Source organism: Pedococcus bigeumensis (genome assembly GCF_039531795.1).
Classification (GTDB): Bacteria; Actinomycetota; Actinomycetes; order Actinomycetales; family Dermatophilaceae; genus Pedococcus; species Pedococcus bigeumensis.
This window is the reverse complement of sequence record NZ_BAAAQS010000002.1, coordinates 113,999-169,943: the sequence shown is the minus strand read 5'-3', so window position 1 is coordinate 169,943 and position 55,945 is coordinate 113,999. Positions and strand designations below refer to the sequence as shown.

55 protein-coding genes (2 of these 55 cut by a window edge) are annotated in these 55,945 nt (G+C 70.5%); 33 read left to right on the top strand and 22 right to left on the bottom strand.

The annotated features are described in order from the left end of the window. The 7 genes from ABD262_RS10115 to ABD262_RS10085 form a co-directional block, all read left to right on the top strand. Positions 1-199, top strand: partial view of an enolase C-terminal domain-like protein gene (locus ABD262_RS10115; protein WP_344135077.1) — the 3' portion only. The gene continues 905 nt to the left of window position 1, outside the view; 199 of the gene's 1,104 nt are visible here — the last part of the coding sequence; the start codon falls outside the window, past its left edge; the stop codon is at positions 197-199. Then, the gene (gene qcrB / locus ABD262_RS10110) at positions 199-1,896 is read left to right on the top strand and encodes a cytochrome bc1 complex cytochrome b subunit (RefSeq protein ID WP_486352070.1); all 1,698 of its coding nucleotides are present in this window, start codon (positions 199-201) and stop codon (positions 1,894-1,896) included. The genes ABD262_RS10115 and qcrB overlap by 1 nt, the downstream gene beginning before the upstream one ends. A 155-nt stretch (positions 1,897-2,051) precedes the next feature. Continuing rightward, positions 2,052-3,227 carry a permease gene (locus tag ABD262_RS10105; protein WP_344135071.1) on the top strand — a complete coding sequence of 392 codons (1,176 nt, stop codon included), beginning with the start codon at positions 2,052-2,054 and terminating at the stop codon, positions 3,225-3,227. Between the two features lie 263 nt (positions 3,228-3,490). Next, the gene (locus tag ABD262_RS10100) at positions 3,491-3,925 is read left to right on the top strand and encodes a cupredoxin domain-containing protein (protein WP_344135069.1); all 435 of its coding nucleotides are present in this window, start codon (positions 3,491-3,493) and stop codon (positions 3,923-3,925) included. Continuing rightward, positions 3,922-4,374 carry a hypothetical protein gene (locus ABD262_RS10095; protein ID WP_344135067.1) on the top strand — a complete coding sequence of 151 codons (453 nt, stop codon included), beginning with the start codon at positions 3,922-3,924 and terminating at the stop codon, positions 4,372-4,374. The genes ABD262_RS10100 and ABD262_RS10095 overlap by 4 nt, the downstream gene beginning before the upstream one ends. 128 nt (positions 4,375-4,502) lie before the next feature. After that, the gene (locus tag ABD262_RS10090) at positions 4,503-5,267 is read left to right on the top strand and encodes a CHRD domain-containing protein (protein ID WP_344135065.1); all 765 of its coding nucleotides are present in this window, start codon (positions 4,503-4,505) and stop codon (positions 5,265-5,267) included. Beyond that, complete coding sequence (locus ABD262_RS10085) at positions 5,267-5,980, top strand: class F sortase (protein ID WP_344135062.1); 714 nt, start codon at positions 5,267-5,269, stop codon at positions 5,978-5,980. The genes ABD262_RS10090 and ABD262_RS10085 overlap by 1 nt, the downstream gene beginning before the upstream one ends. A gap of 116 nt (positions 5,981-6,096) precedes the next feature. Here the strand turns inward: ABD262_RS10085 and ABD262_RS10080 are convergent, their stop codons facing one another. The 3 genes from ABD262_RS10080 to ABD262_RS10070 all read right to left on the bottom strand — a co-directional run bounded on the left by ABD262_RS10080 (position 6,097) and on the right by ABD262_RS10070 (position 9,294). Continuing rightward, positions 6,097-6,264, bottom strand: a complete 168-nt coding sequence (locus ABD262_RS10080) for a hypothetical protein (RefSeq protein ID WP_344135059.1) — start codon at positions 6,262-6,264, stop codon at positions 6,097-6,099. Between the two features lie 59 nt (positions 6,265-6,323). Continuing rightward, complete coding sequence (locus ABD262_RS10075; protein ID WP_344135057.1) at positions 6,324-7,706, bottom strand: DUF2254 domain-containing protein; 1,383 nt, start codon at positions 7,704-7,706, stop codon at positions 6,324-6,326. Positions 7,707-7,791: 85 nt separating this feature from the next. After that, positions 7,792-9,294 (bottom strand): SulP family inorganic anion transporter, encoded by a 1,503-nt coding sequence (locus tag ABD262_RS10070; protein ID WP_344135363.1) that lies wholly within the window; start codon positions 9,292-9,294, stop codon positions 7,792-7,794. A 364-nt stretch (positions 9,295-9,658) separates the two neighbouring features. Here ABD262_RS10070 and ABD262_RS10065 point away from each other — a divergent pair, with 364 nt between their 5' ends. Both ABD262_RS10065 and ABD262_RS10060 read left to right on the top strand, forming a co-directional pair. Then, positions 9,659-10,132: a CBS domain-containing protein gene (locus ABD262_RS10065; RefSeq protein WP_344135054.1), complete on the top strand. Its 474-nt coding sequence runs from the start codon at positions 9,659-9,661 to the stop codon at positions 10,130-10,132. Continuing rightward, a complete protein-coding gene (locus ABD262_RS10060; protein WP_344135050.1) occupies positions 10,129-11,424 on the top strand; it encodes an ArsB/NhaD family transporter in 1,296 nt (431 codons plus the stop codon). The genes ABD262_RS10065 and ABD262_RS10060 overlap by 4 nt, the downstream gene beginning before the upstream one ends. A 72-nt stretch (positions 11,425-11,496) precedes the next feature. Here the strand turns inward: ABD262_RS10060 and ABD262_RS10055 are convergent, their stop codons facing one another. Next, on the bottom strand, positions 11,497-13,263 hold the full coding sequence (locus ABD262_RS10055) for a chloride channel protein (RefSeq protein WP_344135047.1): 1,767 nt from the start codon (positions 13,261-13,263) through the stop codon (positions 11,497-11,499). 60 nt (positions 13,264-13,323) lie between these two features. On the opposite strand from ABD262_RS10055, the gene ABD262_RS10050 reads away from it, so the two are divergent. Next, a complete protein-coding gene (locus ABD262_RS10050; RefSeq protein WP_344135044.1) occupies positions 13,324-13,812 on the top strand; it encodes a MarR family winged helix-turn-helix transcriptional regulator in 489 nt (162 codons plus the stop codon). A gap of 255 nt (positions 13,813-14,067) precedes the next feature. Here ABD262_RS10050 and ABD262_RS10045 read toward each other — a convergent pair whose 3' ends face one another. The 4 genes from ABD262_RS10045 to ABD262_RS10030 form a co-directional block, all read right to left on the bottom strand. Then, the gene (locus ABD262_RS10045) at positions 14,068-14,319 is read right to left on the bottom strand and encodes a hypothetical protein (protein ID WP_344135041.1); all 252 of its coding nucleotides are present in this window, start codon (positions 14,317-14,319) and stop codon (positions 14,068-14,070) included. A gap of 287 nt (positions 14,320-14,606) precedes the next feature. Continuing rightward, the gene (locus ABD262_RS10040; protein ID WP_344135038.1) at positions 14,607-14,798 is read right to left on the bottom strand and encodes a hypothetical protein; all 192 of its coding nucleotides are present in this window, start codon (positions 14,796-14,798) and stop codon (positions 14,607-14,609) included. Continuing rightward, the gene (locus ABD262_RS10035) at positions 14,795-15,316 is read right to left on the bottom strand and encodes a hypothetical protein (RefSeq protein WP_344135036.1); all 522 of its coding nucleotides are present in this window, start codon (positions 15,314-15,316) and stop codon (positions 14,795-14,797) included. The genes ABD262_RS10040 and ABD262_RS10035 overlap by 4 nt, the downstream gene beginning before the upstream one ends. Continuing rightward, positions 15,313-15,624 (bottom strand): STAS domain-containing protein, encoded by a 312-nt coding sequence (locus tag ABD262_RS10030; protein WP_344135033.1) that lies wholly within the window; start codon positions 15,622-15,624, stop codon positions 15,313-15,315. Before ABD262_RS10030 ends, ABD262_RS10035 begins: the two co-directional genes overlap by 4 nt. Positions 15,625-15,765: 141 nt before the next feature. Between ABD262_RS10030 and ABD262_RS10025 the strand changes: the two genes are divergently transcribed. From ABD262_RS10025 to ABD262_RS09980, 10 genes are all read left to right on the top strand, one after another. After that, positions 15,766-16,467 (top strand): winged helix-turn-helix domain-containing protein, encoded by a 702-nt coding sequence (locus ABD262_RS10025; RefSeq protein WP_344135030.1) that lies wholly within the window; start codon positions 15,766-15,768, stop codon positions 16,465-16,467. A 2-nt stretch (positions 16,468-16,469) separates the two neighbouring features. Then, positions 16,470-17,855 carry a sensor histidine kinase gene (locus tag ABD262_RS10020; protein ID WP_344135028.1) on the top strand — a complete coding sequence of 462 codons (1,386 nt, stop codon included), beginning with the start codon at positions 16,470-16,472 and terminating at the stop codon, positions 17,853-17,855. Continuing rightward, entirely contained in the window at positions 17,852-18,478 is a 627-nt protein-coding gene (locus tag ABD262_RS10015) for a GerMN domain-containing protein (RefSeq protein ID WP_344135025.1), read from the top strand. Before ABD262_RS10020 ends, ABD262_RS10015 begins: the two co-directional genes overlap by 4 nt. Positions 18,479-18,755: 277 nt before the next feature. Beyond that, positions 18,756-20,495, top strand: coding sequence for an ATP-binding protein (locus ABD262_RS10010; protein WP_344135022.1), 1,740 nt, complete (start codon positions 18,756-18,758; stop codon positions 20,493-20,495). Positions 20,496-20,632: 137 nt separating this feature from the next. Next, positions 20,633-21,040: a hypothetical protein gene (locus tag ABD262_RS10005; protein ID WP_344135019.1), complete on the top strand. Its 408-nt coding sequence runs from the start codon at positions 20,633-20,635 to the stop codon at positions 21,038-21,040. 122 nt (positions 21,041-21,162) lie between these two features. Then, a complete protein-coding gene (locus tag ABD262_RS10000) occupies positions 21,163-21,585 on the top strand; it encodes a hypothetical protein (protein WP_344135016.1) in 423 nt (140 codons plus the stop codon). Next, complete coding sequence (locus tag ABD262_RS09995; protein WP_344135013.1) at positions 21,537-22,085, top strand: gluconokinase; 549 nt, start codon at positions 21,537-21,539, stop codon at positions 22,083-22,085. Before ABD262_RS10000 ends, ABD262_RS09995 begins: the two co-directional genes overlap by 49 nt. Beyond that, positions 22,085-23,635 carry a GntP family permease gene (locus tag ABD262_RS09990; protein ID WP_344135010.1) on the top strand — a complete coding sequence of 517 codons (1,551 nt, stop codon included), beginning with the start codon at positions 22,085-22,087 and terminating at the stop codon, positions 23,633-23,635. Before ABD262_RS09995 ends, ABD262_RS09990 begins: the two co-directional genes overlap by 1 nt. Before the next feature lie 399 nt (positions 23,636-24,034). Then, entirely contained in the window at positions 24,035-24,643 is a 609-nt protein-coding gene (locus ABD262_RS09985) for a hypothetical protein (RefSeq protein WP_344135007.1), read from the top strand. A gap of 237 nt (positions 24,644-24,880) precedes the next feature. Beyond that, positions 24,881-25,630, top strand: a complete 750-nt coding sequence (locus tag ABD262_RS09980; protein WP_344135004.1) for a hypothetical protein — start codon at positions 24,881-24,883, stop codon at positions 25,628-25,630. A 16-nt stretch (positions 25,631-25,646) separates the two neighbouring features. Here ABD262_RS09980 and ABD262_RS09975 read toward each other — a convergent pair whose 3' ends face one another. The 6 genes from ABD262_RS09975 to ABD262_RS09950 form a co-directional block, all read right to left on the bottom strand. Then, entirely contained in the window at positions 25,647-25,940 is a 294-nt protein-coding gene (locus tag ABD262_RS09975) for a phosphatase RsbU N-terminal domain-containing protein (protein WP_344135002.1), read from the bottom strand. Further along, positions 25,933-26,322, bottom strand: coding sequence for an STAS domain-containing protein (locus ABD262_RS09970; protein WP_344135000.1), 390 nt, complete (start codon positions 26,320-26,322; stop codon positions 25,933-25,935). Before ABD262_RS09970 ends, ABD262_RS09975 begins: the two co-directional genes overlap by 8 nt. Then, the gene (locus ABD262_RS09965) at positions 26,319-27,218 is read right to left on the bottom strand and encodes an STAS domain-containing protein (protein ID WP_344134997.1); all 900 of its coding nucleotides are present in this window, start codon (positions 27,216-27,218) and stop codon (positions 26,319-26,321) included. Before ABD262_RS09965 ends, ABD262_RS09970 begins: the two co-directional genes overlap by 4 nt. Beyond that, on the bottom strand, positions 27,215-28,303 hold the full coding sequence (locus ABD262_RS09960) for a sigma-70 family RNA polymerase sigma factor (RefSeq protein ID WP_344134994.1): 1,089 nt from the start codon (positions 28,301-28,303) through the stop codon (positions 27,215-27,217). The genes ABD262_RS09965 and ABD262_RS09960 overlap by 4 nt, the downstream gene beginning before the upstream one ends. Before the next feature lie 217 nt (positions 28,304-28,520). Next, positions 28,521-28,730 (bottom strand): hypothetical protein, encoded by a 210-nt coding sequence (locus ABD262_RS09955; RefSeq protein WP_344134991.1) that lies wholly within the window; start codon positions 28,728-28,730, stop codon positions 28,521-28,523. A gap of 198 nt (positions 28,731-28,928) precedes the next feature. Further along, the gene (locus ABD262_RS09950; RefSeq protein ID WP_344134988.1) at positions 28,929-29,366 is read right to left on the bottom strand and encodes a hypothetical protein; all 438 of its coding nucleotides are present in this window, start codon (positions 29,364-29,366) and stop codon (positions 28,929-28,931) included. Positions 29,367-29,788: 422 nt separating this feature from the next. On the opposite strand from ABD262_RS09950, the gene ABD262_RS09945 reads away from it, so the two are divergent. Together ABD262_RS09945 and ABD262_RS09940 are read left to right on the top strand one after the other, a co-directional pair. Beyond that, positions 29,789-31,729, top strand: coding sequence for a sialidase family protein (locus ABD262_RS09945; RefSeq protein WP_344134985.1), 1,941 nt, complete (start codon positions 29,789-29,791; stop codon positions 31,727-31,729). A 156-nt stretch (positions 31,730-31,885) separates the two neighbouring features. Further along, a complete protein-coding gene (locus tag ABD262_RS09940; protein WP_344134982.1) occupies positions 31,886-32,320 on the top strand; it encodes a hypothetical protein in 435 nt (144 codons plus the stop codon). A gap of 208 nt (positions 32,321-32,528) precedes the next feature. On the opposite strand, the gene ABD262_RS09935 is transcribed toward ABD262_RS09940, so the two are convergent. Further along, positions 32,529-34,265, bottom strand: a complete 1,737-nt coding sequence (locus ABD262_RS09935; protein ID WP_344134979.1) for a hypothetical protein — start codon at positions 34,263-34,265, stop codon at positions 32,529-32,531. A 334-nt stretch (positions 34,266-34,599) separates the two neighbouring features. Then, the gene (locus tag ABD262_RS09930; RefSeq protein ID WP_344134976.1) at positions 34,600-36,156 is read right to left on the bottom strand and encodes a dolichyl-phosphate-mannose--protein mannosyltransferase; all 1,557 of its coding nucleotides are present in this window, start codon (positions 36,154-36,156) and stop codon (positions 34,600-34,602) included. Positions 36,157-36,206: 50 nt separating this feature from the next. Here ABD262_RS09930 and rsmI point away from each other — a divergent pair, with 50 nt between their 5' ends. After that, positions 36,207-37,055 (top strand): 16S rRNA (cytidine(1402)-2'-O)-methyltransferase, encoded by an 849-nt coding sequence (gene rsmI, locus ABD262_RS09925; RefSeq protein WP_344134973.1) that lies wholly within the window; start codon positions 36,207-36,209, stop codon positions 37,053-37,055. A gap of 53 nt (positions 37,056-37,108) precedes the next feature. After that, positions 37,109-37,876 carry a hypothetical protein gene (locus ABD262_RS09920; protein ID WP_344134970.1) on the top strand — a complete coding sequence of 256 codons (768 nt, stop codon included), beginning with the start codon at positions 37,109-37,111 and terminating at the stop codon, positions 37,874-37,876. 42 nt (positions 37,877-37,918) lie between these two features. Here the strand turns inward: ABD262_RS09920 and ABD262_RS09915 are convergent, their stop codons facing one another. From ABD262_RS09915 to ABD262_RS09905, 3 genes are all read right to left on the bottom strand, one after another. Further along, positions 37,919-38,692, bottom strand: coding sequence for a CPBP family intramembrane glutamic endopeptidase (locus ABD262_RS09915; RefSeq protein ID WP_344134967.1), 774 nt, complete (start codon positions 38,690-38,692; stop codon positions 37,919-37,921). A 50-nt stretch (positions 38,693-38,742) separates the two neighbouring features. Next, positions 38,743-39,339, bottom strand: a complete 597-nt coding sequence (locus tag ABD262_RS09910; RefSeq protein WP_344134964.1) for a DUF4126 domain-containing protein — start codon at positions 39,337-39,339, stop codon at positions 38,743-38,745. A 164-nt stretch (positions 39,340-39,503) separates the two neighbouring features. Beyond that, positions 39,504-40,139 carry a hypothetical protein gene (locus ABD262_RS09905; protein ID WP_344134961.1) on the bottom strand — a complete coding sequence of 212 codons (636 nt, stop codon included), beginning with the start codon at positions 40,137-40,139 and terminating at the stop codon, positions 39,504-39,506. Between the two features lie 189 nt (positions 40,140-40,328). Here ABD262_RS09905 and ABD262_RS09900 point away from each other — a divergent pair, with 189 nt between their 5' ends. From ABD262_RS09900 to rsmA, 6 genes are all read left to right on the top strand, one after another. Beyond that, a complete protein-coding gene (locus ABD262_RS09900) occupies positions 40,329-42,440 on the top strand; it encodes a sensor histidine kinase (protein WP_344134959.1) in 2,112 nt (703 codons plus the stop codon). Beyond that, positions 42,437-43,174, top strand: a complete 738-nt coding sequence (locus tag ABD262_RS09895; protein ID WP_344134956.1) for a response regulator transcription factor — start codon at positions 42,437-42,439, stop codon at positions 43,172-43,174. Before ABD262_RS09900 ends, ABD262_RS09895 begins: the two co-directional genes overlap by 4 nt. A 244-nt stretch (positions 43,175-43,418) precedes the next feature. Then, positions 43,419-45,260: a methionine--tRNA ligase gene (gene metG / locus ABD262_RS09890; RefSeq protein WP_344134953.1), complete on the top strand. Its 1,842-nt coding sequence runs from the start codon at positions 43,419-43,421 to the stop codon at positions 45,258-45,260. Continuing rightward, positions 45,229-46,107 (top strand): TatD family hydrolase, encoded by an 879-nt coding sequence (locus ABD262_RS09885; protein WP_425564840.1) that lies wholly within the window; start codon positions 45,229-45,231, stop codon positions 46,105-46,107. Before metG ends, ABD262_RS09885 begins: the two co-directional genes overlap by 32 nt. Before the next feature lie 257 nt (positions 46,108-46,364). Beyond that, positions 46,365-47,516, top strand: coding sequence for a resuscitation-promoting factor (locus tag ABD262_RS09880; RefSeq protein WP_344134950.1), 1,152 nt, complete (start codon positions 46,365-46,367; stop codon positions 47,514-47,516). Positions 47,517-47,687: 171 nt separating this feature from the next. Beyond that, positions 47,688-48,551 carry a 16S rRNA (adenine(1518)-N(6)/adenine(1519)-N(6))-dimethyltransferase RsmA gene (rsmA, locus tag ABD262_RS09875; RefSeq protein ID WP_344134947.1) on the top strand — a complete coding sequence of 288 codons (864 nt, stop codon included), beginning with the start codon at positions 47,688-47,690 and terminating at the stop codon, positions 48,549-48,551. A gap of 7 nt (positions 48,552-48,558) precedes the next feature. Here the strand turns inward: rsmA and ABD262_RS09870 are convergent, their stop codons facing one another. After that, positions 48,559-51,081, bottom strand: coding sequence for a DUF4153 domain-containing protein (locus ABD262_RS09870; protein WP_344134944.1), 2,523 nt, complete (start codon positions 51,079-51,081; stop codon positions 48,559-48,561). Continuing rightward, the gene (locus ABD262_RS09865) at positions 51,078-51,779 is read right to left on the bottom strand and encodes a response regulator transcription factor (RefSeq protein WP_344134941.1); all 702 of its coding nucleotides are present in this window, start codon (positions 51,777-51,779) and stop codon (positions 51,078-51,080) included. The genes ABD262_RS09870 and ABD262_RS09865 overlap by 4 nt, the downstream gene beginning before the upstream one ends. Positions 51,780-51,932: 153 nt before the next feature. On the opposite strand from ABD262_RS09865, the gene ABD262_RS09860 reads away from it, so the two are divergent. Beyond that, positions 51,933-52,868, top strand: coding sequence for a 4-(cytidine 5'-diphospho)-2-C-methyl-D-erythritol kinase (locus tag ABD262_RS09860; protein ID WP_344134938.1), 936 nt, complete (start codon positions 51,933-51,935; stop codon positions 52,866-52,868). Between the two features lie 7 nt (positions 52,869-52,875). Then, the gene (locus ABD262_RS09855) at positions 52,876-54,744 is read left to right on the top strand and encodes an ABC-F family ATP-binding cassette domain-containing protein (protein ID WP_344134935.1); all 1,869 of its coding nucleotides are present in this window, start codon (positions 52,876-52,878) and stop codon (positions 54,742-54,744) included. A 99-nt stretch (positions 54,745-54,843) separates the two neighbouring features. Here ABD262_RS09855 and ABD262_RS09850 read toward each other — a convergent pair whose 3' ends face one another. After that, positions 54,844-55,344: a MarR family winged helix-turn-helix transcriptional regulator gene (locus tag ABD262_RS09850; RefSeq protein ID WP_344134932.1), complete on the bottom strand. Its 501-nt coding sequence runs from the start codon at positions 55,342-55,344 to the stop codon at positions 54,844-54,846. Positions 55,345-55,418: 74 nt separating this feature from the next. Between ABD262_RS09850 and ABD262_RS09845 the strand changes: the two genes are divergently transcribed. Beyond that, positions 55,419-55,945 carry the 5' portion of a methyltransferase domain-containing protein gene (locus ABD262_RS09845; protein WP_344134929.1) on the top strand. The gene runs 280 nt beyond the window's last position, so 527 of the gene's 807 nt are visible here — the first part of the coding sequence; it begins with the start codon at positions 55,419-55,421; its stop codon lies off the right edge, out of view.

Genomic DNA, 55,945 nt, shown 5'->3' with positions numbered 1-55,945 from the left:
GCACCTGCACGTCCACGCGGCGGCTGCCACCCCCAACCTGCGCCACCTCGAGTGGTTCCACGACCACGTCCGCATCGAGTCGATGTTCTTCGACGGCACCCTCGATCCACAGGGTGGCTCGCTCACTCCCCACCCCGACGCCCCGGGTACGGGACTGACGCTGCGGTCCGAGGCCGTCGCGGCATACCGGGTGCAGTGATGGACCACGGACAGTCCGTCCGCGCTGCGGACACGGGTGGGAAGGCAACCACCACGCGACTGGATGGAGTTGCAGGCTGGATCGACGATCGGACCGGCCTCGCCAAGCCGTTGGGCCCGCTCATGCGCAAGGTCTTTCCCGACCACTGGTCCTTCATGCTGGGTGAGGTCGCCCTCTACTCCCTGCTGGTGCTGCTCATCACCGGCACCTTCCTCACCGTCTGGTTCGTTCCGAGTGCCGGCCGTGTGGTCTACGACGGGTCGTACGTGCCGCTGCGGGGGCTGACGATGAGCCAGGCCTACCGCTCCACGGTCGACATCTCGTTCGAGGTCCGCGGCGGCCTGCTGATTCGCCAGACCCATCACTGGGCCGCGCTGCTCTTCACCGTCGCGATCACCGTCCACATGATGCGGGTCTTCTTCACCGGCGCCTTCCGCAAGCCGCGCGAGCTCAACTGGTTGATCGGGACCACGCTGTCGCTCCTGGCAATCATCGAGGGCTTTGCCGGTTACTCCCTTCCTGACGACCTGCTGTCCGGCACCGGCCTGCGCATAGCCAACGGCATGATGCTCTCGGTCCCCGTGATCGGATCGTGGCTGGCGTTTGCGGTGTTCGACGGGCCCTATCCCGGTGAGGCGATCATCCCGCGCCTGTTCACCGCGCACATCCTGTTGCTGCCCGCCCTCCTCATCGGTCTCGCGCTGGTCCACGTGCTGATCGTGGTGGTCCAGAAGCACACGCAGTACCCCGGGCCCGGCCGCACGGAACGCAACGTCGTCGGGTTCCGCCTGATGCCCGTGTATGCCGCCAAGGCCGGCGGCTTCTTCTTCATCGTCTTCGGAACCACCACCCTCATCGCGGCGCTCGCCCAGATCAACCCCATCTGGTTGTTCGGGCCGTACAACCCCGCCGCCGCGTCAGCCGGGTCGCAACCGGACTGGTACATGGGGTTCGCCGAGGGCGCCCTGCGGCTGATGCCACCCTGGGAGATCCACGCATTCGACCACACCCTGTCGCTGAACGTGCTCCTGCCCGGCGTCCTCCTCATGCCCATGGTGTACGCCGTCATCGCCGCCTACCCCTTCCTCGAGCGGTGGGCCACCCGCGCCGGCCCTCGCGAGCACCACCTGCTCGACCGACCCCGCGATGCCCCGACCCGCACCGCAGTGGGCGTCGGCGCCCTGACCTTCTATGTCGCGCTCCTGCTTGCGGGAGGCAACGACATCATCGCCACCACGCTGCACCTCTCGATCGAGAGCATCACCGAGACCTTGCGAGTGGTCGTCTTCGTGGGTCCGGTGACGTCCGCGTGGGTCGCACGGCGGGTCTGCCTGTCCCTCCAGCACCGGGACCGCGAGACGGTCCTGCACGGCCGCGAGACCGGGCGACTCCTGCGGACCTCCGGTGGCGGGTTCCTCGAGGTCCACGACGACCTGAGCCCGGACGAGCGCTGGCCCCGCCTGGTGCGCTCACGGCCCTCCACCGCGGTAGCGCAGACACCTGACGGGTGCGAGGAAGCCGCCGACGAGACGGGCCATGCCCATCGGCTGCGACGGGCCCTGGGTCACCTGTACTTCGCCGACACCCTCCCCACTCCCACTCCCGGGCAGGTCCTGCTCGTGCGCCGCGCCGACGCGGAGGACGACGCAGCCCTGCATGACGCCCGGGTCGGCGGACCGACCCGATCGCGGGAGTGATCCACGATCCACCGGGCGAATTGGCGCCGCACTGCCGGGGGCTGTGACAGCACTAACCTCGAAATGTCTGCGGCCACCCCGACCGGGGTGCGCCGGTCCACCGACCTCGGCACGCCTTCACAGCGCGTGCCGGGCTTGCGACCAGGGAGGCTGACATGACAGTCATCGACGCAGGGGGACGCGCTCTGGGCATGGCGGCCGCCATGGGCTGGGAGATCCTGTGGCCGCTGGTGCTGGGGTTCTTCCTCTCCGGGGTGGTCCAGGCCGTGGTGCGCCGCGAGCAGGTGACCCGGTACCTCGCCAGCGACTCGCCGCGCTCCTTGGCCTGGGCGACTGGGCTCGGCGCCGCCTCTTCCTCATGCTCGTATGCCGCGGTGGCACTGGCCAGGTCCTTGTTCCGCAAAGGTGCTTCGCTGAGCGCGGCGATGGCGTTCGAGATCGCCTCGACCAACCTGGTCATCGAGCTCGGCATCATCTTGGCCCTGTTGATGGGATGGCAGTTCACCCTGGCCGAGTTCATCGGTGGCCCCCTGATGATCGTCGCCGTCGCCTTGGGGTTTCGCCTCTGGGTGCGGGGGCGGATCGTCGACGCAGCCCGAGCGCAGGCCGAGCGGGGTGTTGCCGGCTCGATGGAGGGGCACGCCGCCATGGACATGTCCGTCGATGCCAATGGCACGGTGTGGCAGAGGCTGTTCTCCCGCGAGGGGTTCACGTCGGTTGCCCACTACTACGTCATGGACTGGGCGTCGGTGCTGCGCGACATCGTCATCGGGCTGTTGATCGCCGGCGCATTCGCCGCGTGGGTACCGACCAGCTGGCTGCAGACGTTCTTCCTGGCCAACGACCCCACCGCCGCGAAGATCTGGGGGCCGGTCATCGGCCCCTTGGTCGCCCTGCTCAGCTTCGTCTGCTCCATCGGCAACGTGCCCTTGGCTGCCGTGCTGTGGAACGGCGGCATCAGCTTCGGCGGGGTGGTCAGCTTCATCTTCGCCGACCTCATCATCGTGCCCATCGTCCTGATCTACCGGAAGTACTACGGCACCCAAGCAGCGCTGCGCATCACGGGGATCTTCTACCTGGCGATGGTCCTGGCCGGGTACCTCGTGGAGGCTCTCTTCGGACTGGTGCACCTGATCCCGACCAGCCGCAGCGCCACCGTCGTCGAGGCCGGGTTCGCCTGGAACTACACGACCTGGCTGAACCTGGCATTCCTGGGCCTCACCGCACTCCTGGTGGTCCGGTTCGTGCGAACCGGCGGAATCCCGATGCTGAGGATGATGGGGGGCGCCCCGCCACCTGCCGACCAGCACACCGGACACGACCACCACTGAAGGTCCCAACGTGCGGCAGCTCCCCGCGTCAGGCAGCTCGCAGACCTCGCGGCGCGGAGCGGCGGGCGCGGCGCGCGTCGGTAGCCAGACGGCGATACCGGGACCAGCCGTGGGTGGAGGTGGCACGGGGCCGTACGTGTGGTGGCCCGGGCGCACGGGCCACATCTGAACCGGCCATCTGGACGCGGAACCAAGCCATGCAGGTCGCCGCGCCGAACTCCTGATCGTGGTCGTCGACTCGGCCGCCTGATCCGGAGGCACCCATGACCCGCAAGATCACCCTTCTCGCCATCGTCCCGGTGCTGGCTCTCGGCCTCACGGCCTGTGGCTCGTCCGGCACGGATGCTGGCTCGGCACCGACCTCCAGCTCCATGTCGTCGATGAACATGCCTCCGTCCTCGAGCTCTGACAGCGGGTCCTCGCCGTCATCCTCGTCGTCGGAGAGCAAGGACGCCGAGGCCGTCATCACCATCAGCGACTTCGCCTACAAGGTGCCTGCGTCGGTCGCCCCGGGGACGACGATCACCATCAAGAACGGGGATTCCCAGGCCCACACGGTCACCTCCAAGGAGGGCGGCTTCGACGTGAAGATCGACCCGAACGGGACGGCCACGATGAAGGCCCCCGACAAGCCCGGCAGCTACAAGTTCGTGTGCACGTTCCATGCCAACATGTCCAGCACGCTCGTGGTGAAGTGACCGCCGACGGGGCCAAGGCGGTGGGTGGCGGCCGACCCGGCGCACCCCTTGCTCTGCGGGGACTAGTCGCCGCAGCCCTGCTCGTCGACGTGGTCGTCCACCTCCGGCTCGCCGGCGGTTACCAGCAGTCGGCCCCAGGTGGCATCGGCGCGGGCACCCTGTTCCGCATCGAGTCGGCGACTGCCTTCGCCGTGGCCGCGTGGGTGCTGTGGCGGGGGAGCCGTACGTTCCTGCTCGCCGCCTTCGCCGTCGGCCTGAGCGCCTTGGTCGCCGTGGTGCTCTACCGGTACGTCAACGTCCCGGCCGTGGGCCCGTTGCCGGCGATGTACGAACCCGTGTGGTTCGCGACCAAGACGCTGAGCGCCGTCGCGGAGGCGGTGGCCGCAGGTGCCGCTGCGCTGGGGCTCAGGCAGCTACGTCAGCGCGCCTCCACGCCTGACCTGCACTGACGCCGGAGACGACCTGAAGAAAGTTGGGCTGTGCACCCATCTGCGGGGTCACGGGAAACGAAGTACCTGCACAACAAGCGTGGTTCCCAGTGCGACCCCCAGCGGGCCGCCAACCAAGGAGATACCGAATGCGTACTACCACCAAGATCGCCACCGTCGCCCTCGGCTCTGCCGCCCTCCTGCCCTTCCTGGGTGCAGGCATCGCGCAGGCTGCTGACGGCAACACCATGGCGACGCTTCGCCCGGTCGTCCTCAACGGCGTCAAGGGCAGCGGCACCGCGATGGTGACGGTCAACGGCAACCGCATCGACGTGACCATGGCCGCCAACGGCCTGCTCCCCGACGCTCCGCACGCGGCCCACATCCACTTCGGTGCCGATGCCCGCAACGAGTGCCCGGTTGCCGGTGACGACGCCAAGGCCGACGGCACCATCAACACGAGCGACGGCGGCCCGGCCTACGGTCCGATCGTCGTCTCGTTGACCAAGACCGGCGACACGTCGCCCAAGAGCGGCCTCGCTGTCGACCGCTTCGACACCGCCCCCGGCGGCAAGATCAACTACGAGCGTGGCAGCATCAACGTCTCGTCCGACGTGGCTCAGGCCATCACCGAGGGCAAGGCTGTCGTGGTCGTCCACGGCGTCGACCACAACAACGACGGCAAGTACGACGGTGACACCAAGAGCGACCTCGACCCGAGCCTGCCCACCGAGGCCACCGACCCGGCCATCTGCGGCGTCCTGAACGCTGCTCCCGCTGGCGGCATGGACACCGGCGCGGGCGGCACCTCCACCCCGAACAACGAGGGCATGCTCCTCCTCGGTGGTGGACTGCTCGTCGCTGCTGCGGGTACTGGTGCCTTCACCGCTCGCAAGGCTCGCAACCGCGCCTGATGTCCAGCTCTTCGAAGTTCGGTGACCGCCGCGGCAGCATGGCCGCGGCGGTCACCGTCATCCTCCTCCTCGTGGGAGGAGTGCTGGTGGCGAAGTCGTTCGCAGGCAACGACGCGCCGCCCCAGCCCGACCTCGCCCAAGCTGCTGAGACGACGGCACCTCCGGCGCCAACGTCGCCGAGCCAGACCACATCCCCCGCCTCGAAGTCGAGCGCGACCGAGCCGTCGCCCAGCAGCAGCCCTGACTTCGGGCCGATCATGGGGTCGAGCGCCCCAGTGTCGCTGGTCATCCCGTCGATCGGGGTGAGCACCAAGGGCATCGTCGACCTGGGCGTCGACAAGAACGGCAAGCTCGAGGCGCCATCCGATTTCGCGAAGGCCGGCTGGTATGCCGCGGGTCCCACGCCCGGTGAGTTCGGCCCGGCCGTCATCGGGGCCCACGTGGACAGCAAGTCGGGTCCCGCGGTCTTCTACCGACTGGGGTCGCTCAAGAAGGGCGCGGCCGTGAGTGTGGTCCGCAAGGACGGATCCACCGCACGCTTCGTGGTGGACCGGGTCGCGCGCTACTCCAAGGCCGACTTCCCCACGTCGACCGTCTACGGCGACACCAAGGGCCGCGCCGAGCTGCGACTCATCACCTGTGGTGGTGCCTTCGACCAGGCCACCGGCCACTACGTCGACAACATCGTCGCGTTCGCCCACCTCACTTCCTGACCGCTTTCGGGTGGGCGGCCATGGGTGAGTTGCTGTCGACTTGACCGACTGGGCTAGCCAACGCGGGGCACTGTGCCGGAGCAGCCGAGCCCCGTCGCCCACTCGATGACGGCAGGTCAGGCGATCTCAGTGCCCACGAGGAGAGCCACACCCACCCACGCCAGGGTCATCCACAGGAGCAGGCCCCGCTCCACCTCGTCGTTGCGCCGGCTCCGTCGCAGTCCCACGACGAAACCCGTGACGCCGATCAGCACGAGCGCCCAACCGATCACCACCCACGCCATGTGACAAGGGTGCGGCCGGGGTCCGCACCTCGTCCAGACCGTCGTTGCAGTGGCGTCGGTCAGGACGACGAGTGTTCCGTCGGCCAGCTACCACTCGCCGCCGTCGATGGAGCGCCGTCGAGGATCCTCTGGACCTGGTGGCCCATCGCATCGAGGCTGGCCCTCTCGACGGCGTCGAACGGCTGCGCCGCGACGGTCCCACGCAGCCGCTCCAGCTCCACCGCGACGACCGTGCGCTGCTCCGGGGCGATCCGGTGGCTGAGGTCCAACAACACCTGGAAGATCTGTTGCAGCACCTGGGGATCCGCAGCCCCGTAGCGCCGGGGCTGCGACAGCGCGAGGTCGACGTAGGCCGCGAGGTCGGGGCGGTCCAACACGACGCGGACCCTCTTGTCCTTGCCCCGCACCACCTGGGCACCGAGGGCGCGTTCGCTCAACGCGCAGAGGAGGGCCGAGATGTGACCCAACGCGTGGATCGCCGTCGTCGGGTCGTTGATCCCGGGCGAGAGCGCCTTGTTCGCGACATCGGTCAGCTGGCGCAACCCGTATCCGACGTCCTGGGCCGACGTTCGCTCGAAGCCGACCTGGATGCACCCGGCCACACCGTCGGCGATCCGCTCAGCCGTCTCCTTCGAGACGGGGCCGGGTGCGCTCGACCAGGTGCTCCCCACGGGCGTTCCCCGGACGACGAAGGCGCCGGGGTGGGCATCGAGCCTGACGACGGCGTCCTCCTCTTCCGCGATGGCGAGCAGCCCCTCGTGGTCGACCCACGTCAGGAACCCGTCGTCCGCGGCCAGCAGGGTCCGCGCGTGCGCAGGCGGGCGCAAGGGACCGTCGGGCTCTGCGTCGGTGTCGCGTTCGCCGAGCACGGACCGCATGGTCTCCGCGGCATCGCGGTGCACGTTGCGCAGCATCGTCTCCACCCTGATCTGCGCGGTCAGGTGCGCGAGGAACAGCACCAGCCCCACCACGCTGGCCAGCGTCAACACGAAGGCCAAGGTCACCGCGAGCTTGGGCACCAGCTCCCCGGCTCCGCCGCCGTCCCCGGCACCGCGTACGGCGCGGAGCACGGTGAGCGCGTAGGTGAAGGTGGCGAGGAACAACGCCAGCGTCAGCTGCACGAACTTGTCGCGGGTGAAGGTCCGCAACAGCCGGGGCGAGAACTGGCTGCTGGCCAGCTGCAGCGTCACCACGGTGAGGGAGAACGTCAGCGCCGTCACCGTGATCATGGACGAGGCGATGGCGCCCAGCAGTGCCCGCGCAGCATTCGCGTCACCGCCGAACAGCCATCCGCCCACCCTGTTCGACAAGTCACCGTCGATCGCCGCATCCACCTCCGGCACCGACAGCCCGAGGAGCACCGCGAGCACCACCGCGATCGTGGGCAACGGCCACAGCCGGGTGAGAAACGCGTCCCGGACCATGGCGAACCAGGTAGTCATGTCCACGAGCCTCTCATCGCCACGCCCCTCGGTCGCGCGTTGGCCTCACCGCACGCACCTCGTGGCCAGCCAGGAGCGGTCCAGGTCAGTGCGTCGCGAGGTGCCCCGCGAGCCGGTTGTGTCGCTGGGCGCTCGCCTCGTTCAAGCCGACGATGGTGACGTTCTTGCCCTTGGACTGGTACTTGGTCGTGATGGCGTCCAGCGTGGCGACGGTGGAGGCGTCCCAGATGTGGGACTGGGACAGGTCGATGACGACATTGGTGGGGTCGCCGACGTAGTCGAACTGGTAGACGAGGTCGTTGCTGGAGGCGAAGAACAACTCGCCGATGACGGCATACACGCGGGTGTCGTCGTCCGGGTGCGCAATGTCGACGACCTGCGTGAAGTGCGCGACGCGGCGCGCGAACATCACCATGGCCACGAGGACTCCGGCCATGACGCCGATGGCGAGGTTGTGGGTGGCGACGACGACGGCGACGGTGGCGACCATGACGAGCGTCTCGCTCTTGGGCATCCGGCGGAGGGTGCTCGGGCGGATGCTGTGCCAGTCGAAGGTGCCGACCGACACCATGACCATCACCGCGACCAGGGCGGCCATCGGGATGACGGCCACGAGGTCGCCCAGGCCGACGACCAAGATGAGCAGGAACACCCCCGCGAGGAACGTGGAGATGCGGGTGCGGGCGCCGGAGACCTTCACGTTGATCATGGTCTGGCCGATCATGGCGCAGCCGCCCATGCCGCCGAAGAAGCCGGTGATGACGTTCGCGGCGCCCTGGCCCCAGGCCTCGCGGGTCTTGGGCGAGTGGGTGTCGGTGACGTCGTCGACGAGCTTGGCAGTCATCAGCGACTCGAGCAGGCCGACGAGGGCCATGGCCAGGGCGAACGGCCCGATGACGGACAAGGTGTCGAGGGTGAGGGGCACGTCCGGGAGGAACAGCGACGGGAGGCTGTCAGGCAGCTTGCCCTCGTCCCCGACGGTGGGCACGGCCATGGCCGTGGTGACGGTGACGATGGTGAGCCCGACGATGGCGACCAGCGGGGCCGGGACCACGGTGGTCAGCCTCGGCAGCGACACCATGACCGCGAGGCCCACTGCGACCAGTGGGTAGACCGCCCACGGAACGTCGAGCAGGTGCGGCAGCTGCGCCAGGAAGATGAGGATGGCCAGGGCGTTGACGAACCCGACCATGACCGAGCGCGGGATGAAGCGCATCAGCCTGGCGACGCCCAGCACGCCGAGGAGCACCTGGATGACGCCGGCGAGGATGACGGTGGCGATGAGGTAGTCCATGCCGTGCTCACGCATCACCGGGGCGATCACCAGCGCCACGGCCCCCGTGGCGGCCGAGATCATCGCCGGCCGGCCGCCGAGGAACGCAATGGACACGGCCATGGTGAACGAGGCGAAGAGGCCGACGCGGGGGTCGACCCCGGCAATGATGGAGAACGAGATCGCCTCGGGGATCAGGGCCAGTGCGACGACCAGTCCGGCGAGGACCTCAGTGCGTAGCCGTCGAGGTGAGCGAAGCGCGGAACGCACCGAGGTGGTGTCGCGTTCGTGCGCGAACTCGGGGCGCTGGTCCAGCTCCGGGCTGGATGGGGCAGCGGACACGGGGTTTCTCCTGGGTGGGCGCGTGGTTCAGCGAAGGGCATCGCAGGGATGGTCTTGGCCGACTGGCCTTGGTGAGGCGGACTGGCCCCCTGATGAGGTCGCAGTACCTCGGGCGGAAGCCGCGCTGCGTCCTGTGCCCGTCGAGCCGTGGCCGCGCGACAGGATCTTGACCGTCCAGCCGGATTTGCGCGTCCGCAGCACTGCGGACCACTCGCGAAGTCTATCCGCACCCCGGTGGCCGGGGCCGCGCCAAGGCGGCCCGGGAAGCGGTAGCCTCGACGCGAGCTGCTGCCGAGTCCACGGTGCGGCAGGTGCACCTATCCAGAACGAGGTGAGGATGCTAGCCGGCGATCTGGCGCAGTCCTTCGCCACGGTGACTCCCGACAGTGACGCGCTGGCCGCAGTGCGGGCCATGGCTTCCGCACGACAGCCGGGCCTGATCGTGTGCGACGCCGACGGTCGGCCCTACACCGTCCTCCCTGGATCCCAGGTGCTGCGTTTCCTGATGCCGGACTACCTCCAGGACAACCCCACGCTTGCTCGAGCGCTTGACGAGGGGGCATCGGACGAGTTGTGCCGTCAGCTGGAGAACGTCACGGTCCGCGACCTCCTGCCCCATCCCAGGGAGCTCGACGAGCTGCCCGTCGTGGACCGGGACGCCACAGCTCTCGAGGTTGCCGCGGTGATGGCGCGCATGCACACTCCCGTCGTCGCGGTCGTGGACGGCGAGGGTCCGGCCGGCCGAGTCGTCGGCGCCATCACGGCAAGTCGCTTGCTCGACCACCTGCTCGCGCCGCGCGCCCCCCGATGACCACCCAGGTACTCGTGGTGGTCGCCTTCGTGGCCGCCTACGTCCTGATCGCGACCGAACGCATCCACCGGGTAGCTGCCTCCCTCTGGGGCGCGGCCGCCATGGTCCTCCTCGGCGTGGTCGACGCCCGTGTCGCCTTCTTCAGCGAGAAGACCGGTGTCGACTGGAACGTGCTGTTCCTGCTGCTGGGGATGATGATGATCGTCAGCGTGGTGAAGCAGACCGGCGTGTTCGACTACGTGGCGATCTGGGCGGCCAAGCGCACCCGGGGGAGGCCCTTCGCGACGATGGTCCTTCTCGTCGTCATCACGGCAGTCGCCTCGGCTCTGCTCGACAACGTCACCACCGTCCTGCTCATCGCCCCCGTCACGTTGCTGGTGTGTGACCGGCTGGGACTGAAGCCGGTGCCCTTCCTGATCGCCGAGGCGATGGCCTCGAACATCGGCGGGACGGCCACGCTCGTCGGCGATCCGCCGAACATCATCATCGCCAGCCGAGCCGCACTGACCTTCAACGACTTCCTGGTCAACCTGGCCCCGATCGTGGTGTTGCTCCTCCTGGTCTTCATCGGGCTGTGCCGCATCATGTTCCGCAGTGCGTTCACCCATGACCCGGAGCGGGTCGCGGCGATCATGGCCCTGGACGAGCGCGAGGTGATCCGTGACCACGCACTGCTGCTCCGTGCGGGAGTGGTGCTCGCCCTCGTCCTGGTCGGCTTCCTCGCCCATCCCATCCTGCACATCGAACCGTCCATGGTCGCACTCCTGGGCGCCGGCGCCCTGGTCGCCGTGTCCAGGCTCGACCCGGCGGAGTTCCTCGAGGAGGTCGAATGGCCGACGCTGGTCTTCTTCATGGGGCTCTTCGTCATGGTGGGGGCGCTGATCGAGGTCGGCGTGATCGACCGGCTGGGCGAAGCGGTCACACAGGCCGTCGGTGACCAGTACCTGCTGGCCTCCTCGGTGCTGATCTGGGGATCGGGACTCATGTCGGCGATCGTGGACAACATTCCCTACGTGGCCACGATGACGCCCCTGGTGAAGGACCTCGTCGATGCGGCCCAGGGCTCCGAGCAGGCGCAGGCCCTGTGGTGGGCGCTGGCCCTCGGCGCCGATCTGGGGGGCAACGCGACGGCGGTCGGAGCCAGCGCGAACGTCGTCGTCATCGGCATCGCGGCTCGCAACGGTCACCCCATCTCGTTCTGGCAGTTCACCAAGTACGGCGCCGTGGTTGCGGTCACGACGGTGGGGATCGCCTGGCTGTACCTCTGGATCCGCTACTTCGCGCTGGCATAGCACGTCGCAATCCCCACGTGCGCGCGGACCTCGCGGGCTCCGCAGGCGGGACGCGGCGGTCGACGTCCGGAGTCAGCCGCGTCCGGTGAGCAGGTCGTGGTAGCTCAGCCACCCGACCACGGCACCGGCCGAGTCGAGGACCGGCATCGCGTTCGTGCCGCTGCGGCTGAGGGTCTCACTTGCGACCTGCACGAGGTCGTCCTGCGAGATGGTCACAGGAGTCTCGGTGGCCAGGCTGGCGGCAGCAGCGTCGTGTCGCCCGTCGGCCAAGGCGTCGGAGACGCCGCGAGCAGTCACCACACCCAGGTAGTCACCGGAGTCGTCCACGACCGGCAGGATGCCGAACTGGGTCTCGCCCAGTGCCGCGGCAACCTCTGCCAGCACGGCGTGACGAGAGACCCCCGGCGGGACGGGGCTCATGACGTCTCGCACGTGACGGCGCCTTGCCTGCAAGGTTTCACCCGGTGTCCCCAGGTCCACGCCACGGCGCCGCAGCTTGAGCGTGTAGATCGTGTCACCGGTGATGGCGTGGCTGATTCCGGTCGCCAGGACGATGGCCGTCATCAACGGAAGGATGATGGTGTACTCGCCGGTGAGCTCGAACAGCATCACGACGGCGGTGATGGGAGCGCGCGCGGCACCAGCGAACACCGCGCCCATGCCGATGAGGCCGTACGCGCCGACGGGGCCGGACAGGCCGGGAGCAACCACGTGAAGCGTCTCACCGAAGCCCGCGCCGAGCATGGCACCGATGAACAGGCTGGGGGCGAAGACGCCGCCGGACCCACCGATCCCGATGGTCAGGCTGGTGGCGACCATCTTGCCCACCATGAGGACGGCGAGCAGGCCCACCGCATAGCGGCCGTCGATGGCGTTACCCAGCACGGGGTAGCCGACGCCGTACATCTGGGGCAGCGCCAGGAGGAGGAGGCCGAGGAGGACGCCGCCCACCGCGGGGCGCAGCCACTCCGGTCCGTGCCACACCGCGTCGCAGAGGTCCTCGATGGCGTAGAGGATGCGGGTGAAGAGCACTCCGACGAGGCCGGCCAGAAGGCCCAGCGCGGCGAAGAGCAGGTACTCGTGCGGTCCTTGTACCGAGAAGCTGGGAAGTTCCAGGAACGGGACGTCTCCAAGGGCTGCCCTGCCGATGACGCTCGAGGTCACCGACGCGATCACCACCATCCCGAAGGCCTGGGACGTGAAGTCCGCCAGGATGAGCTCCATCGCGAAGAAGACGCCTGCGAGTGGGGCGTTGAAGGTGGCGCTGATCCCGGCCGCTGCGCCGCACGCGACCAGGACCCTCATGCGTGGCTCGGAAAGCCGACCCAGGCGACCGACCGTCGATCCCAGGGCGGACCCGATCTGGACGATCGGCCCCTCGCGCCCGACGGACCCCCCTCCGCCGATGCAGAGCGCCGAGGCCAGCGCCTTCACCGCGGCCACCTGGGGGGCGATGCGTCCGCCGCGGTGCGCCACGGCATACATGACCTCGGGCACGCCGTGCCCGCGAGCCTCGCGGGCGAAAGCCTGCACCAGGGGCCCGTAGAGAAGTCCGGCGACCACAGGGGCGAGCACCACGAACCACCTCCCGAGGCCGGGTAGTCCGGGATGTGCCGCGCCAGGGGTGGCGGCATAGTCGACGTGCCCCGAGAACAGGCGGGTGAAGGTGCCGATCAGCCAACGGAACGCCACGGCGAACAAGCCCGCCACAGCCCCCACCGACAGGGCCAGCCCGAGCAGCCCGGTGCTCGACGTGCGCAACCAGATGGCGGTCCTGTCGCCGGAGAGCCCGATGAGGTGGCGGGCCCGGAAGGGGAGGGACGCATCTTCTGGCGGCATGAGTTGCAGTATGCAATAATTGTCAGGAGCAATGCAAAGGCGTGAGGCCAGGGGGACGCGATGGGCAGACGGCAACTGGACGGCTCCGACATCGACGAGCTGGTGACCGCCCTGCTGACCGCCTCCAGGGTGCTGGTGGGGGTGTCAGCGCGGTCGTTGGCCGAGGTGGACGACGCGGTGACCGTGACCCAGTTCAGGGTGCTCGTCGTCCTCCGCGGCCACGGGGAGACCCGGCTCAACCGGCTGGCCGAGCGACTCGGGGTCACCCCGTCGACCGCCCTGCGCACGGTTGACCGGCTCATCCTCGCCGACCTGGTGACCCGGCGGGAGAACGACCGAGACCGCCGCGAGGTGGTCATCGAGCTGACGGCACGGGGGCGCCGGGCGGTCGACCGGGTCACCGAGCGTCGGCGCGATGCGATCCGCGAGATCGTCGAGCAGATGCCTCAACACCAGGTCGGCCGACTGGTCGAGGCGCTGAACACGTTCGCCGCCGCTGCCGACGAGCCGGCTGTGGTCCTTGACGCTGCGGCAGCGATGGGGTGGTGACCAGCGGTAGTTTCACGATCGCAGTCGGCCCGTTCGCCGCGCGGCTCGGCGCCGAGCGCGCTACCAGAGCCACGTGAGCTTCGGCGGGCCGATCAGGCCGACGCTCGGCAGAACCAGGTCGAGAACGGGCTGTCCGGTGCGTCACTCGCGGCTCTGGTCGCCTGTGGGGCGGCATTCAGCGCCCTCGCCCTGCTCGCCTTCCATCGACTGGACCTTCGCTGACCGCCGACCTCGGGACGGTCCGGTCCGGTCGCGTCAGGCCGACGCCCCGCGCTCCATGAGACTGATCGGCACGTCAGCCGGGCCCGCGTACCGCCGCCCGAGCTCCTCGACGTCGGGGACGAGGCCAAGCTCCTCGATCTCCCGCGCGACGTACCGAACCACGGCCCGAGGGCTCTCCTCCGGAGTCTTGGCCTCGCCACGCAGCTGCGCGGCCACGACCTCGTGCGACGTGCGCTCCCCGAGGTGGTTGCCGGGATCGACCTGGACGACGTTTCCGTGGGACATGAGTGGAGCCTCCTGAGCTTCCTTCTCTGAGCTGGTGAGGGCGGAGCGTTCGTGTGGCGCCGCCCTCACGAACCACTCTCGCGGCCAGACATGACGACCAGGCCGACCGAGTGTTTACGGTTGTGTGTCATTGGCCCGCTCCTCCTCCAGCGCGGTTGGGGCGAGCCCTCACCGGCGCAGCTCGAACGAGCCCCGGAGCCGGCATCCCGTCACCTGGCCCGGGCCACCTGTCGCGCGTCGTGAGGCGGTGTGGGAGCCGAGACGTGGGACCGAAACCCGTTGGCGCTTCACGGGTTCGGTGCTGGAAGACCTTTCGGGGCTGAGACACCTTCCCGCGCCCGATCAACGATCTCGCCGAGATCAAGCAGCCGTTCGAGCGCCGAGACGACCCCTGCATCGTCTCGGCGCTCTCGTGCTCCCCACAGCTCGGAGCGGGTCTTCGCGAGCTCGTCGGCGATGGCTGCTGAGAACGCGTTCACCGAGCGCCCCCTTCGGGATGTGACGTGGGTCGAGTACGGCCGAGGATGGCACCGGCGCCATGGGTGACCTCACGAAAGAGGCTGGCGAGCAACTCCACGGGGTCGCGGTGGATGAGGCTGGTCTCGGGGGAGTGGAGAGCCTCGGCCAGCACCTCCGGTCGAGCCTCGAGCACCGCCGACGACAGCACCAACAGGCGCTCACTGGCCCCCAGGCTCAGCAGCTCCCGGCCGCCCGGCTCGGCTGGTGACGTGCGGCAGTCGCGCTGGCCGACCACGAGTGCTGGCGGCGCATCGCGGCAGAGCACGAGGGCGCCACCGTCGACCGTGCACGCGACCGCGGTGTAGCCCGGGCAGTCGTCGTCAGCGGATCGCGGGACGTCGCCGACGACGATCTCCGTCATCCCGTCGCGCGCCTCGACGCGCGCGATGCCCCCCGAGTGCTCGACCGCCCAGACCGTCCAGTCCCCGACTCCCTGGCTCGTGCGGACGATGGCAGACCCGAGGACGTGAACGCTCATGACCGATCGAGCGGGTCGGGACCGGAGAGCAGCCCGCATCGGCGCAGCACGTCGCGGTTGCCGTGCCTGGCGCCTCGCACGCCGAAGTCGACCCCGGCTCGCATACAGCTGCGCTTGGCCCACAACAGTCCCGCAACGGCGCTCGAGGAGGGACGGTTCAGCCCGGAGACGTCCACGAGCACCCACTCGGTGCGGCCGCGCAACACCTCCGCCACGGTCGACCGCAGCGTGATCAGGTCGTGGGCCAGCGAAGCATCGCGGAGCGAAGTCGCTCGCGCCAGGTGCTGTTGGGACTCGAGAGTGGTCATGACACCTCCATTCGGGATTGCGTCGAGCCTGTCGAAACCGTGTGTCAACGAGGGGTGCGAGTTCTTTTCATTTGGATGACAAAGCCCTGGGTGCGCTGTTCGCGGGCTCGTGCACCCCCTCGGGCTGGCAGAATGCCTCCGATGGCACCCACCCTGCTGGTCCTCGAGGACGACGAGGGCATCCGCACGTCGTTGTGCTTGGCCCTCGAGGGTGAGGGCTACGACACGGTCGGCTTCGGACTGGCCGAAGATGCCCTGGCGGAGCTGCCGCGACTGCGGGTCGACCTCATGCTGGTCGACCTCATGCTCGGCGAGATGGACGGGTTCACCTTCATCCGTGAGGTGCGGCAGAGCAGCGATGTGCCGATCATCGTCGTCAGCGCCCGTGACGACACCCACGACATCGTCGCCGCCCTCGAGTCCGGCGCGGACGACTACGTGACGAAACCATTTCAGGTGAAAGAGGTTTCGGCCAGACTCCGGGCTCTGCGCCGTCGACCACCCACCGTCGCGCGTACGGCCGAGGCGGAGATCTCCGTGCTGGACAGCGCCAACGGGCCGCTCGTCCTCGACTGGGGGGCAGGTGTCGTGCGCCGTGACCGCGACGAGGTCCACGTCACGTCCACCGAGTTCCGCCTCCTCTGTGAGCTCAACCAGCCTCCGGGACGGGTGCTCAGCCGGGAGGTGCTGCTCCATCGTGTCTGGGACCGTGACTACTTCGGTGACGAGCGCATCGTCGACGTCCACATCCGACGCCTGCGCACCAAGATCGAGGTGGACCCGGGGAACCCCGAGCTCCTGGTGACCGTGCGGGGCCTCGGGTACCGGTTCGACCAGCGCTGACCATGACCGCTTCGTCGCTGGGCCTCCGCGCCAGGATCACGCTGGTGTTCGGCGCCCTGGCGCTGGTCGTGTCAGTCGTCCTGGCCCTTGGCACCTACCTGACGGCCCGCCACTACCTCGTCGAACAGCGCGAGCGCACAGCTCTCCGACAGGCGTTCGTGGATGCCTCGTTCGTCCGGGAGGGTCTGTTGACGTCCGGTACCGAGGTCGATGACATCCTCGCGTCCACCTCACCTCCCGCCGGTTCGGTGCTCATCCTCAACCGCGGGGGTCAGTGGTACTCCTCGTCGTTGAGTGCAGGGCGTGACGCTGTGCCGGCGGAACTGCGCAACAGCGTGACCGCCGGAACCGCAGCCAGCACGTGGGGGCGGGTGGGGGGCGAACCCGTTCTCGCAGTCGGCACACCGCTCACTGCGGTCGACGCCGCGTTCTTCGAGCTGTCGTCCGCGCGCGAGCTGTCCTCGACGCTGCGGACGCTGGGCTGGGCGTTGACCGGTTTCGCCGTGCTCACCACCGTCGGGGGCTCTCTGATCGGTCGAGCTGCCGCACGCCAGGTCATCACCCCTCTCGACGGCATCGCCAGGGCGACCGCCCGGATCGCGGGCGGTGACATCGCGACGCGCCTCGAGACGACGAAGGACCCGGACCTCAGTGTGATCGTGGGCTCCTTCAACGCCATGGTCGAGGCGCTGCAGGAACGCCTGGACCGGGACGCCAGGTTCGCAGCGGACGTCTCCCACGAGCTGAGGTCGCCGGTGACGGCGATGTTGACGACCGTGGACGTCATCGAACAGGCCACCTCCGACCCGACCAGGCACACCCAGTCGGTTGCCCTGCTGCGCCGTGAGGTGCTCCGTCTCAGTCACGCTCTCGAGCAGCTCCTGGCCCTGGGCAGGTTGGAGGCCGGGGTCGACGCACAGGAACGACGCCCTCTCGAGCTCGGAGAGCTGCTGACCAACACCCTGCTTTCGACACACCGTCCCGCCGAGCTGCTCGACCTCCCAGCCGACCCCGTCAACGTGGAGGGCGACAAGGGAGCCCTGCGACGCACCGTGGTCAACCTCCTCGACAACGCGGACATCCACGGTGGCGGAGTCGTCCGGGTAGGGCTGGGACTGGCTGGGGGCAAGGCGGTGGTGACGGTCGACGACTCCGGACCCGGCGTGCCGCCCGGTGACCGGCAACGCATCTTCGAACGGTTCTCGCGTTCTGGGTCACGCGCGGCTCGACCTGGATCCGGACTGGGCCTCAGCCTGGTGTCCGAGACCGTCCGCGCGCACGGGGGGGATGTGCGCTGCGCTGACTCGCCGGACGGAGGTGCGCGCTTCGTGGTGCGCCTTCCGGTCTCGAACGGTGCCCCCGACGACGCGCGGGAGGTGCGGTCGTGACCTGGCGACGGGTCGGCCTGGCCCTGTCGTTGGCAGCAGTCGCGACCGTGTCGTCGGCGTGTGGCGTTCCCGACCATGGTCCGCCGGTCACCATCACGAAGGTTCCCTACGACCTGACCAGGCCCGAGCCCAAGAAGACCGGGGCGCCCACCGCGTCGGCAACGGCTCGTCCCTATGTGTACCTCGTGCGGGACGAGGCGTTGGTGCCAGTCCCGTCCTCGGTCACCGAGGTCGGCGACCGCGCGGCGGCAGTCACGAGCGTGCTGTCGCAGCTCACCGAGGGCCCGTCCGAACAGGATCGGACGGCCGGCCTCTCGACGGCCTTGGGTCCCGACACCCCGGTCCACCTGGCCAGGCTCGAGGGCAGTGTCGCGCGGATCGACATCGCCACCGGCGACCAGGTGCCTCCTGCCTCGCGCGTCCCCTTGGCCGTGGCCCAGGTGGTGCTGACGGTGACGTCCGTGCCCGGCGTCGACTCGGTGTTGGTGACCCGGGATGGCGCACCGGTCGAGCTGCCCCTCCCCGGTGGTGCGTTGACCAGCGGGCCCGTGACAGGGCGCGACTACATCAGCCTGGTCGAAGCACGGAGTCCCGGCACCGCGACGACAGCACCGCTGACCTGAGTACGGAGGGGCACGAGGCCAACGGCCGCCCGACGCCTCACCCCCATGCGCGAGGCGTGGCCGAGCGTGTCGAACGGTTGGCTTCCGCGGCGCGGCCATGACCGGTGCGGGCAGGCATCGGTCGAACCGCGCGCTCCGCCTCCCCCTTTTGTCCGGATTCTTGCCACTCGGTTCATTTGCCCGGGACCGCCCGATAGATTGCGCAGTCCAGTAGGGGAGATGTGACGTGGAAGTCGATACGTGGGAGATAGCTGCGCTGCGCAGCATCGGTGTCATCATGAGTCAGGCAGCGACTGCCGCCGATGACCGCATGTTGTTCGACCGCATCGTCGAGAGCGCTGCCGAGGTCGCCGCTTTCCAGGTGGCCGCCCTGAGCCTGGTCCGACCGGACGGGGACCTGGAGGCCGTGGCGGTGGGCGGCGACGCCCGCGCCCGCGACGCCGTCCTGGGCCGCGTCACCCCCCGTCACGTCGTCGATGCCGAGTTCGCGGCGGCCGAGCAATGGGGTGCGCTGCGGTTCGTCCCGCACGACCGGCTGCCTGGGTCCTCCCCTGAAGGTTGGTCCGACCCCACCTGGTCGGGAGCAGGCAGCGACGCGGACGCCTGGCACCCGAACGACACCCTGTTCGCCCCGTTCTTCACCGCCTCCGGTCAGTTGGCCGGAACCCTGAACGTCGACCTGCCGCTCGACGGCAAGCGGCCCGGGCCGCTCCAACGGGTGGTCCTCGAGGTGTTCGCCGGACAGGCCGGCGTCGTGCTGGCGGCAGCCCAGGAACGCACCCGGCTGGCTGAGCGCGTCCGCCTCACCGAGGCGGTGCAGGCGGTCGCGCGGGTGTCGAACGAGGTGCTCGAGCCCGAGGTCGTGGTCGCCGCCGTCGCCGAACCGGTGGCCAAGGGGTTGGGCTGCTCCCAGCTCTGGATCCGCACCTTCGGCGACGACGTCCGCGACGACCACTTCGCCACCTATCCCCACCCCGCGACGCCCACGCCGCCGGTGCTGGTCGACCTCGTCCGTCGCCTGGCGCAGGACGCCTGGGAGCTGCGGCGGACGGTCACGATGGCACCCACCGGAGCGAACGCCGGGGACATGGTCACGCCGGCGGAGGAAGCTGCGATCATCGACTTCATCGGCAGCAGTGCCTCCCACAGCCTCCTGCTCGTCCCCATCGGCGCAGCCTCGCAGTGCCTCGGCTACGTCGTCTGCACCCGCGCCGGGTCGTACCCGACCTGGAGCGATGCGGAGTCTGCCGCTGCTCTCGAGATCGGCCGCGACCTCGGCCGCTCGGTGCTGAACTCACGCCTGTTCGCGCTCGAGCGGAAGCTGGTGTCGAACCTGCGCGCGGCCGAACGGGCCCGGGCCACGCTGTTCTCCACGGTGTCCCACGAGCTCAAGAACCCCCTGGCCTCCGTGGTCGGTCACGTCGAGATGCTGCAGGACGACCCCGACGGGGACTCGACGTGGTCGCTCGGCGTCATCGACCGCAACGTGCGCCGGCTGCAGGGACTGGTCGACGACCTCCTCGACCTCGGCCGGTTCAGTGACCCGGACCGACCCCTGGTCCGCGCCCGCGTCGACGTCAACGAGCTCGTGCGCGACTCCTTGGAGATGTTCGCCCCGGAGGCGGCCAAGCACGAGGTCACGTTGGAGCACGAGCAGCCGGCAGACGTCGCCGTGGCCGGCAGCAGCGAGGAGCTGTCGCGGGTCGTGACCAACCTCGTCGGTAATGCCGTGAAGTTCAGCCGGCGCGGTGGGCAGGTCACCGTGCGGGTGGACCGGAAGGGCCGGCAGGTGGTCCTGGACGTCACCGACCAGGGGCTGGGCATATCCGCAGAGGACCAGGCCCAGCTGTTCACCGAGTTCTTCCGCTCCACGAACCCCGATGCCCTCGCCGTGCCGGGCACCGGACTGGGCCTGAGCATCGTCAAGCACATCCTGGTGCGCCACGGCGGCACCATCGACGTGACGTCCAGCCCCGGTCAGGGCACCACGTTCACCGTCCGCCTGCCCCCGGCCTGATCGTGGCCCCTCCCGCGACAAGGCACCCCGGACTCGTCGACTCCGAGGGGCCCTAAGGCCCTACTGCGTGACGACAGACCCTCCGACGATGGAGTGGGGAGGGCCCCTGCGAAGGAGGCACCGTCATTCAGTGGGACATGGGATTTCTGGGTCTGGCCGTGCTGGGTGCCATCTCGCTCGGCTTCGGCGTGTTGGCCGGGTTGGCCGTGGGCCAGCGTTGGGCGTTCAGGCTGTGGGCGATCGTCACGGCGACCGTGGCGTGCTTCGTCGTCGGGCTGTTCACCAGCGAGGGACTGTTCGGCTGGGCCACGGAGGAGGACCTCCAGCCGAACATCGACGGGTTGTCACGTGACGAGGTGCTGCTGTCCAGCCTGCTCACCACGGTGGTCGTGGTCCTGGTGATGCGCTACCTCGCCCACCACAGTGGAGGCCATGGTGGAGGCCACGGTGCGGGTCGCGGTGGACGCCACGGTGGAGCTCGCAGCTCGACCGACGGAAGCGGCGAGGTCCGCCACCCGCACGGACAGCCCACCGGCCAGGCGTGAGTCCGTCGCACCTGCCGACGGGAGGCAACCTTTGGGCTGCGTCGACCCCTGTTGAGAGGGAGAGGTGCGTGCGTCGGCGCACCTGCCCACGGTGACCTCACCCGGACAGGAAGGACGAGGCGATGGGCACGACCCAGACCATGCGCAGCGCGGCGACGGGACACGGCAGGGGGCGCCGGCTGTTGCTGGTGGTGCTCGCCTTCCTGGCGTGTTTCGCAGCCGCGGGCACGCCCGCTACGGCAGGACCCCCGGTCGAGCACTCGGGCAAGGCGACGTTCGTCGACCCGACCTTCAGCGAATTCCTCACCCAGAGCTGCGGATTCGCGGTCGCGGTGACGGACACCGAGAGCGACACCCTGCTCGACAACGGCACGGTGTTCATGCTGTCGATCCCATCACCGCGGACGTCGTGGGAAACGGCCACCGATTCATGCTGCGCACCATTGGCGCAAGCTTTGGAGGGGACGAAAGGCGCAAGCAGGGCTACGTTCGATGCATGGCGGACAGTGATGTTGGCCCCGAAGGCCCCGATCCGGACGTGGTGATCGTGATGGGCGTCTCCGGCAGCGGGAAGTCGACCGTCGCCAAGGGACTTTCCACGGTGCTCGGGTGGGAGTTCGCCGAGGGCGACGCCTTCCACCCCGAGGCCAACGTCGCGAAGATGCGTAGCGGCACGCCGCTCACGGACGAGGACCGCTGGCCCTGGCTGAGGGCGATCGGCGAGTGGATCTCGCAGAAGGAGAGCCGCGGCGAGTCGGCCGTCGTCACCTGCTCGGCCCTGCGCCGGGTCTATCGAGACCTGTTGCGCGACGGCCGTCCCCACGTCCGCTTCCTCCACGTCACCGCGGGGACGGACCTCATCCGCGACCGCATGGAGCACCGTCCGGGGCACTACATGCCACCTTCGCTGCTGCCCAGCCAGCTGGCCACTCTCGAGCCGCTCGGCGACGACGAGCCGGGCGTCACCATCAGCAACGAGGGGAGCGCCGCGCAGGTCCTCGACCGCGCCCTCGCCGCTCTCCACCACCGGAAGGACCACGCCTGATGCCTCTCCTGACCGTCCCCGCCACTGTCCTGGCCGCCCTCCCGGCCGGCCTGCCGGCCGCCGACAACCCCCCGGTGTATGCCGGGAACGCGCAGCTGGTCGCGGCGTGCGTCCTGGGCATCCTCACGGTCGTCGTGCTCATCACCTGGGCCAAGGTGCACCCGTTCCTCGCCCTGATGCTCGGTTCCGCCGTGCTCGGCGCGATCGCGACGATGCCACCCGCCGACACCGTCAAGAGCTTCGTCTCGGGCTTCGGCACGACGGCAGGGGCGGTCGGCATCCTGATCGCGCTCGGGGCGATGATCGGCAAGCTGCTCGAGGACTCGGGAGGCGCCAACCGCATCGTCGGCACGATGGTCGGCAAGGTCGGCCCGGGTGGGCTGCCGTGGGTGATGGCGGCGATCGCGGCCATCCTCGGGCTGCCGTTGTTCTTCGAGGTCGGTGTCGTGCTCCTCGTCCCGGTGGTGATCCTCGTGGCCCAGCGGACCGGGGTGTCGCTGATGAAGGTCGGCATCCCGGCGCTGGCGGGCCTGTCAGTGCTGCACGGCCTGGTGCCGCCGCACCCGGGGCCGCTCACCGCGATCGGCCTGCTCGAGGCCGACCTGGGGCGCACGCTGATCTTCGGCGTCATCATCGCGATCCCGACCGTGATCGTGGCCGGGCCGCTGCTGGCCCGGTTCGTCGACCAGTGGGTGCCCAAGTCCGCGGACGACCTGGTGCTCGTCGGCGCGGGACGGCGGGCAGCGGTGGCCGAGACCGGGGCCGACCAACTGGGCCAGACCGAGGCCACGGTGGCCACCCGGACCGGACGGCCCGGGCCGGACGCAGGTGCGAGTGACGCCCTGTCGTTCGAGGAGCCGCTCGAGCCCGGTCGCAAGCGGGTGGGGTTCGGGCCCGCCATCGTCGGCATCACCTTGCCGGTCGGGCTGATGCTGCTCGACGCGATCACGAAGATCGCCGTCACCGACGAGGAGGCCGGCATCCGCAAGGTGATGGACTTCATCGGCACGCCGATCGTCGCGCTCCTCGCGGCAGTCGTCTACTGCTACCTCGTCCTGGGCCTGGGGTCGGGCATGGGCAAGAGCCGGGTCAGCGACTCGGTCGGGTCGGCGTTGCCGGCAGTCGCCAGCATCATCCTCATCGTCGCGGCTGGTGGCGGGTTCAAGCAGACCCTCATCGACGCCGGGGTGGGCAACGTCATCAAGGACTGGGCCGAGGGCGTCAGCATCTCCGTGCTGGTGCTCGGCTGGCTGGTCGCCGTGCTGATCCGGCTGGGCACCGGGTCGGCCACCGTCGCCACCATCACGGCGGCCGGGATCGTCGCGCCACTCGCACCCAGCCTCTCGGCCAACCACCTGGCACTGCTCGTCCTGGCCATCGGGTGCGGGTCGCTGTTCTTCTCGCACGTCAACGACGCGGGCTTCTGGCTGGTCAAGGAGTACTTCGGACTGACGGTGGGCGAGACCATCAAGTCGTGGTCGGTCATGGAGACCGTCATCTCGGTGTTCGGCTTCGCCCTGGTGATGCTCGCCAGCGTCCTCATCGCCTGACTGCGCCGTCCACGAGCCTGCGCCGTCCACGAGCCTGCGCCGTCCACGAGCCTGCGCGGTGCCAGGGCTCGAACTGGTCGGTAACCCCTGACGCCTTGCGGACGGGTGCATGACGCGGGCTCGCGGTCGGCTGCGGACTCGCCTCCCGCACAGCAGTAGGCCGGGCGAGCCTGGTGGCGCGCCGGAATATCCCTTTTCTCCTGTCACGCGTGCTCCCGTCGGGCGTCTTCAGTGGTGTCACGACCGGACGACAGCCCACACACCACAGGTGGGCTGGCGGGCCGGACCGGGCACGACATCGCACGTCCATCAGCGGGTGCCCGACAGGGAGCCCCGGGAGGAGAACCCACCATGTTGCAAGCGAAGTCAGCAGGAAGCAGTGACCGCACGGCAGGCATCATGCCGAAGACGTTGAAGGGACGCGTCGTGGCCGTCGTCGTGGCAGCCACCGTCGCGACCACCGGCCCGCTCCTCGCGGGCTCCGCGCAGGCCGCCTCACCGCACGCGGGCGCAGCGAAGGCGACCCACTCCTCGACGAGCGCCGGCAAGGCCTGGAGCTACCAGGGGACGTGGACCGACAAGAAGGGCCGGACCGGAGCCGCCACGGTGGACATCGTGCCCCAGAAGTTCTGGAGCTCCGGTGACAAGCTGATGATGCGCAGCGCCGTCACCACCACGACGCAGGGCGCGCGGGGCTCGGTGCCGCACACCAAGGTGATGAATCTTGAGGTGAAGCAGGCGACGTCCGGTGCCACGGGCGCGGGCGTGATGGCAGAGAGCTGCGACGTCCTGAACCTGGTGCTCGGGCCGCTCGACCTCAACCTCCTCGGCCTCGAGGTGCACCTCAACCAGGTGGTGCTCGACATCATCGCCACGACCGGGGCGGGCAACCTGCTGGGCAACCTGCTCTGCGCCGTGGTGGGCATCCTGGACGGCGGCGGTCCCCTCGGCCAGATCGCAGGCCTGCTGAACCAGATCCTCGCCATCCTCAACGGACTGGGCGTCTGAGCCCACACCCCGGGACCCTCCTGACAGTGGCGTGCGTCCGCGTGCCGGCGGCGCCACTGTCGGGCGGGGCGGGACCCGGAGGAGCGGCGGGGGCCTCCTCCTCCGGGTTTCGCCCGGCCCGGGAACGGGCATGTACCGCCAGGCGGAAGACGCCGCCGCAGGACCGACCGCGCCGAGAGCTCCACCAGAGCACCACCGGACCGCGGTCCTGGCCAAGCCCTTACCAAGGAGGCTGACATGAGCAGCAGCACGCACGAACCGCGCTCCACCGAGCGAGACGAACGACGCGTCACCGACCGTGACCTCGACCGCGACGGCGTCGCCGACCGCGACGTGGACCGTGACCGCGACCGCGACCGGGTCGCCGACCGCGACGTGGACCTCGACCGCGACCGCGACCGGGTCGCCGACGGCGAGCGGCTGGCCGCCGTCCAGGCGGATCGGTTCGGCGGCGTGAAGCTCGGCTCTGCCTTCTTCGGCTGGCTCACCGCGATGGGTATGGCGGTCATCCTGACGGCGGTGCTGGCAGCCGCCGGGACCGCGGTGGGGCTGGGCACGGACTCCGACGCAGGCGAGGCGGTCGACCAGGCCTCGGCCAACGCGACCACCGTGGGTGTCGTCGGTGCGATCGCCCTGGCCGTCATCCTCTTCGTGAGCTACTACTGCGGCGGGTACGTCGCGGGCCGCATGGCACGGTTCAACGGTGGCAAGCAGGGTGTCGCGGTCTGGGTCTGGGCACTGCTGGTCGCGGTCGTCGTGGCAGTCGTCGGCGCCGTGGCGGGGAGCAGGTACGACGTCCTCGGACAGCTCAACAGCTTCCCCCGCCTCCCGGTCAGCGCCTCTGAGCTCGACACTGCCGGGGTGGTCGCGCTCGTGCTCGCCGCCATCACCAGCCTGCTCGGAGCAGTCCTCGGAGGCCTTGCCGGCATGCGTTTCCACCGCAGGGTCGACCAGGTCGACGTCGACGGCTACCAGCCCGTTCGCTGAGCCCTGCTCCGCGCCATCACTCGTACGGCGCGCGGAGGCGTCGGTGTGCCATGTCGAAGGTGGCGAGCACCTCGAGGAGGAAGTCACCTGCTGCGGCGGTGACCAGACCGACGTCCTCGCTCGGGGTGTCCGTGAGGATCTCGGCGAGGACGACGTGGTGCACGTGCACCAGGTCGAGCATGCTCACGCCCTGGACGATGGCGCGGCGCCCGAGGTCGTACCCGTCGGTGAGGGCGGCTTCGCTGCGCCGCGGCAGATAGCGCTGGAACGCGACGCGGTAGTCCAGCGTCACGTCCGCGATGTCACCCATGGCGCCCCTGCCGCGGGTCGTTGAGCCGGGCCAGGTAGGCCAGACCTTCCTCGAGGTCCAGCGAGGTGGGCACATCGCCCATGTCCATGCCGAGGCGCACCATCGAGATGGCGACCTCCGGCTGGATCCCCACGATGACCGTCACCGCGCCCCGCAGGCGGGCGATGTCGGCAATCGACCGCAGCGTGCGCGACGCGAAGCTGTCGATGACGTCGAGGGCAGCGACGTCGATGATGACGCCACGGGCCCGGTGTTCGCCGATCCGGCTGACGAGGTCGTGCTGGAACCGGACCATCTCCGAGTCGTCCAGGGCAGTGTGGACCGACGCGACGAGGGTGTCACCCTGACGCAGGATGGAGACGAGAGCCGGTCCGGTGTTCACGAGCCGTCCGTCACCTCCTTGCGGGTGACCGTGAAGCCGAGCAGCCGCTCGGCCTCCTCGAGGCCACCCTGGAGGTCGCCGATGGTGTTCATCTTGCTCAGGTCGACCCCGATGGTCACGAGGGTCTGGGCGATGGTGGGGGACAGGCCGGTGATGATCACGCTCGCCCCCATCAGCCGGGAGGCATCCACGGTCTGGACGAGGTGGTTGGCGACCGTCTCGTCGACCTCCGGCGCGCCGGTGATGTCGATGACGACCACCTTGGCCCGGTGGGTGCGGATCCCGCTGAGCAGCTGCTCGGTGAGCTGGCGCGCCCGCTCACCGTCCAGGACGCCGATGATCGGCAGGATGAGCAGCCGTTCGCGGACTGGGAGCACCGGCGTGGACAGCTCGCGGATCGCGTCCTGCTGCTGCCTGATGACACGCTCGCGCTCGTCGACGAAGCTGACCGCGACCGTGTTGGCGATGCGGTTGGCGGCCGGCTCGTAGGCGTCGAGGATGCGGTTGAGGAGGCCGAAGTCGCGCTGGTACTTCTCGAACAGGGACCGGGCGAGGACATCGCGCAGGAGCAGCACGATGCCGACCACCTCGTGGGTCTCGACGCCTCGGGGGATGATGCGTTCGGACAGGTCTCGCGCGTAGTGCTGCAACGCCTCCACGCTGCCCGTCTCGAGCACCTCGACGTAGTTGTCGTACACCGAGGTGGTCTCGGCGGACATCTCCTGCGGGGTCATCGCCTCGAGCAGGTGGGCATCGCGGATGCGGGACGCCCACTCGTCGCGGAGCTTGGCGCGGTGCTCGCGGAGGTGTGCCACCAGCTGGGGGAGCAGCTGGTCGCCACTCGACTGCGCCTCGTGGTGCCCAGCGTCGTGCTGCATTCCGTCGTCCTCGTTCATGCCGTTCCCTTCCTGTCGAACCACTTGGTCATCGTCACGGTCGTGCCGTGTCCCGACTCGGAGACGATGTTGAACTCGTCCATGAGACGGCGGGCCCCGGGCAGTCCCAGGCCCAGGCCGTCATACGTGCTGAACCCGTCCTCGAGGGCAGCCTCGACGTCGCGGATCCCCGGGCCCGTGTCGCGGGCCACCACGTGGATCCCCGACCGTGGCCCCTCCAACAGCTCGATGGTCACCTCACCGCTCGACGCGAACCGGACGATGTTGCGAGCCACCTCCGAGACGGCCGTGGCAAGCATCGTCAGGTCCGCGCCGGTGAAGCCAGCGCGGACGGCCAGCTCGCGGGCCGCCTGGCGTGCCGAGACGATGTCCGGGTCTGCGCTGATGGGGACGTGGATCTCGTTGTCGCGCAATGGCCCCCGACCCAGCAGTGGCTGACTGAGCTTGGCGCACAGCTCGCACTCCAGGAGGTGCCTCGCGGCGTCCACCTCGCGCTGGCGCCGCCGGTCGGCACTCGACAGGGCCAGCAGCACCGGCCGGCACTGGTCGGTCGGCGGCTCGGTGTGCTCGAGCGCCAGGAGGTACTCGACCCGCAGGCGAGCCCGCGTCCGCTTCAGCTGGGCGGCGACGGCGCCGGCCGTGCTGCCCGACTCCTCGGCCAGTGACCGCGTCGCCTGTCCGGTGATCTCGTGGGCGAGCAGGACCTCACGCTCGCGATCGGTCAGCCGCCGCAACGCCTCGGTGATGGCCGACTGCTCCTCCGACGCGATGACCACGTCCTCGGACTCCTCCGGCACGCTGGGGTCGTGCGCCCGGTGACGATTGCGGGACTCGCTGTCCTTGCGCCGCCACATGGTGGCCATCACGTTCCGGGCCGTGGCGATCGCATACGGCTCGATCATGCCCGGCTCGATGCGGTCCTCGGCCTCGAGGACCCTCACCAGCGTCTCCTGCACCAGGTCCTCGGCAGCAGGGTGCTCACCCACGCGGGCAGCCACGATCCGCCGCAGCATGGGGATCAGCGCTGCGACGTCGACCGCGCCCTCCGGCTGCTGCGGGTCGTCGGACGCCCGAGCCGTGCTCACGGGAGCGACCCTACGCCTGGATCTGCCTTTCCACGCTTCTGACCTGCACCGATGTATGCCGCGGCCCCGCCTTGGCGGTGTCCTTGCGGCCACGCGCGGGGGCAGGCGCGGGGGCCGGGCGCGTGTCGGGCGGGTGTCGGGCGCGTGGCGGGCGCCGCACGGCGCCGGGAGAGGAACCTCGTATCCCGACGCCGCGCAGCCGCCCCACAGGCCCCCGTCAGGACGGTGAGTGGGGCTGCTCCTCGGTCCCTCCAGCCGGCTCGGCTCGCTCGGGCTGGCGGGCTTCCCCGGCGCGGTCCTGCTCGGCGACGCCCCCCAGGGCGGGGCACTCCTCGAGCGGGTCGACGTAGCCGGGTGGCGGCGGAGGGTCACGGGGGATGGGCCCCGGGATCGTCTCTCCACCTGTGGGCGCGGTGGGTTCACCCATGGTCCGATGCTTCTCCCTCGCGTCGCCGCGGTGACACCTGCGATTGGCGTAGCGGAGGTGAGCAGGGTGCGGTGCGGAGGGCGCTGCGGGTGCCCGGCGGGACGTCGCCGGGCCGGCCGTCCTCGAGCGCCCAGACCTCCAGGCGCTGGAGGAGGTGGACCAGGAGGAGCGCGACGGCGGGAGCCGCCAGGGCGGCGCTCACCTGGACTCGTCGCGCAGCGCGCGAGCCGTGGCGCTTCCGGACCTGCGCGCCGCGCGGCGGCGGGCCGAGGGGAAGACCTGGCCGGGCGCGATGGCGAACGGGTGGACCCGCACCGCGAAGCCCATCAGGTCGAGCTGCAGCGGTCGGACCACGGGATGGAGCCCGAGCTCGTCCCGGACCAGGTCCGCGGGGGCGGTGGTGCGCTTCGAGTCCCGGCCGATCAGCGTCCCGTCGGGCTCGCGGAGCTCGCCGGTGAAGACCCCGGTCACGAACGCCCCTCGGGGAGCGAGGACCAACCGTTGCAGCCGGAGGTGACCGGTCATCACCCCTTCGTCACCGCGCGGGGACCGGAAGGTGCCGGTCAGCGGTGTGCCGTCGCCGTCCGGGGCCGGCTCCTCGGGGCTGCGACGGGGTCGAAAGGCGATCACGGTCATCACGGACTCCAGTCGGTCGGGTGTCGTCGGCCCAAACGGGGTGAGGCGGCAGTGGCGCCCTGCGGGTGAGGGGAGTCAGGACGCCACTGCCGGGTCAGTCCCTTGCTCGGGTCGGCCGTCACCAATGAAGACGCCTACGAGCACTGACGTGACGTCGAGCCCGTGGCCGGACCCAGCCGAGCTTCCGGGCGTGGCGTGCGTGGCTGGTCGTCGACTCGCGGACGCCGCTCGCGTCATCTGCTGCGACCCAAGGCGTCCGGGGTGGTCGCAGGCCCGGGGTGGTGTCGGAGTGACGGGTGGGGCGCCACTTGCTGCGCGTTTTGGCGGACCCGGTCCTCCGGGGGCGGGGCGACCATGGCGGGTGGGCGCACCCGCACACCGAAGGCATGGGAGGCCTGACCGGGTGCGTGTTGGGAGGCGTCATGACGTCCAGAACCCTTGTGGCCGGTGTAGCCGTCGTTGCGACGGTGGCCCTGGTCAATGTGGCCCCCGCGGAGGCGCGGGACCGGCCCTTCTCCACCTTCCGCATGGTCGTCCGCCCTGTGCTCGACCCCGGCGTCGGGGGCAGCACCACGGGTGGCAGCGGCCAGTACAGCAAGGTCGCGATCGAGGCGTACCGCTGCGCCGCGAGCGCTGGTGCTGCGTACGGCACGCCGTCCGGTGCCATGGACATCTCGTGCAACGACACCGAGCCCTACCGGCAGGACTTCAACCCGGACAACGAGCTCGCGATCGCCGTGAACCCGAAGGTGCCGACGCACCTCCTCGCAGGGTCGAACGACTACTTCTACCGGTTCAACAACTCGACCGGGGTCAGGCAGGCGCTGGTGCCGACCGGGTTCTTCACCTCGATGGACGCCGGCACGACCTGGGTCGACGGACAGGTCCCCATGCGCAGCGGCAACGGTGCCGGAGACCCGTCACCGGCCTTCGACGGCAAGCTGTCGGGCAGCACCGCCCGGACCGGGTGGGCGATGATGGCCCAGCTCGAGAACACCGGCGGCCTGGGCGGCCCCTACGTGTCACAGGGTGACGTCTCGGTCAGCTGGTCCTCCGACGGTGGCATGACGTGGAACGAGCCAGTCACCGTCATGAAGGGCAAGGGGACCGGCATCGGCCCGGCGAACAGCGCTCTGTTCTTCGACAAGGAGTGGCTGACGGTGGACAACCACCCCAGCTCGCCCCACTACGGCCGCGCCTACCTGGTGGCGGCGCGGTACCTCAATGGGCTGCACGGGTCGTACGACGAGTCGCCGGTCTACTTCGCCTCGTCGGACGACGGTGGCCGGACCTGGTCCACCCCCAAGGAGATCTCGGGGTCCAACCCACTCTGCAGTGCGCAGAGTGCGGGGGCGGCCGGCGAGTGCGACGAGGACAGCTTCCCGATCCCCGAGGTCGCCTCGAACGGTGACCTCGTCGTGCACTTCGCGAACGGGAACATCGACGCGGCGTGGGAGACGGCCGGTGAGTACGAGCAGACGTTGCTCGCCGTGAAGTCCACCAACGGTGGGGCCACGTTCGGCGCGCCGGTGGTCATCGCCCCGTTGGAGGACGGTGCGGCTGACACGCCCTGGAGCATCATCGGGCGACAGACGGTGACGGGACACCAGATCCGGTGGCAGTCACCCGGCACCATCACGGCTGACCCGACCAACCCGCAGCACTGGGCCGTCGTCTACAACGACAACGCAGCCGGAGTGCACGACAACGCGCCCGCCAGCTGCCTCAACGACATCCCGGGTGCGGCTCCGGACTACAACCCGTGCCATGCCGTGACCAACACGAACATCTACCTCGCGGAGAGCTGGAACGGCGGGGCGTCCTGGACGCCGCGGATCACGCTCGACGGCTCCGCGGGCGACCAGTGGTTCCCGTGGGCGGACTTCCGCTCGGATGGCTCCCTTGTGGTGGCCTACGACTCCAACGAGGACATCGCCGACCCGGCAGGCGGCCGCGACGACACCTTCAACCACGTGTTGCTGACCGTCGCGCCGCGCACCTCCGTGGGCGGTCCTGCCGTGGTCACGGGTCGTGAGGTGCTGGAGCCCAACGGTGCCGGGCGTCAACGCACGGAGCAGGTCGACATCTCCGTGACGCACTGGGCCGGCCAGTATGCGCCGGAGAGCGCATGGCCACGCATCTGCGGCCCGGACGGCTACACCGACCCGCCGGTGACGGATGCGACAGGCAAGGACTGCAACGTCTTCGACGGCGACTACACCGGCCTCGCGGTGGGCTCCGACGACCACGTCAACGTGGTCTGGACGGGGCTGAACCGCTGGGCGGTCTCTCCGCAGACGGACGCCTACACCGGGCTTCCCCACGACGGGTACGCCCAGGACGCGATGTTCGCCCGCAGGTAGGGACGCGTCGTCTGGTGGGGCTGTGAAGGGACAACCCGGCACAGCCCCATCGGCGCCTGCTCGAGTGTTCCCAGGTTGCACCGACCAGAGGGTGGCGCGCCGGTCGTGAGTAGCCGCGCGGATGTGGTGCCCACCGGCGCTGGGTCAGGGTGGGGCATGTCCAGTCCGCCTCCGTCGAGCGAGTCCGCCCCCGGCACGGACGGTGCCGTGGGTATGCCGCGGGGTGTCGACACCGGGCAACGTCCCCTGATCCGGTGGCGCGGTTGGCGACCCGCCCTGTGGGCCACCACCGTCGTCGCGGTGCTCCTCACGTGGGTGGTCACGTTCGTCGGGTCGGCCTACGAGACGTTGCTGCACGCCGGCGTGTGTCACGAACCCGCTCGGGCGACTGACCTCACCGAGGCCCAGCACGCCCTCGTGGTGCTGGTCCTCGCAGCCGCCGCCCCGTGGGCCGTCGGCCTCTGGCGGACCGGGCACCGCCTGCGAGTCGGGCTGTTCGCGCTGCTGGCCCTGGCGCCGGTGGCCATCGGGGCGGTGCAGGTCCTGACGGCAGCCCCCGCCGACTACTCCATGGACTGGTGCCTCTACTGACAGGCCTCGGCTGGATCCTGAGCGAAGGGGACCTAACCTGGCCGACCCCGGCAGGCTGGTCGCCTGCCGGGGTCGGCACCTGTCACAGCAAGCCCCCGGGACATGGAGTCGCTGTGAGCTGGATTCCCCGGGACGTGGGTCCCGGAGATGGAAGGGGTCCGCGGCCCACCCCCTGGGCCGCGGACCCCACGCCATGCAGGCCCGTGGGTCAGCGCTTCTGCGCGACCTTCCGGTAGCCGGCCGAGACGCCGATGCCGGTGAGCAGGAAGCCCAGTCCCAGCCACATCAGCGTCGGGTCCGAACCGGTGAAGGCGAGCTCGGTGGTCGCGTTGACCGCCGCCGGCTTGGCCAGAGGAGCCGCGGCCGGGATCGCCGAGGCGGGGTCCGCGGGTTCGGGCACCACGGTGTCGCCGTCGCCGGTCACGGGCTTCTCACAGGCCGGTCCGGCCGGCACGGCCGCACTGACGAGCACCTGCTCCGAGGAGTCCGGCACGGCCGGGGCGTCCTCGACGGTCCGGTACGCACCGGTCGCGGTCCAACCCTCGCCGGGCGAGACGGCGGCCCAGAGCAGCTGGGTCTCCCCATCGACCGTGCGGGTCTCGCCGGTGGCCGACCAGGCCTCACCGGGGGAGTCGACCGACCAGGTCTCCTCCCAGTGACCGACCTCGTCCGTGGCCGGCGTCACCAGCACCTGCTCGTCCCAAGCCGGGTAGAGCAGGACCTGGGTCGTGGTGTCGGGCGTGGCGGCGTGGTGCACGGTCGTGAAGACGTCGTCGTGGTGGACGGTCGTGTAGACCGCGTCGTGGTGCACCGTCTTGTAGACGTCGTCGTGGTGGACCGTGGTGTAGACGGCGTCGTGGTGGACCGTGGTGTAGACGGCGTCGTGGTGCACGGTCTTGTAGACGGCCGGGTGGTGGACCGTGGTGTAGACGGCGTCGTGGTGGACGGTCGTGGTCACCGCGTCGTGGTGGACCGTGGTGTAGACGGCGTCGTGGTGCACGGTCTTGTAGACGTCGTCGTGGTGGACCGTGGTGTACACCGCGTCGTGGTGGACCGTCTTGTACACCGCGTCGTGGTGGACCGTCGTGTAGACCGCGGCCGAGATGAGCGCGCCCTGACGGGTGATCCCGGTGGCGATGTAACCACCCGAGTTGTTGTTGATGTTCGCGTTCCAGTTGGGGTCGACGTCCCACCTGTCAGGGCCGTTCCCGTTCTTCTGGACGAACTTGTACTCGATTGCGTAGACGGCCGGCGACGTCATGACCTGTTCGTCGTAGGCGGCGGTCACGAGGACCTGCTCGTCGTAGGCGGCCGTCTTGAGGACCTGCTCGTCGTAGGCGGCGGTCTCGAGGACCTGCTCGTCGTAGGCGGCCGTCTGGAGGACCTGCTCGTCGTACGCCGGCGTCACGACCTGCTCGTCGTAGGCAGCGGTCACCAGGACCTGCTCGTCGTACGCCGCTGCCTCGAGGACCTGCTCGTCGTAGGCGGCCGTCTCGAGGACCTGCTCGTCGTAGGCGGCGGTCACGAGGACCTGCTCGTCGTAGGCGGCGGTCACGAGGACCTGCTCGTCGTACGCCTCGGTCTGGAGGACCTGCTCGTCGTAGGCCGGGGTCTCCAGCACCTGCTCGTCCCAAGCCGGCTGGCCGGGGACCGGGAGCGTCATGTACACGGCTGCGTGGTGGACGGTCTCATAGACCGCGTCCGTGGCCGCGGAGTCCACCAGCCACTGGTGCCACTGCCGCTCGATGACCTCGGTGACCGAGCTCCACTCGTACTCGTCGTGGGTCACGGCGGCCGTGCCCGGGACGACGACGGTGGAGTAGACCGCCTGCTTGGCAGGGGTCCCGCACGGCACCTGGCTGTCCGCTGCGGACGCCACCCCCGGTGCGATTGCCAGACCCAGTGCCGTGACCGCGACCGCGATCGATACCCGCTTGGTGTTCATGTAGAGCCCCTGCCCTCTTGTCCCGGATGTGTGACGCCCGGGGTGAGGTTCAGTGCTTCCTGTCACTCCCTGGCGTGCTGCGCCGAGTGTGTGGTGGAGGTCAGGGAATGGTCAAGAGATAGTAAAGAGTAGGTATGAGGAACGTAAAGTGACTCGTTCAACGGTCAACCAAAGCAAAGGTCCTCATTCGCGGCGGAACGGGTCAGCCGCGGTTGTCGCGCCTATGGCGGTATGTCCCAATAAGGGTCCGCGACGCCTTGGTCAAGGAATCGTCAGGATCGACCCATTCCTGACCAAACGGCCGATGCCCCGTCTCCGAGGTCTGGCTGATGCCTCACACCCAGCTGGGGAACCACATCCGCAGGGACCACTGGCTCTGCGGGATCACCTGGGCGGTGTAGATCGGCCAGAAGAACGCGAAGATCGCCAAGGTCAACAGGCAGTAGCCGCCGACGACGTAGAGGCCGATCTCCCGTCGGCGCCACGAGTCGGTGCGCCGGCCGAGGGCCAGGCCCAGCACGAAGACGACGGCGAAGATGATCCACGGCTCGAAGGCGACTGTGTAGAAGGAGTAGATGGTCCGCTCCTCCAGCCCGAACCACGGTAGGTAGCCGCCGGCGATCCCGGCCAGGATGCCGCCGGCGCGCCAGTCGCGCTTGAAGATCCAGTAGAACGCCAGCACGACGATCGCCACCGCCCCCAGCCACCAGATCGAGACCGTACCGATCGAGGTGATCGCCTTGGAGCACTGCGCGACCGCGCAGCCCCCGTCGCCACGCTTGGGACCCTCGTAGAAGAAGGAGGTCGGCCGGCCCTGGATGACCCACGACCAGGGGTTGGTCCGATAGGGGTGGTTGTCGTGCAGGTTGACGTGGAAGGTGTAGATCTCCTGGTGGTACTGCCACAGGGACCGCAGCGCGTCCGGCACCCACGGCGTGTCCCGAGACGGGTGGATCTGGCCCCACTGACGGTCGTAGCCGAGCGGGGACCGGAACCACCCAACCCAGGACGCGAGGTAGGTGACGAGCGCCGTCGAGCACATCACGAGGGCGGCCCAGAGCCCGTCGGTCACCACCGCGGACGTGAACCAGTGCCGTATCCCCACGGCCCGTCGCGCGCCCATGTCCCACAGGACCGTCATCAGCCCGAACGCCACGAGGAAGAACAACCCCGACCACTTGGTGCCGGCACACAGCCCCAGGCTGATGCCCGCCACCCACCGCCACGGCCGCGCTCCCAGCCAGGGACCGAGCCGTGACGCGAGGTCGTGGTCGGACATCCCGGCGGCTCGCTCGGCGAGGATCGCCCTCGTGCGGTCGCGGTCGATGAGCAGCGCACAGAACGCCAACAGCGCCCAGAACATGACGATCAGGTCGAGCAGGCCGGTGCGCGACTGGACGAAGTGGTGGCCCTCGAAGGCGACGAGGAACGCGGCGATCGTGCCGAGCAGTGACGAGCCGAACATCCGGCGAGCGGCCCGGCCGATCATGAGGATCGACAGCGTGCCGAGCACGCACACCGAGAAGCGCCACCCGAACGACGACGTCTGGCCGAACAGGTGCTCGCCGGCCGCGATGACCCACTTGCCCACGGGTGGGTGGACGACGAGGTCGCCCTCGCTGCCGAACACGTCCGGGGTGCCGCGGGTGAACAGCTCGTCGGGCTTCTTGAGGGTGTCCGGCACGCGCAGCTCGACGCCGTACTCCAGCATCGAGACGCCCTGCTTGACGTAGTAGGTCTCGTCGAACACGAGCTGGTGCGGGCGACCCAGCGACCAGAACCGCATCCCGCCACCGACGACGGCGAAGAACAGTGGCCCGAGCCACCCCCAGAGGGTGTCGGTGGGCCGGAACCCGAGCAGCCGGAGTCGGAGCAGCTCGATCCGGGTCATGCGCGCCATCGTATGCACAGCAACCCGGGCAGCCCTGACAGGATGGCGAGGTGACCTCCGACCCCGGCGTCCTCGTCCTCGCCGCCACCCCGATCGGCGACCCCCGCGACGCGGCCCCCCGGCTGGCCGAGGAGATCACGACCGCAGACGTGGTGGCAGCCGAGGACACCAGGCGGCTGCGGCGGCTCTGCGCCGACCTCGGCATCACGCCCAGTGGGTCGGTGCTCAGCTACCACGAGCACAACGAGGCGTCGCGGACACCCGAGCTCGTCGAGCGGCTCAAGGCGGGCGCCCGCGTGGTGGTCGTGACCGACGCCGGTATGCCGTCCGTGTCGGACCCCGGGTACCGCCTGGTCGACGCCGCGGTGGCGGCCGGCATCCGGGTGACCTGCGTGCCGGGTCCCAGCGCCGTCCTGATGGCCCTGGCCGTCTCGGGCCTGCCGGTCGACCGGTTCTGCTTCGAGGGGTTCCTCCCTCGCAAGCCCGGCGAGAAGGCGCGCGGGCTGGCGGCGCTGGCCGACGAGCGCCGGACGATGGTCTTCTTCGAGGCCCCGCACCGCATCGACGCGACGCTGCTCGCCATGGCGGAGGCCTTCGGGCCGGACCGGCCGGCGGCGGTGTGCCGCGAGCTGACCAAGACCTACGAGGAGGTGCGGCGGGGCGGGCTGGCCGAGCTGGCCGCCTGGGCCGCGGACGGGCTGCGCGGCGAGATCACCGTGGTGGTGGCCGGGGCGACGCCTGCGGTGACCACCGTCGAGGAGGCGCTGCCCGGCATACAGGAGCGCGTTGCCGCAGGTGAGCGGCTCAAGGACGTGTGCGCCGACGTGGCAGCAGCCACCGGTCTGTCGAAGAAGACCCTCTACGACGCTTCGCTCCAAATGCGGCGTTTGGCACGTTAAGGTGCCTCAGCGGCGACGCGAAGGGGTGTCGCCCATCTGGGAGGGGACCACTCATGCACGTCACCCGCCGGGCCCTCGGGGCCCTCGCGATCCCGCTGCTCACTGCGACCGCACTCGCCGGTTGTGGCAGCGACAAGGCCGGGACGACCTCGTCGTCCAGCAGCTCGAGCTCGAGCTCGTCGAGCACGACGACCGAGGCGGCGCCGCCCGCGGCCGCCGAGCTCTTCGACCAGGCCCGCAAGACGGCGCTGGCCGCTGACAGCGCCCACATCACCGGGTCGGTCAAGAACGACGGCCAGCCCATGACGATCGACCTCGCCGGCACCACCGACGGCACCAACCAGACCCTCGAGCTCGGGGTGGGCAAGGGGGCCAAGGCCACCATCCTCACCGTCGGCGGCAAGTACTACCTGCTGGGCAACGACGAGTTCTGGACCAGCCAGATCTCGGCCGACGCCGCCAAGCTGCTGGGCGGCAAGTACGTCAGGATGCCGGCCACGGAGGCCAAGGAGCTCGGTGACATGACGATCAAGAGCCTGTTGACCGACCTGTTCGACGACAAGGAGATGCAGAAGGCGCTGAAGTCCACCGACGCGAAGGTCACCAAGTCGACCTACGACGGTGCGGCCGCCTACTCCATCGCCGACAAGGGCGGCAAGGCCAACGGCGAGCTCCTGGTCAGCGCCGACGGCAAGGCGACGATGTTCAAGATCGTCGGTCCGGACAAGGGCGACACGGGCACGCTCGAGTTCAGCGAGTGGAACTCGGTGGCGAAGGTCGCGGCTCCCGACCCGGGGAAGGTCATCAACCTCCCGAAGTGAGTCCGGGCGACGTCGCCCTGCTCGATGGCCACCCCGCCCGGCTCAGCTGAGCCAGGCGAGGTGGTCCTTGAGCAGGGCGTAGCCCACGAAGGCCACCACGTCGAGCAGGGTGTGGGCCACCACGAGCGGGCCCACCCGCCGCGTGCGCGTGTAGACCCAGCCGAAGAACAGGCCCATCACGACGTTGCCGAGGAAGCCGCCGAACCCCTGGTAGAGGTGGTAGGAGCCGCGGATCAGGGCCGACGTGACCATCACCGCGGGGAGTGACCACCCGGCGCGGAGCCACCGGGTGTAGAGGTAGCCGACCATGACGACCTCCTCCAGCACGGCGTTCTGCGCCGCCGCGAGGACCAGCACCGGGATCGTCCACCACACGTCGGTGAGGTTGGCCGCCGCGATGGTGGTGTTGAGGCCGAGTGCCCTGGCGGCGGCGTAGAGGCCGAGCCCCGGCAGCCCGACCGCGGCCGCGAGGGTCAGGCCCCGCACGAGGTCGCGCCCCGGCTCGCGCAGGTCGAAGCCCATCGCGTGCCGTGCATCCGGCCGGTCCCTGGACAGCAGGTAGAGCGCGAGGGCGACCGGCACCAGGGCGAGCCCGATGCCGACGAGCTGGTAGGCCAGGTCCAGCCACGGGCGGTCGGGCGTGACCGACGAGTTCATCGCCGTGGTCTGCCGGTTGAGCGGCACGTTGCGGGTGAGCTTGTTGACCAGGGACAGCACCGCGTAGATGCCCGACGAGCCGAGGCTGACACCGAGCACCAGCAGGGTCTCGGTGACCAGGGCGCGACGCGTGGGCTGTGGGGCGACGGCGACGGTCATGGGGTCATCCTCGCGGTCCCGGCTGGGGGAATCATGCACGCCGGCGGGTGTCAGGCGAGGGCGGCGCGGCCGTCGCGCTTGCGCCATCGGCGCACCTTGAGCCAGAGCCAGACCAGCAGCCAGGCGAGCAGCACGAGGAAGAGCACGACCAGCACCGGGATGAAGACCGCCACGAGGCTCAGCCCCACCGACGCCCCGTCCTCCACGGTCGAGGCGACGGGGGCGCCGAAACCCAGCGTCCCGGCGTTGATCGCCGGCCGCGCCACGGTCTTCCCGCCGTGCACGAGCCCCGAGACGATGATACCGAGGACCACGCCCACCCAGGGGTTCTGGGTCATCCACGTCGAGTTGTCCAGGCCGTCGGCCGCAGAGGTCGCGGCGAAGACGAGCCCGCCCATGCTCGGCCGGATGAAGGTCTGCACCGCGTCGTTGACGGTGTCGACGGCGGGGATCTTGTCGAGCACCACCTCGGTGAGCAGCAGCACCGCGCCGATGCCGATCGCCCACCACGACTCGATCCAGGAGTACGACTGGGGCAGCGTGATGAAGTCGGTGAACCGCGCGATCGGGGCGACGACGAGGAACGGGATGTAGGCGTTGAGGCCCGCGGCTGCGGACAGCCCCATGCCGGTCAGTGCTGCGAACAACGGCCACCTCCTGTGCGGGTGCGGTGCACCTGTGGGGACATGTCTACTCGACGCGGGTGCCCGGCGCGCGGTTCCGGCAGCGGCGTTCCCGGCCACCCACCCAGGTATGCCGCGCGCGGAGTCCGCACGCGGCATACCTCGTGGTGTGGCCTGGGCGGGGCTTGTCAGCTGCCGTCCGCCTTCTTGCGGGCGACGATCTGGCCGAGGACGGCGTAGCCGATGACCAGGTGGGCGGCGCCGACCCAGCGGGCCACACCCCCGCCGAAGATGCCAAGCGTGGGCACCGTGACGACGGCCCAGCTCTCGGCGACCAGCGGGTAGAAGCGGGAGACGCCCTTCCAGCGGCCGGCGACGGCGATCCGGATGCCGATGAGGAACATGCCGAGCATCGAGATCGGCCAGAACATGTCGAGCGCCAGTGAGGCCGGGTTGTCGAGGTTCGTGAGGCCGAAGAAGTCCGAGGCGGTCGAGGCCATCGCCAGGGCGAGGGCCCCGGTCTCGATGCGCAGCACGGTGCGGGCGACCTTGCCGGCGCCGATGGCCTTGGTGCGCCACAGGACCCGCACCAGGGAGAGGACGCCGACCTGGAAGAGGAAGGCGCTGGCGTTGTGGGCGTACTGGTAGGCGGTGCTCTCGTTGTTGAAGCCGAACACCGCGATCATGCTCGACCAGGCGAGGGCGCCGACGGTGAGCATGCTGCCGTGCAGGAAGTAGGGACGGGCGTTCGGCGCGACGGGCTCCTGGCCGGCCCCGGTCGGGACGTCCGAGCGGGCGGGGGCGGAGGTCTTCGTGAGCGACATGGTGGGTCTCCTCGGTCTGGTCGAGTGGTGGTGGTCGGCGCCGGGTCGGTGCCGTTGCCGAGAACTCTGCGGCGCCCTGCGACCCGGGCGTCAGGGGCCGCTGTCCCGTTCCGGGTCCCCGAAGTTGTCCCGTCCTTTCGGGACCGCAATCCCCTGACGACGGGACACCGGCGTTGGCACACTGGCGAGGTGACCGCCGTGCCAGCCCTGCGCGCCCAGACCTCCGGCGCGTCGTCGCCGGGCTCGGCCGCGCCCGGCTCGGACCTGCGCCGGCGACACCTCCTCGTGCCCGGTCTGATGGTGCTGCTGCTGGGCGCCCTCGTCGTCGGGTGCCTGCTGCTCGACGCACGGTCGAGCGACGCCGAGCGGGCGCTCTACGTCTCCGAGCGCGGCGTGGTCAGCGGCGCCATCGGCGCCCTCGTCGGACTGTGCGGGGCGGCGATCCTGGCCTTCCGCCCGCGGCACGTCGTCGGGCTGGTGCTCGCGGGCACCGGCGCCTTCTGGGCGCTCGACGGCTTCTGCGAGTCGTATGCCGTCGTGGGGCTGCACGAGCAGCCGCCGCTTCCGCTCACCGGGCTCGCGTACTGGGTCGTCTCCGAGGCGGGCTCGCTCCTGCTCGTGGCCCTGCCGTTGGTGCTCGTGCTCTACCCGACCGGTCGGCTTCCTGAGGGTCGCTGGCGCTGGGTGGCCGTGGCCGCCCTCGTGATGTCGCTCGCCCTGCCGCTCAGCCTCATCCTGGCCCCCGACCACGTGGTCTACGACGGCCGCCTCCCCGACCGGGTGGTGCGGCTCCTGCCCGAGCTCAGCCTCCCGCTGTCCGACGGCGCGGCCGTCGCCGCCATCCACGTCGGCCAGGTGCTGACGATGCTGGCCATGCCCCTGGCCGCCGCCACCGTCTTCGCCCGGCACGGTCGCTCCACGGGTGTCGAGCGGACCCAGCTGCGCTGGCTGCTCTGGGCCGCGATCGTCTGCCTGCTCGCGGGCGGGGTGATGCTGCTCGACCTCAACGGGCCGGTCGGGTTCGCGGCCCTCGTCCTCGCCCTCCTCGCGACCAGCGTCTCGGTGGTGATCGGGGTGGTGCGGCCCGAGACCGGCGACATCGACGCGCTCGTCGGCAGCACCCTGGTCTACGGCGGGATCGCCGCGCTGTTCGTGCTGCTCGACCTCGGCGTCGTCGCCGCGGCAGCGGCCCTGCTCGGAGACCGCTTCCCGGAACGACAGGTGACGGTGCTCGTGCTGGTGCTGGCCGTCGCGGCATACGGGCCGTTGCGCTCCTGGCTCACCGGGCAGGTGCGGCGGCGCGTGCTCGGGCGGCGAGGGGAGCGGTACGAGGTGGTCTCGGCCCTGGCCGAGCGGCTCGAGGAGTCCGGCGGGCTCGAGGAGCAGCTGCCGGCTCTCGCGGCGAGCGTGGCCGAGGCGTTCCGGGTGTCGTTCGTGCGGGTCGAGGTGCTGGGCTCCGGGGGTCAGGGGATCGCGGCGACGCACGGGACGGCGCCGTCGGCGAGCCGCTCGTTCCCGATCTCCTACCGCGGCGAACGGATCGGGTCGATCGAGCTGCCCGACGGGGGCATCCGGGGGATGCTGTCGCGCCGCGACCAGGTGCTGCTCGTCGACGTCGTCCGGCAGGCGGCCATCGCCGTGCGCAGCAGCTTGCTGGCCCGTGAGCTGCAGGAGTCGCGCGAGCAGCTGGTGCTCGCCCGCGAGGAGGACCGGCGGCGCATCCGCCGCGACCTGCACGACGGCCTGGGGCCGGTCCTCGGCGGCGTGGCGATGCGCCTCGACGCCGCGGGCAACGCCGTCGACTCCGACCCGGCCACCGCCCACCGCCTCGTCGTCCAGTCGCGCGCCGAGATCACCGAGGCGCTCGCCGACGTGCGGCGGCTCGTGCACGGCCTGCGCCCCCCGGCCCTCGACGACCTCGGCCTGCTGGCCGCGGTCGAGCAGCAGGCCGACCGCACCCGCGCCGCCGGCCTCGAGGTCTCGGTCCACGCCGACGACCTCGCCGGCCTGCCCGCGGCCGTCGAGGTCGCGGCATACCGGATCGTGTCGGAGGCGCTGGCGAACGTCGCCCGCCACGCCCACGCGGCGGCGTGCACGGTGACGCTCGCGACCGGACCCGCCGACCTCGAGCTCGAGGTGCGCGACGACGGGCGCGGGATCGCCCTGGACGTCGTCGCAGGGGTCGGGCTCCGGTCGTTGCGCGAGCGGGCCGAAGAGCTGGGTGGACGCTACGAGGTGGTGTGCCCGCCCGGTGGTGGGACGACGGTGCGGGCCTGGCTACCGGTGGGAGGCAACGGATGACGTTCGACGGCATGGGCGAGGCCGGCGAGGAGGTCGACGGTGGAGCCGCTGCGGCCGGCGGCGGGCCCGCGGTGGCGCGTGAGGGGCGCGCCGTGCGGGTGCTGATCGCCGACGACCACCCGATCTTCCGCGACGGGCTGGCGACGCTGCTCGAGCCGCACCCCGACATCGAGGTGGTGGCCCGCGCCGCGGACGGCGCCGAAGCGGTGGCGCTCGCGGCCGTGCACCGTCCGGACGTCATCGTCATGGACATCCAGATGCCGCACGTCAACGGCATCGAGGCGACGCGACGGGTGCTGGCCGAGCAGCCGACCGTGGGCGTCCTGGTCTTCACGATGGGCGAGGACGACGGCACCCTGCTGTCCGCGATGCGCGCAGGCGCCCGCGGCTACCTCGTCAAGGGAGCCGCGCAGGACGAGGTGGTGCGCGCGATCACCGCCGTCGCCGCCGGTGGGGTGGTCTTCGGCGCGTCGCTGGCCACCCGCATCGGTGAGCTGCTGTCGCCGTCGCCCTCGCGGCAGGCCACCGAGTTCCCGATGCTCACCGAGCGGGAGCGCCAGGTGCTCGACCTCATCGCTGCCGGGCGTTCCAACGGACAGATCGCCGCCGAGCTCTTCCTCGCACCGAAGACCGTGCGCAACAACGTCTCCGCGATCCTGTCGAAGCTCCAGGCGACCGACCGCGCGGAGGTCATCATCCGCGCGCGGGACGCCGGGATGGGCCAGCGCGACTGAGCCCCGAGCCTCTGCGGCGAGGGCGCGAGGCAGGGACTTGTTGCGTTGCGGTGGTCACCCGGGTCGCGATTCCGCCTCTGGTGACGATCTGCGCGCAACAGGTGCGGGACGGAGACGACTTGTTGCGTTGCGGTGGTCACCCGGGTCGCGATTCCGCCTCTGGTGACGATCTGCGCGCAACAAGTCGGGCGGGGGCGGCCGGGAGCGCCCGAAATGCGTTTGGCCCGCCCCCTAGGATTCAGCCGTGAGCAAAGTCCTGTCTGCCGTCGCCTGGCCGTACGCCAACGGCCCCCGGCACCTCGGCCACGTGGCCGGGTTCGCCATCCCCTCCGACGTCTTCAGCAGGTACATGCGGATGGCCGGCCACGACGTCCTGATGGTCAGCGGCTCCGACGAGCACGGCACCCCGATCCTCGTCCTGGCCGACAAGGAAGGCGTCACGCCGCAGCAGCTCGTCGACACCAACCACGCGATCATCGCCGCGGAGCTGGCCGACCTCGGCTGCTCCTACGACCTCTACACGCGCACCACGACGGCCAACCACTACTCGGTGGCGCAGGAGCTGTTCACCCAGGTCTGGAAGAACGGCTACATGGTCGAGCAGACCACGAGCGGCGCCATCTCGCCGTCGACCGGACGCACGCTGCCCGACCGCTACATCGAGGGCACCTGCCCGATCTGCTCCTACCCCGAGGCGCGCGGCGACCAGTGCGACAACTGTGGCAACCAGCTCGAGCCGACCGACCTGATCAACCCGCGGTCGAAGATCAACGGCGAGGTCCCGGAGTTCATCGAGACCCAGCACTTCTTCCTCGACCTCCCCGCGCTCGCCGACGCACTGCGCGAGTGGCTCGCCGGGCGGGCAGAGAGCGGCACCTGGCGTCCGAACGTCATCAAGTTCAGTCTCAACATCCTCGACGACATCCGTCCGCGCGCGATGACCCGCGACATCGACTGGGGCATCCCCGTCCCGCTCGACGGCTGGCGCGACCAGCCGGCCAAGCGGCTCTACGTCTGGTTCGACGCCGTCATCGGCTACCTGTCCGCCTCGGTCGAGTGGGCCCGCCGCCAGGGAGACGCCGAGCGCTGGCGCGAGTGGTGGAACGACCCCGAGGCGCTGTCCTACTACTTCATGGGCAAGGACAACATCACCTTCCACTCACAGATCTGGCCGGCCGAGCTGCTCGGGTATGCCGGTCGCGGGGCTCGCGGGGGCGAGCCCGGTCAGTTCGGGGTGCTCAACCTGCCGACCGAGGTCGTGTCGAGCGAGTACCTCACGATGGAGGGCAAGCAGTTCTCCACGTCGCGCGGCTACGTCATCTACATCCGCGACGTGCTGGAGCGCTACGGCCCCGATGCGATCCGCTACTACATCTGCGCCGCCGGGCCGGAGAACCAGGACGCCAACTTCACCTGGGCCGAGTTCGTGCAGCGCAACAACTCCGAGCTCGTCGCAGGCTGGGGCAACCTGGTGAACCGCACGGCCGCGATGGTCGCCAAGAGCTTCGGCGAGATCCCCCAGCCCGGGGCGCTCGAGCCGGTCGACGAGGCGGTCCGCGCGAAGGTGCTCGAGGCATTCGACGTGGTCGGCGACCTGCTGGCGAAGCAGCGGATCAAGTCCGCGGTCGCCGAGGCGATGCGGACCGTCGGCGAGGTCAACAAGTACGTCACCGACACCGAGCCGTTCAAGCTCAAGGGCGACGACCAGCGTGAGCGGCTCGCCACCGTGCTGCACACGCTGACCCAGTGCGTGGCCGACCTGAATCGCATCCTGGCGCCGTTCCTGCCCCACTCGTCCAACGCGGTCCACGCCGCGTTCGGCGGCGAGGGCACCTTCATGCCGATGCCGGCGCTCGAGCAGGTCTGCGGGCTCGACGATGACGCCGACCGCAGCTACCCGATCATCACGGGGGAGTACTCGCAGACCCCCCGCTGGGCGTCCCAACCCGTGGTCGTCGGGGCCACTGTGGTGAAGCCCACTCCGATCTTCACCAAGCTCGACGATGCGGTCGTCGAGGAGGAGCTGTCCCGCCTGCGCGGCGAAGCCCCGGGTGATGGTGACATCCCTGGTGATGGCGAAGGCTGACCCCGCGACCGGCGGCCACCACCGGGTGCCGGACGCCCCCGACCCCCTCCCGATCCCGGTCGTGGACAACCACACGCACCTCGACATCGCCCGCGACGGCGAGGACGCGCCCGACGTGGCCGCCGCCATCGCGGCGGCCAAGGCGGTCGGCGTCGACCGGCTGGTGCAGATCGGCTGCGACCTGCCGGGCGCACGGTTCACCGTCGACATGGTCGACCGGCACCCGGCGATGCTGGGAGGCGTCGCCCTCCACCCCAACGAGGCACCCCGGCTCGCCGAGGCCGGGACGCTCGACGCGGCATACGCGGAGATCGAGCAGCTGGCCACCCACCCGCGGGTACGGGTCATCGGCGAGACCGGGCTCGACTACTACCGCACGGGCCCGGATGGCGTTGGCGTGCAACAGGACTCGTTCCGGTGGCACATCGACCTCGCCAAGCGCACGGGCAAGGCCCTGCAGATCCATGACCGCGACTCGCATGACGACGTGCTGCGCATCCTCGAGGAGGAGGGTGCGCCCGAGCGGACCGTGATGCACTGCTTCTCCGGCGACGTCTCGATGGCGCGCACCTGCGCCGACCGCGGCTACTACCTGTCGTTCGCCGGGACGGTGACCTTCAAGAACGCCCGGGGGTTGCGTGACGCGCTCTCGGTGACGCCGCTCGACCGCGTCATGGTCGAGACGGACGCGCCCTACCTCACGCCCTCGCCGTGGCGCGGAGCGACCAACGCCCCCTACCTCGTGCCGCTCACGATCCGCGCGATGGCGGGGGTCATGGGTGTCGCGGTGCCGACGCTGTGCCAGGCCGTGAGCGACAACGCGGAGTCCGTCTACGGCCCGTGGTGAAGCCCCATAGCGGACCTCGGAATCACATCGGTGTGTCTTGGCGCAAAGCCGACGCGGCCGTTACCAAAATTTGACCTTTGCCGAAAAGGTGGTCATGGTGGATGACTGTTGGCCGGGGTCGGACCCTCCGGGTGACGCGAAGCAGGGGTTGTTCCAACCGCCACGACGGCGGGTCAGAGCGGCCCCTCTGCCTTTGCCCGCGGGCACGGGATCCACGCCCCTTGCACCATCGGGGCGCGGGGCGCGACACCACACCGATGCCCGGGGAGTACGAACTCTGGAGCATCGTGATCACCCGTCCCGTTCGACGCATCGCCCAAGCCGCGGTCGTCACCAGCCTTGTTGCTGGCGCCGTCGGCGTCTCGCACCTTGACAAGTCCGTCACCCTCTCGGTGGACGGCAAGGCTTCCACAGTGCACGCCTTCGGAAGCACTGTCGGTGACATCCTCAAGAAGCAGGACATCTCGATTCGTGAGCACGACGTGGTCGTCCCTGCGCCCGGCGCCCAGGTCGCCGATGGCCAGAAGATCGTGGTCCGCTACGGACGCAAGCTGACCGTCACCATCGACGGACGCACCCGTGACTACTGGACCACCGCCACCACCGTCTCGGCCGCACTGCAGGAGCTCGGCATCCGCGCCGACTCCGCCAAGCTGTCGGCCTCCCGTTCCATGCCACTCGGCCGCCAGGGCCTGGTCCTCTCCGTGACCACGCCCAAGCAGGTCGTCGTCCGTGCCGACGGCAGGAACCGCACCGTGACGACCACCGGCGCCACCGTCGCCGACGTGCTGTCCGAGCTGAAGATCACCAAGGACTCCGACGACCGGGTCAAGCCCGGGACGACGACCGCGGTCACGCCCGGTCTGAAGATCGCCGTCCTGCGCGTGACCTCCAAGGAGGTCAAGGAGACCAAGGCCATCGCGGCGCCCGTCACCCGCAAGTCGGACTCCAGCCTCTACAAGGGCCAGACGAAGACGCTCAAGGCAGGCTCCGCCGGCGCCAAGGTGGTCACCTACAAGGTGACCAAGGTCGACGGCAAGGTCGAGAGCAAGAAGGTCCTCTCGGCCACCGTGACGCAGCGCCCGGTCAGCCGGGTCGTCGCCGTGGGCACCAAGGCCCGTCCGGTCGCGACGCGCGACCCGGGCAACACCGGCGCCGGCATCAACCTGTCCAACGCCGCCATGTGGGACCGCATCGCCCAGTGCGAGTCCGGTGGCAACTGGTCGATCAACACCGGCAACGGCTACTACGGCGGGCTGCAGTTCGACATCAGCTCGTGGTTGGCCAACGGTGGCGACGACTTCGCGTCGCGCCCCGACCTGGCCTCGCGTGCGGAGCAGATCACCGTCGCGAACCGCTACTACGCCAAGGCCGGTCTCGGCCCGTGGGGTTGCGCGCACGCCGCCTGACCCAGCACAGACACCCGGCAGAGCAGCATCGCCTGCTTCGCCCGGCAGAGCAGCATCGCCTGCTTCGCCCGGCCCAGGTCCGCCTCACCCGAGAACGTTTGTCGGGTGAGGCGGACCTTTGTCCCATGACCCGATCAAGGTGGGGCGCGAGTGTCCCCTAGAGTCGGCGGCATGGTCGAGCAGAGCGGGTTCTTGGGGGCTGCGCAGATCCGGGAGATCGCCGCCGACCTGGGGCTGCGCCCGACCAAGCAGTGGGGCCAGAACTTCGTCGTCGACGCCAACACGGTCAAGCGGATCGTGCGCCTGGCCGGGGTCTCGGCTGACGACTCCGTCGTCGAGGTGGGCCCCGGTCTGGGTTCGCTCACCCTCGCCCTGCTCCCCGAGGTCGGTCACGTCACCGCGGTGGAGGTGGACCCGAGCCTGGCCAAGGCGCTGCCGGGCACGGTCAGCCGGCTCGCACCGGCATACGCCGACCGCTTGACCCTGGTGCAGGCCGACGCGATGCAGGTGCGCGAGCTGCCCGACCCGCAACCCACTGCCCTCGTCGCGAACCTGCCCTACAACGTCTCCGTGCCCGTCGTGCTCAACTTCCTCGAGGCGTTCCCCACCCTCGAGCGCGTGCTGGTGATGGTGCAGCTCGAGGTCGCCGAGCGACTCGCGGCCAAGCCCGGCTCGAAGGCCTACGGCGTGCCGAGCGTCAAAGCCGCGTGGTATGCCGCGGTGCGGCTCGCGGGGACCGTGCCCCGCAGCGTGTTCTGGCCGGTTCCGAACGTCGAGTCCGGCCTGGTGCTGCTGGAACGTCGCGCGGCGCCGATCACGACGGCGAGCCGACGCGACACCTTCGCCTGCATCGACGCGGCGTTCGCGCAGCGGCGCAAGACCCTCCGGGCCGCCCTGGCCGGGTGGGCGGGGTCGGCGCCCCGGGCCGAGGAGTGCCTGCGCGCGGCCGGGATCGACCACCGGACCCGGGGTGAGCAGCTCGGCATCGACGAGTTCGCTGCCATCGCCGCCGCCCGGTCGACCCTCGCCGACTGACCCACCGTCACCGGGTCGGGTGGCAGACGTCGCCCGCGGGCTCGCTGGTGGCGATCGGCCGCTCGGCCAGCAGGTCGCGCGCCAGGGACCGACCGAGGTTCCACTCCAGCCAGTCGTCGCCGGTCGGCCTGGACAGCTCGCCGGTCCCGGTGACACACGCGAACGCGTCCTGCGGCAGCTGCCAGATCGCGGGGTAGGCGTCGGCGGACAGGCTGGCCAGGTAGCCGTAGTCGGTCCCGCTGGCCGAGTCGACCCGCGCGATGTTCTGCTCGGCGATGTAGAGGTCGGGGTTGACGACGGCCAGTCCCAGCAGGCCGACCGCTCCGAGCCGCACGGCCATCGGCACCAGCCACCCGCGTGCCTTCACGACGCCGGAGGCCATCACCAGGAGGACCACCACGCCGAGCCAGCCCTCGAAGACGGAGACGAGCAGGCGCAGGCGGGTGAACCCGTAGGCCTCTTCGTAGAGGTTCATCCGGTGCAGCGCGGAGACCACCACGACGATGGTCATCAGGCAGAGGACGCCCAGGGCCAGGTCGCGCGAGCGGCCCGGCGTGGCCTTGCGGGCGGCCCACGCGACCACGGTCAGCGTCAGGATGGTCGCCACGGTCAGCTGGCCGAACCCCTCGTGCACGTAGTCGGCGTAGGTGAGGCCCGTGGTGCGCTGCAGGTAGTCGTGGCCACCGAACAGGGCCGTGGCCTGCGCGGCCAGGAAGAGCAGGAACACCGCGTTGACGACCGTGACCGGCGCCAGCCACTCGAACTGCCGGCGGCTGGGACGCAGCGGCAGCTGCAGTCGGTCGACCGCCGGGGGAGCCATGCTGACGTATGCCGCGGCGAGGGTCCCTGCCGCGATGAACACGGCCAGGACGACACGGGCCGGCAGGTCGTTCCAGGTGATGTCTGGGGTGATCCTGTCGACCCAGGAGGCGAACAGCGCATCCGCGGAGGCGAACAGTGCGCCGAAGACGAGCAGCAGCACCACCGAGACGAGGGCGGTCCGAGCAGCCGGGAGCCACGCCGCGATGCTGGTGCGCGGCTTGAGCGTGCGCCCCAGCCACGGCAGCCCCCGCAGGCTCGCGAGGGGCACGGCCGCGGCCGTCGCGAGCAGGCCGACCACGCTGCGGGCGCGGGTCGAGTTGACCGCGGCCAGGGCGAGGGCGGCCAGGAGGCACAGGACGGTGATCCACTCGGCGGCGCGCAGGACGAGGGTCGCGAGCAGCAGGGCGACCACGGCGGCGTCCACGGCGTCGCGCCAGGACCAGCGCGGCGCCGTCCCTCGCGCGGTCCGGGCGGCGAAGACCGTCGCGACGACCGCGGCGAACACCAGCGCCGTGCCGAGCCCCAGGCTTCGGTTGGGGATGACCAGGGCGGCGGCCGCCCCGGTCGCCAGCGCGGCCGCGACGATCGCGGGACGGCGGCGTGGTGCGTCCGGCCAGTACGACGCGAGCGAGTCACGCGGTGGCGCCGGAGGGCTCTCCGGGAGCGGGGCGGGTGGGGTGAGGGTGCTCATGACGGGCTCCTTCGTGGTGGTCGGACGGTCCGCGTCCGTCGGAAGCAGGACGTCGATGCGGCAGCCCAGGTCGCTGTCGGCGACGGCGATGCTGCCGCTGTGCAGCTGGGCGACCCAGCGCGAGATGGCCAGGCCGAGGCCGGTGCCGCTGTTGTGGGCCGCGCTGGTGGTGAAGCGCTCGAACACCGCACGACGGTCGGAGGCGGCGATGCCGGGTCCCTCGTCGGCGACGGCGACCAGCACGTCGCTGCCGGCCGGCTCCGCGGTGACCTGGACCAGGCCACCCGGCGGGCTGTGGCGCGACGCGTTGTCGATGAGGTTGGCGAGCAGCTGGTGCAGCCGATCGGGGTCGGCGGGCACGGTCAGCGTCTCCGGGTGGACCGTCACGGCGTAGCGCAGGCCGTCGACCCGGGCTTGCGCGACGGCCTCGGTCAGGAAGTCCGACAGCCGGATCTCCTTGACCCGCAACGGGGTCACGCCCTCCTCGACGCGCGAGAGGTCGAGCAGGTCGTTCACCAGCCGGCCGAGCCGCTCGGTCTGGGCCAGCGCGAGGCGGAGCTCCTCGGGCCCCGGTTCGGAGACCCCGTCGACGAGGTTCTCGAGCACGGCCTGCAGGGCGGAGATCGGCGTGCGCAGCTCGTGCGACACGTTGGCCACCAGGTCGCGTCGCTGGCGGTCGACGAGCTCGAGCGTGGCTGCCATCCGGTTGAAGGCCCGAGCCAGCTCGCCGACCTCGTCGCGCGAGGTGGCCTGCACCCGTCGGGAGTAGTCACCGGTCGCCATCTGCTGGGCGGCCTGGGTCATCTCGCGCAGCGGCGAGGTCATGCCGCGCGCCAACAGCTGGGTGACGCCGAGCGCAGCCAGGACTGCGACCGGCACGGTGGCCCACGGAGAGAGGCCGGCGCGCGTCCCCAGGACCGCCAGGACGGACGCGACGGTGACCGTCACCGCGACGAGCAGGCCGAGCTTGACCTTGATCGACCGGATGGTGTCGAGCGGTCGCACGTCGTATCTCACCGCCCCACCTCCAGGGCGTAACCGACGCCGTGGACGGTGCGCAGGAGGTCGGCACCGAGCTTGCGCCGCAACGACTTCACGTGGCTGTCGACGGTGCGGGTGCCTGAGGCGTCGGCCCAGCCCCACACCTCGGCCAGCAGCGCCTCGCGGGTCAGGACCGTGCCCGGGCGGGCGGCGAGGCACGCCAGCAGGTCGAACTCGGTGGGCGTCAGGTGCACCTCGTCGTCGCGCGACCAGACCCGGCGCTGGGCGCCGTCGATGCGCAGCCCGTTCACGTCGACCGTGGGTGGTGCGTGGTTCGCGGCCCCCGCGCCCGCTGCGGCGGCCCGCTCCACCCGCCGCAGCAGGGCGCGGATCCGCGCCACCAGCTCACGCATGGAGAAGGGCTTGGTCATGTAGTCGTCGGCGCCGATCCCGAGCCCCACCAACAGGTCGGTCTCGTCGTCCCGGGCGGTGAGCATCAGCACGGGCACCGGTCGGCTGGCCTGGAGCCGGCGGCACACCTCGTGGCCGTCGAGGCCCGGAAGCATCACGTCGAGCACCACCAGCTGGGGGTCCCACGCGGCGGCGCGGTCGAGGGCGAGGAGCCCGTCGTGCACCTGCTGGACGTCGAAGCCCTCGGCGACCAGCCGGGCGGCGATCGCCTCGGCGATGGTGGGCTCGTCCTCGACGACCAGGACGCGGGGCTTGGTACTCACGTTCTCGAGAGTAGGAGAGCGACCACGCAGGGGAGGCGGAGATGGTGTGAAGGTTCTGTGCAGATGTGCTGGTCAGCCGTGCGGGGCCGGGGCCGGCGCTGGCGGGGACGAGCCGATCCGCACGCTGACCCGCACCCCGTTAGGGTGGCGGCCATGACCTCTGCAGCCCTGCCGCCGTCGTCGGTGACGGTGCGCGTCCCTGCGAAGGTCAACCTCGAGCTCCTCGTCGGTGCACCGCGCGAGGACGGTTACCACCCGCTCTCGACGATCTTCCACGCGGTCAACCTCTTCGACGAGGTGACCGTCATGAGCGCGCCGGAGTGGGGCATCGCCGTGTCGGGCCCCCAGTCGCTGGGGGTGCCCGTCGACGGCACCAACCTCGCTGCGCGGGCGGCCCAGCGGCTGGCGGAGGTGAGCGGCGTCGACGAACCGGTGCACATCACGATCCGCAAGGACATCCCCGTCGCGGGTGGCATGGCCGGCGGCTCGGCCGACGCGGCCGCCACCCTGGTCGCGTGCGACCACCTCTGGGGCACCGGGCTCAGCCGGGCCGAGCTGGAGGAGATCGCGGCCAGTGTCGGGAGCGACGTGCCCTTCCTGCTCGGTGGCGGCACCGCCATGGGGTCGGGTCGCGGTGAGGTGCTGGCGCCGGTGCTCGCGCGGGGCAGCTACCACTGGGTCTTCGCCCTCAGCGAGGGCGGGCTCTCCACGCCTGCGGTGTATGCCGAGTGCGACCGGCTGCGCGGTGACCGTCCGGTCCCCGAGCCCGCACCGAGCCCGGAGATGATGACGGCGCTGCGCTCCGGGGACGCCCGCGCCCTGGGTGCGGCCCTGACCAACGACCTGCAGGCCGCCGCGATCTCGCTGATGCCCGCTCTCGGTGACGTGCTCGACGCAGGCCTGGAGTTCGGCGCCCTGGGTGGCGTCGTGTCCGGGTCCGGGCCGACCGTCGCCTTCGTCGCGGAGTCCAACGAGGCAGCCCTCGACCTGGCCGTGTCGCTCACCGCCTCCGGAGCCGTGCAGGACGTGCGCAGGGCGACCGGCCCGGCCCACGGCGCCCACGTCATCAGCGCCCCACGGCCGGGCTGACCAGCCGATGGCCAACCTCATCAGTGTCGAGCGCGCCTCCCTGGCCCTCGGCACGGCACAGGTGCTCGACGAGGTCTCCCTCGGCGTGCTCGGTGGCGACCGCATCGGCGTGGTGGGCCGCAACGGTGGCGGCAAGACCACGCTGCTGCGCGTCCTGGCCGGTCAGCGCGACGTCGACACCGGACGCGTCACCCGCGCGGGTGTCTCCAGCGTCGGCGTGCTCGCCCAGGAGGACGTCCTCGACCCCGGGCACACGGTGCGCGAGGCCGTGCTCGGTGACCTCGCCGAGCACGTCTGGGCCGGCGACCCCCGCATCCGCGACGTCCTGACGGGGCTGCTCGGCGGGATCGGCGCCGAGTCGGTCGGCGGGTTCGACGCGCTCGTCGGCCCGCTGTCGGGCGGCGAGCGGCGCCGCCTCGCGCTGGCCCGGCTGCTCGTCCAGGACCCCACCGTGCTGTTCCTCGACGAGCCGACCAACCACCTCGACGTCGAGGGGGTCGCCTGGCTGGCCGAGCACCTCGTGCGGCACCGCGCGCGCCCCGACAACGCCGTCGTGGCCATCACCCACGACCGCTGGTTCCTCGACGCGATCGCCACCTTCACCTGGGAGGTCGTCGACGGCAAGGTCAACGCCTTCGAGGGCGGCTACGCGGCCTACGTGCTGGCCAAGGCCGAGCGCGAGCGGATGGCCCAGGTCACCGCCGAACGCCGCGACAACCTGCTCCGCAAGGAGCTCGCCTGGCTGCGCCGCGGCCCGCCGGCGCGCACCTCGAAACCGAAGTTCCGCATCGACGCGGCCAACACCCTCATCGCCGACGAGCCGCCCCCGCGCGACGACGTCGAGCTGACACGCTTCGCCACGACCCGCCTCGGCAAGGACGTGGTCGACCTCATGGACGCCTCCGTGACCCTCGGCGACCGGCTGCTGCTCGACCGCATCACCTGGCACCTCGCGCCGGGGGACCGCGTCGGGATCGTCGGCGTCAACGGCGCGGGCAAGTCGACGTTGCTGCGCGCCATCGCCGGCACCATCCCGTTGTCCTCGGGCAAGCGCAAGCAGGGGGTGACCGTGCGGCTCGCCTACCTCACGCAGGAGGTGCGCGAGCTGGAGCGGTATGCCGACTGGCGCGTCATCGAGGCGATCGAGGACGTCCGCAAGTACATCCGGCTGGGCAAGAAGGAGATCAGCGCCGCCCAGCTCGCCCAGCGGCTCGGCTTCACCGGTGGCCGCCAGCAGACCCGGGTGTCCGACCTCTCCGGTGGCGAGCGGCGCCGGCTACAGCTGACCCGGCTGCTGATGGACGAGCCCAACGTGCTGCTCCTCGACGAGCCCACCAACGACCTCGACATCGAGACGCTGACCTCGCTCGAGGACGTCCTCGACGGCTGGGCCGGCACGCTGCTCGTCGTGTCACACGACCGCTACCTGCTCGAGCGCGCCTGCGACAAGCAGGTCGCGCTGATGGGTGACGGCAAGATCCGCGAGCTGCCCGGTGGCGTCGAGCAGTACCTCGAGCTGCGGCACGCCCAGCCCGCCCCGACGCTCGCGACTCGTCCGTCAGGGGCGGCGTCGTCCGTCGGCGCGGGGGACTCGTCGGCGCTCGGCCGCGGCTCGGCAACCCCGTCAGCGGCTGCCGCGACCCCGGCTCCCACGCACAGCCCGGCCGAGCTGCGCGAGGCCCGCAAGGACATGGCTCGGGTCGAGAAGCAGCTCGCCCGGCTCGCGCAGCGCGAGGAGCGAATCCACGCCGAGATGGCCGAGTCGGCCACCGACCACGCGAAGGTGCTGACCCTCAACGGCCAGCTGCGCGAGATCGTCGACGAGCGTGAGGGGCTCGAGCTCGAGTGGCTCGCAGCCGCCGAGATCGTCGGCTGAGCCCGGCTCGCTCGGCGCGCAGGGGCCGAGATCGTCGGCTGAGCCCGGCTCGCTCGGCGCGCAGGGGCTGCGGCGGGGCTGACGCAGGGACTGAGCCGCTCAGGCCTCGAAGGGGGACAGTAACCGCCGCAGCATCGCGGCCAGCTCGTCGCGGTCGTCGGTCGACAGCTCCGCGAGCAGGTCGCGCTCGCGGTCGAGCAGGTCGGCCATCGCGTCGTCGACGGTGCGCTGCCCCGTGGGGGTGAGGCGCACGATGACGCCTCGACGGTCCGAGGGGTCGGGGCTGCGGCTGACCAGCCCGCGTCGCTCCAGCCGGTCGACCCGGTTGGTCATGGTGCCGCTCGTGACCAGGGTCTGCCGGATCAGCTGACCGGGCGAGAGCTGGTAGGGCGACCCGGCGCGACGCAGCGCCGAGAGGACGTCGAACTCCCAGCCCTCGAGCTGGTGGCGGGCGAAGGCCTGCACGCGGTCGAGGTCCAGCCTGCGCGCCAGCCGCGACACCCGGGACAGGACCTGGAGCGGGGCGACGTCGAGGTCGGGCCGCTCGCGCCGCCATGCCTCGACGATGCGGTCGACGTCGTCGGGCGGGGGAGTCGACATGGTGACAACTCTACCCTCCATCAAGTATCTTGATATCAAGATAACTGCCCGAAGACGTCGGAAGGTTCGCCCTCATGAGCACCACGTGGGATCCCCAGCAGTACGCGAGATTCTCCGACCACCGGTCCAGGCCGTTCGGCGACCTGATGGCACGGGTGGGCGCGGTGGACCCGGGGGTCGTGGTCGACCTCGGTTGCGGCAACGGCCCCCTGACCCTCTCCCTGGCCGAGCGGTGGCCCGAGGCTCGCATCATCGGGGTCGACCACTCTCCCCAGATGCTCGAGGCGGCGCGGGTGCTCGACACCAGTGGCCGCGTCGAGTGGGTGGAATCCGATGTGGCGCAATGGGATCCGGCAACCTTGGGCGCACCGGCCGATGTCATCGTCACCAATGCGACGCTGCAGTGGGTGCCGGGCCACCTCGACCTCCTCACCCAGTGGGCAGCCGGGCTGGCCCCAGGCGGATGGCTCGCGATGCAGGTGCCCGGCAACCTCGACGCGCCCTCGCACGCCCTGATGCGCGAGGTCGCCCGCGACCACCCCGACGCCGACCTCCTCCGGCCGGCCCTCGAGCGCCTGGTGGTCGAGCCGCCGGCGGTCTA

Excerpts from the sequence above, each read along its gene's own strand:
- qcrB (WP_486352070.1), top strand. The coding sequence starts at position 199 with ATGGACCACGGACAGTCCGTCCGCGCTGCGGACACGGGTGGGAAGGCA.
- ABD262_RS10105 (WP_344135071.1), top strand. The coding sequence starts at position 2,052 with ATGACAGTCATCGACGCAGGGGGACGCGCTCTGGGCATGGCGGCCGCC.
- ABD262_RS10100 (WP_344135069.1), top strand. The coding sequence starts at position 3,491 with ATGACCCGCAAGATCACCCTTCTCGCCATCGTCCCGGTGCTGGCTCTC.
- ABD262_RS10090 (WP_344135065.1), top strand. The coding sequence starts at position 4,503 with ATGCGTACTACCACCAAGATCGCCACCGTCGCCCTCGGCTCTGCCGCC.
- ABD262_RS10085 (WP_344135062.1), top strand. The coding sequence starts at position 5,267 with ATGTCCAGCTCTTCGAAGTTCGGTGACCGCCGCGGCAGCATGGCCGCG.
- ABD262_RS10080 (WP_344135059.1), bottom strand. The coding sequence starts at position 6,264 with ATGGCGTGGGTGGTGATCGGTTGGGCGCTCGTGCTGATCGGCGTCACG.
- ABD262_RS10075 (WP_344135057.1), bottom strand. The coding sequence starts at position 7,706 with ATGACTACCTGGTTCGCCATGGTCCGGGACGCGTTTCTCACCCGGCTG.
- ABD262_RS10065 (WP_344135054.1), top strand. The coding sequence starts at position 9,659 with ATGCTAGCCGGCGATCTGGCGCAGTCCTTCGCCACGGTGACTCCCGAC.
- ABD262_RS10060 (WP_344135050.1), top strand. The coding sequence starts at position 10,129 with ATGACCACCCAGGTACTCGTGGTGGTCGCCTTCGTGGCCGCCTACGTC.
- ABD262_RS10055 (WP_344135047.1), bottom strand. The coding sequence starts at position 13,263 with ATGCCGCCAGAAGATGCGTCCCTCCCCTTCCGGGCCCGCCACCTCATC.
- ABD262_RS10050 (WP_344135044.1), top strand. The coding sequence starts at position 13,324 with ATGGGCAGACGGCAACTGGACGGCTCCGACATCGACGAGCTGGTGACC.
- ABD262_RS10045 (WP_344135041.1), bottom strand. The coding sequence starts at position 14,319 with ATGTCCCACGGAAACGTCGTCCAGGTCGATCCCGGCAACCACCTCGGG.
- ABD262_RS10035 (WP_344135036.1), bottom strand. The coding sequence starts at position 15,316 with ATGAGCGTTCACGTCCTCGGGTCTGCCATCGTCCGCACGAGCCAGGGA.
- ABD262_RS10030 (WP_344135033.1), bottom strand. The coding sequence starts at position 15,624 with ATGACCACTCTCGAGTCCCAACAGCACCTGGCGCGAGCGACTTCGCTC.
- ABD262_RS10025 (WP_344135030.1), top strand. The coding sequence starts at position 15,766 with ATGGCACCCACCCTGCTGGTCCTCGAGGACGACGAGGGCATCCGCACG.
- ABD262_RS10020 (WP_344135028.1), top strand. The coding sequence starts at position 16,470 with ATGACCGCTTCGTCGCTGGGCCTCCGCGCCAGGATCACGCTGGTGTTC.
- ABD262_RS10010 (WP_344135022.1), top strand. The coding sequence starts at position 18,756 with ATGAGTCAGGCAGCGACTGCCGCCGATGACCGCATGTTGTTCGACCGC.
- ABD262_RS10005 (WP_344135019.1), top strand. The coding sequence starts at position 20,633 with ATGGGATTTCTGGGTCTGGCCGTGCTGGGTGCCATCTCGCTCGGCTTC.
- ABD262_RS10000 (WP_344135016.1), top strand. The coding sequence starts at position 21,163 with ATGGGCACGACCCAGACCATGCGCAGCGCGGCGACGGGACACGGCAGG.
- ABD262_RS09995 (WP_344135013.1), top strand. The coding sequence starts at position 21,537 with ATGGCGGACAGTGATGTTGGCCCCGAAGGCCCCGATCCGGACGTGGTG.
- ABD262_RS09990 (WP_344135010.1), top strand. The coding sequence starts at position 22,085 with ATGCCTCTCCTGACCGTCCCCGCCACTGTCCTGGCCGCCCTCCCGGCC.
- ABD262_RS09985 (WP_344135007.1), top strand. The coding sequence starts at position 24,035 with ATGCCGAAGACGTTGAAGGGACGCGTCGTGGCCGTCGTCGTGGCAGCC.
- ABD262_RS09980 (WP_344135004.1), top strand. The coding sequence starts at position 24,881 with ATGAGCAGCAGCACGCACGAACCGCGCTCCACCGAGCGAGACGAACGA.
- ABD262_RS09975 (WP_344135002.1), bottom strand. The coding sequence starts at position 25,940 with ATGGGTGACATCGCGGACGTGACGCTGGACTACCGCGTCGCGTTCCAG.
- ABD262_RS09965 (WP_344134997.1), bottom strand. The coding sequence starts at position 27,218 with ATGAACGAGGACGACGGAATGCAGCACGACGCTGGGCACCACGAGGCG.
- ABD262_RS09955 (WP_344134991.1), bottom strand. The coding sequence starts at position 28,730 with ATGGGTGAACCCACCGCGCCCACAGGTGGAGAGACGATCCCGGGGCCC.
- ABD262_RS09950 (WP_344134988.1), bottom strand. The coding sequence starts at position 29,366 with ATGACCGTGATCGCCTTTCGACCCCGTCGCAGCCCCGAGGAGCCGGCC.
- ABD262_RS09945 (WP_344134985.1), top strand. The coding sequence starts at position 29,789 with ATGACGTCCAGAACCCTTGTGGCCGGTGTAGCCGTCGTTGCGACGGTG.
- ABD262_RS09940 (WP_344134982.1), top strand. The coding sequence starts at position 31,886 with ATGTCCAGTCCGCCTCCGTCGAGCGAGTCCGCCCCCGGCACGGACGGT.
- ABD262_RS09935 (WP_344134979.1), bottom strand. The coding sequence starts at position 34,265 with ATGAACACCAAGCGGGTATCGATCGCGGTCGCGGTCACGGCACTGGGT.
- ABD262_RS09930 (WP_344134976.1), bottom strand. The coding sequence starts at position 36,156 with ATGACCCGGATCGAGCTGCTCCGACTCCGGCTGCTCGGGTTCCGGCCC.
- ABD262_RS09920 (WP_344134970.1), top strand. The coding sequence starts at position 37,109 with ATGCACGTCACCCGCCGGGCCCTCGGGGCCCTCGCGATCCCGCTGCTC.
- ABD262_RS09915 (WP_344134967.1), bottom strand. The coding sequence starts at position 38,692 with ATGACCGTCGCCGTCGCCCCACAGCCCACGCGTCGCGCCCTGGTCACC.
- ABD262_RS09905 (WP_344134961.1), bottom strand. The coding sequence starts at position 40,139 with ATGTCGCTCACGAAGACCTCCGCCCCCGCCCGCTCGGACGTCCCGACC.
- ABD262_RS09895 (WP_344134956.1), top strand. The coding sequence starts at position 42,437 with ATGACGTTCGACGGCATGGGCGAGGCCGGCGAGGAGGTCGACGGTGGA.
- ABD262_RS09885 (WP_425564840.1), top strand. The coding sequence starts at position 45,229 with ATGGTGACATCCCTGGTGATGGCGAAGGCTGACCCCGCGACCGGCGGC.
- ABD262_RS09880 (WP_344134950.1), top strand. The coding sequence starts at position 46,365 with ATGCCCGGGGAGTACGAACTCTGGAGCATCGTGATCACCCGTCCCGTT.
- rsmA (WP_344134947.1), top strand. The coding sequence starts at position 47,688 with ATGGTCGAGCAGAGCGGGTTCTTGGGGGCTGCGCAGATCCGGGAGATC.
- ABD262_RS09860 (WP_344134938.1), top strand. The coding sequence starts at position 51,933 with ATGACCTCTGCAGCCCTGCCGCCGTCGTCGGTGACGGTGCGCGTCCCT.
- ABD262_RS09855 (WP_344134935.1), top strand. The coding sequence starts at position 52,876 with ATGGCCAACCTCATCAGTGTCGAGCGCGCCTCCCTGGCCCTCGGCACG.
- ABD262_RS09850 (WP_344134932.1), bottom strand. The coding sequence starts at position 55,344 with ATGTCGACTCCCCCGCCCGACGACGTCGACCGCATCGTCGAGGCATGG.